Below are 52031 nucleotides of genomic sequence, written 5' to 3' on the forward strand. Positions count from 1 at the left end.
GGTGGCGCTGCTGCACAGCCGCTACATGCGGGTCATCACACACCCCGCGTTCACGATCCCGCTGTTCATCGCGAGCCTGTACGCGCTGTACTTCAGCCCGCTCTTCGACTTCCTGATGGAGTCCAAGACCGGGCACATCGCGATGATGGTGCACTTCCTCGCCGTGGGCCTGGTCTTCTTCTGGCCGATCATGGGCGTGGACCCGGGCCCGCACCGGCCCGGCTATGTGATGCGGATGCTGGAGCTCTTCGCGGGCATGCCGTTCCACGCCTTCTTCGGCATCGCCCTGATGATGGCCTCGGAGCCGATGGTCGGCACCTATATGCATCCGCCGGCGTCGCTGGGCATCAACGCGCTGGAGGACCAGCAGGCCGGTGGCGGCATCGCCTGGGCGTTCAGCGAGATCCCGTCGGTCGTGGTGCTGCTGGCCCTCGTCCTGCAGTGGTACCGCTCGGAGCAGCGGCAGGCCAAGCGGCTCGACCGGGCCGCGGACCGCGACGGCGACAAGGAACTGGCGGCCTACAACGCCTACCTCGCGTCGCTCCAGGCACGGGGGCAGTAGCGCGACACCGTAGCGGCAGGGGCCGCGGCCGGGAGACGATGTGTCTTACGGCCGCGGCCCCTGTGCGTTCCTTCCGTATGTCCGGGCCGCCGTGAGGAGGTACGGGCATGCCCGGATCGACGAAGGCGATGGCGGGGCTGACGGTGGGCGCCCTCGTCGTGGTGACCGCCTATTCGGTGACGATCGGCAGCGACGGCTGGCTGTGGTTCACGTGGGTGGTGCTGGGACTGCTGACGATAGGCGCGTCGGCGGCCAGGAGAACATGACGGCCGGGGCGCCGGGTCAGAAGCGGAAGACCGGCCCCGTCGCGGCGTCCAGCGCGCAGGCATTGGGATAGGTCTTGTGCCACACGATGGGGTGCCCGTTCCAGTCGCCCTCGGCGGTCGCGGTGACCGGGTCGTACTCGCGGGTGCAGCGGTGGTTGTCACCGGTCACGGCCCCCGGCTCACCGTCCGCCCGGCGCAGCGCGGCACAGGCCTCCGTTCCGTGCGGATGATGCCCCTCAGCCTCGGGACAGGTCAGCTGCACCCCGCGCGTCCAGGTGTTCTGCGCCCCGGACACGGTCAGGAAGAGCCGCCCGTGACCGGACTCGCCGGCCGTCGCTGATGGCGCGCCAAGGACGAGCAACACGGCGGCTGCCGGAACGGCGGTACGTACGGACATCGGTGCCTCCTGCGGGCGCGTGGGTGCCCGGCCCGAGCCCATCGCGCGCGAGGACCACACCGCAAGAGACCGCGCCGGACACTCATCCGGCTGGCGGCACACCACCACCCGTCCCGGCCACGCGCGACCGGGCCCGGACCGTTCCCTTGCGCCCGGTGGCCGTCGGTCATCGCGTAGCGGCGTTCGGCCGGCTTCTCGGCGATGCCGCCCGTCTCCGGGCCGCGGCACACCCGCCACTGGTCCTGGTTGCCGGGCCGGCCTTGGCCGGGGGCCCACAGTTGGACGTTGTCACGTTGCCACACCGCCGGGGGCACGGCCCGCCGGCAGAACAGTTTGTTGAACCCGGCGGGCCATGCCACACAAAGGAGTAAGAAGTGTTTACTTCTCTCCTGAACGGCCGACCATCCCCCTTTCAGGGCAATCCGCTCTCTGCGTAAGGAGGTTGGGATGCGATACGTGGCGAGTTTTCTGGGAGTCCTGGTACTGGGGGTAGGTGCACTGTTCGGTGTCACCGGGACGGCTACCGCGGCACCGTACGTCAGTGCAAGGCAGTGCGTCGCCGGCGGCGGACAGGTCATGCACTCTTCGGTAAGCCCGACCGGCTCCCTCTGCTTCGGCGGGGAGTACAACGGTCGTCCGGTCGTCTACACCTAGCGAGTCCGGGACCCGGCAGTGCACCGTGCCCGGTACGGACCAACGGTGGTCGAGGCTTTGGATAAACGCCGCCGCAGGAACACCGGCCAGCCGGAGTGACCTTCAGGTGGTCAAGGGCGGTGGTGCAGCATAGACGCCACGCCCTCGTCGTTCGTGACGTACGTGACCCCGCGCACGATCACGACAGGCGCTCCGCGGCCACGCTGCCCGAGGACGACCCCGGCCGCGCCCGCGATCATGTCGGCGAGCGTCTCCTCTTGTCGTCTGCCACTGCCGGGGGCTTCGGTCACCCGGAGCGGGGCGATGCCGGCAGCTCCGATGGCGATCACGGTGGCGCCGCGGCGATCTGCCCGTCCGTCGGAATCGGCAATGACCACGGCCACCTTGGTCCCGGTCGCATCGGCCAGTTCGTCGCGCAGGCGTCGGGCGGAGGCATCGGGGTCGGCGGGGAGGAGCCAGGCGCCGCCGTCCTCGGCGCGGTCGACTCCGGCTGAGGTGAGCTGGTAGCCGAGCCGGTGCCGGGCGATGATCGGCCCGTGGTCGGTGGCAAGGAAATGGGTGGTCGATTCGTCGAGGATCAGCTGGACGACTTCGGCTGGTTTGCCGGTGCGCGCCGAGAGTTCGAGGGCCTCCTCGCTGGGTGTGACGGTGTCGAGGCTGACGTATCGGTGTTCGGCGACGGAGACGGGCTTCGACGCGATGACCACGATGTCCCCGGGCTCCAGGGCCTGCCCCTGTCCGGTGAGGGTGTCGGTGATGGCACAGGTGATGGAGGTGCCCTCCTTGACCTCGGGAAAGGGCTCAAGGGCGAACACCTGGAACGAGGAGGTGGGGGTCACGAGGGTCGGCTCCCGGGATTGGTGTCGTCGGTGATCCAGCGGGTGAGACTGCGGTGGGCGTCGGCCAGTTGCACGACGTCACCCTCCTGGCCACCAACGGCCGCACCAGCGGCGACGTCGGACGCGCCCTCTTCGTCGCCATCGCCGACCTCGCCTCGGTCATCGGCTGGATGATCCACGACATCGGCCGACACATCCGTTGCAGCCACCCACGACGCCCGCCGGGCGATCCGCGCCATCGAACTCATCGGTGCAGGTACCGTACTGCGCCCCGCCGAACGCGTCCGGAGCCGCGCCTTCGACCACATCGCGCTCGCCCGCGCCCAGGTTCAGGCCGGACAGCTCGAAGCCGCCGACGCGACCACCACCACAGCGCTCGACCTCCTCGGCCGGGTCACGTCCACCCGCGTCACCGACCGGCTGCACGAACTCGATGCCGAACTCGCAGCCACGCCGGCGAAGATGACAGTCCGGACCCGGGAACGCATCCGAGCCGCGCTTGCCTGAGCGAGCGCTGCCCATACCGGGAACAGATGCGACGGGCTACGTGAGGTTCTCAAGTATCTCGCGCAGCCACGGGCTGCGGACGGTCGGCAGCCGGACCAGGGTGTCCCGGAACGCTCCCGGGTCGGCCCGGAACAGGTAATGGGGGCGCGGCGTGGGCGGATCGTCACGGAGGACACCGTCGGGCATGCCGCCCGACGCGGGGACGGGCAGGTGCGGCTCGGGGAAGGCCAGCCACAGCCACACGCCGAACGGCAGCGGCACCGGGTATGCCGAGGCGGCCGGGCCGACCGGGGCCCAGGTCTCCCCCGTCTGCGGATGAGCTGGCACGAGGAGGATGTCGGCGTCCGCGTCGGGGGCGGCCAGTCCCGGTCCGGCCAGGACGGCCCGCCGCGCGGGCAGGCCCGCGGGGAGCAGCGTGTCGAGGGCGCGTTGGAACACCTCCTCGATCAGGCCATCCGGGACGGTCACGGGTCCGCCTTCCGATGCCGCCAGCAAGTGGGCGAGTGCCTGGCCGGCTGCCGCCTCCCACCGCGGGCTCCATGACCACCAGTGGTTCGTCCCTGTTCGAGCCGATCCCCACGTGGCGACCGGCTCGAACGGGGGTGTGCCCTTTCCTTCCGTCGTCAGCTCCGCCCAGGACAGCGGTGCGTCGCCGTCACCTTCGACGGGGAGGCGGTGCACGGCATCCGGGGCGAGCCACACCGCCTGCCAGAGCGAGCAGTCGTCGATCCGGCTCGCCACGGCCAGGCCGCACGCCTGGCAGGCCATGTTGGGGCCGTCGGCCCCGTCGAGGCCGCAGCAGTATCCGCCGCCCTTCTCCGGGATCAACAGGGTGCCGCGGGCGTCACCGGGCGCGATGACGACCGCACCGGGCGCGCCGCCGGACAGGGCGTAGACCGGCGCGTAGATGCCGCGGGCCGCCGCCTCGTCCGGATCGATCTCCTCCCACCTCCGCCACGGCGGCCCCCAGGGCTCCGGATCCACCGCGAAGGTGCCCGGTTCCATGAGCACCGGGAGCTGAATCCCATTCCCGTACTTCTGGTGGGCGTGGATCGGCAGGGCAACCTGGGACAGCGGGGTGGTCAGCCTGGCGCCGCACCCCGCACACACGAAAACGAACAAATGCCCTCCGTATGGGAAACAGAGCCATCGTCGCAGTTCAGCGGTGGCCGGCCAATGTATTTTCTCGTCCGCCGCAGGGCCGGAGCGTCGTGGCGACGTTCACATGGGTGTCGGCCGACAGGCGGCCGCACACCACCCGCGCCAGACCTGCCCGGTCCCGAAAATCACGCCTGGCGCTCCGCAGAACAGAACCTCACAGAAAACGCGCCGCCCGCGAACACCAGGTCACCTTCAGCAGCCTGCTGACGGCCAACCCCACCCGCCAGCACCGCCGGAAGGAGGGCTTCTCGACCGCGAGAGCTCCGCGATCTGCAAGTCCGTGTCCATGCCGAACAGCAGACCCCCGGCTGGAAGGCCCACTACGCGGTCCGCTCCGGGGTCAAGGGCACCGTCAACGAGTTCGCCCACGGCCACGGCATGCGCCACTGCCGCTACCGAGGCCAGCCCAAAGCCCACCTTCAACACGTCCTCACGGCCATCGCCGTCAACATCGAACGACTCAGTAGCCGACCAACGACCGGGGAAGCTCTCTCACCGAGACCACCGAGATCACCGACAGAGTCAAGCTAAGTCACCGCAATCTTCACCCATTCGATGGAAACAAGTATCCGTGTCCGCGCAGGAATGCGACGCTCCTAACAAGTAGGCCAGCATGCCTAGGGAGCAGCTCATGGGAGTCGTTCACCGCAGCGGGCCTGAGGTGACTCAGGCCACGGACACGGACGTGCTATGGAACGTGTGGCACACCGACGAGAAAGTCGTGCAGGCGAACACCTTCAATCGATTCGAGGTCGCACTTACCGAGCTCAGCACAAACCTAACCCGCATCGGAGTCATCGAGCACAAGTCTGTGTTCGATCTAGACCGGTCCGACGGGTTTACCTTTTCCTGGGATCTGGTAGTGCGAACCAACGGCGGCCCGGCCGACTTCCTCTTCAACTCCATTGAGGTTTCCTAAGGAAAGGCTGGCGTCCATGCGCGTCTACGCGGCCTACAAGCAGGACGGAACCATCCTCGCCCTTGCGAAAATCGAAGAGAATCCCACTGGCGGCATCGCCTGCCGACCAGTCCCCGGAGATGGCCGACTTGTGGCCGAGGTGGCCGTACCTGAGCAATTCGCCGACCGTCCCCTGTCCCATCTGCTCAAGAGCCTCCGTGTAACGGAGGGGCCGGAGGGCGTGAGGCTCTCCTCCACGTAAGGAAATTCCGATGCCACGATGAGTGGATGGGAGGGAATTCGGGCTCAGCCTTGTTGCGGTCGACGTAGGAGTGAGCTTCCTGCACGCATGGCACCTGTGGTGGCAGGGGCGACCGGTCCAGGATCTGATCTTGTGGGGTCATCCGATCCTGTTCTGGGGCCGTGTTGGCAAGACGGCCGAGTACCTCGGCGCACTGCTCGCGGTGGTCGACATCATCGGCTCGGAGCGCCTTGGGACATTTGGTGAATCACATACCGAAGGCGCAGGCGCGTAGGCGCATGCTGGGTTTGCCGAAGTCGGTTCGCCCACAAAACGCATCCCGATCGCCATACCCCCAGCCATCCCCTACTACTTACAGCAGCAAGCAACCTGCGGCAGCGGCCCGGTGAGCCCTATGGCTCACCCATGAGACCGCCGCCTGCCGTCGCGCGGGTTGCCCGCTGCTCTCCAGGCCGCGCCCAATCCAACCTCCCAAGTTGGCGGCTTGGGGAGCGGCGGGCTCGTATCTCCCGCCCACGGAGAAACGGGGAAACAAGTGGGAAATGACCATGGCATTCCCCTGCGCGCCGCCCATGCCCCCACGCGTGCGCCCCGACTCCGGGACGGAGTCGGGGCGCTGCGTTCAAACCGCTTTCGACCTGTTCAGAAACCGTTACGACGCGGCGGCGGCCTTCGGCGGTTCCGGGACGGCGTGCGGGGTGCAGGTCACGTCCTTGGGGTCGACCTTGCCTTCGAGGAGGTAGGCGTCGACACGGGAGTTGACGCAGGGGTTGACGAGGCCCGTGACGCCGCGGCCATTTGACCTGCTGCTACGCGGCCAGTGAGTGATCAACTGGGAGAGGACTGGGAATCGGCGGCATCCATACGCCACCGTCCTGGCCAACGAAATGTTCCCAGCGCTCCTGCAGCGTCTCGGTGATGCGCAGCTCCATGCCCGGCGTGAGGTTGCCGTAGAGGCCTCTGACGCCCGCGATCTCGTGACCCATCCGCGCTTCCATCGCGACCTCGGGGTGGCCGTCCTCCTCCAGCCACTCCTTGTGACCGTGCCTCAGCAGGTAGATGCGCTTGCCCGCCATGGACTTGACCGCAGGGATCTCCGGGCGTTCACGGTCCCGGCGCCCCGTCCTCGCTTTCGCTCCGTCGCGCATCGGATACCAGTAGTCGCGGTGGAACTTCGCGCCCAGCAGACAGCTCCCCTTCATCGAGGGAAAGACCCATGGCGAGTTGTGGGATTCCAGGAGGGCGCTGTGCATCTCATGGAGAAAAGGCGGGATGACCAGGGTCCGGTGAGAGTCGTACTTCGGGTCAGTCAGTGTCTTCTTGCCGTTGATCCACTGATGCTGGTGCTGTACCCGCAGAGCGTGCATCTTCTCGTACCGCACCATCGCTTCATCCCGCCGCTCCAGATCAGGTTCGGAGCGTGGCCATGTCGGCGAGGCGTAGATTCTCCGGAGACCGAACATCTCCCCCGGCGGCCGCATACCCGTGAACGCGATGGTCCAGATGTAGGTCCAGCCCGTGTAGCCCCACACGGCGTAAGCATTCCGGGCGAGCGCATGGACCACGGAGATCTCCAGGGGCCGCTTCTTCTCCCGCACCTTCTTCGTGTATTTTCCCCGGCGCTTTGCCTCCCGTGGCACCGGCGATACCTTGCGCAGGTGATACGGGTCCACCGCGTCGTTCATCAGCATGCCGAACACCATGAGGATCGTGTCGACATAGGTGGACGAAAGCTTGCCCTCCGTCGCCAGCGCCTTCAGACTCTTCTTCCACGCTTGGTACTCGAACGCCGTGATGTCCGCGACAGCATGCTCACCCCATTGCTTCACGATCCAGCGCTTCAGCATGGACTTGTAGGTGCGCAGCGAATGGAACCGCAAATCCTGGGCGTCGTACCAGTCCCAGCAGTAGTGCTTCATCAGCGTGTCGCCAGCACTGGTCTTGATGTGGATGCCGTGCCGAACCTCATACTCCTGGTCCAGCCCGTAGTTCATGGCGGTTTCTTCGTCCGTGAAACCGCTTTCGCTTTCCCATTTTTTCTTGCCGTTGGCCAGATACTCGCCGGCCCACCATTTGACGCGGCATTTATTGCCTCGCCACTCAACGTACGGCACACGTCCCCCTTGCACCTATCAGCACCTTCAGGGTCGCGGCGGCTAGACAGGCACCCCTACCGTCTTACCCCACGTCGACTGCAAGCTAGCCAGCTGCACCAATCAGACATCCGCGGCAGGCATCGCAGTCTCCCCCTTGACGTTGAATCAGCTCGCGCACAGCTTGTCGTGCCAATGCATCCTTTTCGACTCGCGGCGTCGCGGCACAGGTAATTTTGCCATCGACTCGGCCGAAGAATCCGAGAAACCCAGGGCCGAGGTCCAGAATGAGCAGGTCGCACACGGCTCCCCCTTCACGGGTGAGGGAACCTCCCAAGTGAGCGCCAATCCTCGCATGGCAAGGGGCGGTTGTAATGCCCCTGACCCCAAGTGGTACGACTTTCAATGGTTATGATTCCGTAAAACGGATCAACAAGTTCCGACAGCACGGAAGTTCAGCCCTTCTCGGGCGACCCACCACGGATGCGGCCCCGTCGGCGGAGTTCGTCGACTACGCGCTGCTTCAGCGCGCGGATCTCGGCGGCCGACATCTCGGTGACGGCCACGGCCGCGTCCTGCACCGCCTGCTCTACGTCTCGCGCCAGGTCTCCGGGTGCGATCGGCGACAGGTAAGCACCCGCGGCCGTCAACGGCTCGATGCTGGCGGGCAAGGCACCACCCAGGACGGCGAGACAGGAGCCGGACGCCCACCCCAGGACCGGCTCGACCTTCCCGTAGGTAGCGTCACGCACCGACTTGCCGTCTTCGAGGCGGCTGTACGTGGTGATCGTGAGGTTCGCCGCGCGCGCGACATCAATCTTGTTGAGGCCCAGCTGTAGGCGCCGCTGCGTGATGAGCGCGGCGAGCTGGTCGAGGGCCGGCACGTCGGGCGAGGTGGTCATGCCGCTCATCATCGCAGGCGATGCCAGGAACAGCCAGGAACAGCCAGCCCCTCTCACAGTCCACCCACACCCACGACCTCAGAAGCAGGCATCTTCTGATAGCTACTACTGGGTACTACTAGAAGCTACCAGAAATAGGCGCTACATTCAGTTCATGGAAAGACCCCCAGCCGCCTTCAAGGTGAACGGGGCGGCACTCCGCAGAACCCGCATGCGCCAGGGACGAAGTCTGCGAGAAACCGCTGACGCGGCAGGGATCAGCCGCAGCTACCTCCAGCGCCTCGAAACCGGCGTCCGGCAGCACATGGGACCGGGGGGCCTACCTCGCACTCCGCACCGCTCTGCACGTCGACGACGACCAGCTCCTCGCCACGGAGGAGGAGCGCACAGAGGAGACAGCATGCCCCTCGACTCCGCCCCCGCCCACAACGACTTCATGGCCCCCGAGGAAGCAGCCAAGGCCATCGGATGCGGCGTCCGATGGCTTCGGGATGGCGCCAACCACCGCGGCTTCCCGCACCACCGGTTCGGCAAGTCCTTGCAGTTCAGTGCTCAAGACCGGGACGAAATCCGCGCGTTGAGCCGCGTTCCCGCTCAACCCAGCAAACTCGCCGCCGCCCGCCGCCGCCACGCCGTTGGCAAGCGGCCCACCCGGGCCGCCTGACAAAACGGGGCCGCTGACCCGGCTGCCACCGGCGCGACCCCTCCGGCTTCACCTCACCAATCCCGAAACGGAGGCTCCACCGTGAGCACACATCCTATCGAGAGCCCCCCGGCACCCCCGGCTGCCTTTGCGGCCAAGCGCGACAATGAGCGCGCCGTCGAGGCCCTCCTCGGCTACACGAACCTGCCCGCGCCGGTGGTCATCGCTCGTCCTGACGCGGTGTACGTCTCGGTGACAGGCATCGATGACCTGGGCAAGTGGCTTGCCGAACTTGGCGGCGAGATCTGCATCAGCCCCACGTGGCAGGGCGTGCGGCTGTGGACGCTGCTCACGGCGACCCCGGCTCGTGCCGACGGTTCGTCCGTCGCGGTCCGGGTCTCCGCGGCGCTCCCGGCCGCCGAAGCAGGCCTGCGCAACGCCCCCGTGGCGGTGGCCTGGTGAGCGCGTCGCCGACCCCTGCCGAGCTGGCGGCGATCCGCGCCGCGTATGCCGCGCTGGCCGCTTCGACGAGCCCGAACTCGAACGTCGTCGAGACGATCGTCTACGCGCTCGGCGCGGCGCAGATGCTCGTGGCCCCGAAGTCGGGCTCCGAAGGCTTCGCGGCAGTGTTCCGTGCCGAGTACGACTCGGTCCATCTCGGTCACTACGACAACCCCGGTGCGGCCCGCGCCCATTGTGAGCACGATGCTCGGCACGAACTCGGGCCTACCGCCGCCGAGGCGTTCGGCTGGACCCGTTCTGAGGACCCCGATGCGGTTCCCCGGGAGCTCTTCGCCGATGGGACGTTCACCGGCTATCTCGTCAGGCCGCTGGCCGTTGCGTCCGTGTACGACTCGGAGGTGAACGGGTGGTGAGCCTCAATGGGAAGCCCGGTCTCTCCTTTTCTCTCACCTCGGACGGACTGGGGATCGTCCTGCGTGCCGATCAGATCCGGCACGACACGATTACCGGGCTCGTCGCGGAGTGGCAGGAGCCCGGTGCGCAGGACGACGTTGCCCAGGCGCTGGAGCACCTGGCCGACGTCGCGCACCCAGGTGCCGATGTGCACCCCGCGGTTCTGGACGCTCGGGTCGAAGCGGTTGAGGACGCGGCCTGCATGAGCCTCCCGAGGATGGCCGTCAGCTGGGACGACGCGGAGCGTCTGCGGGATCAGCTGGATGCGCTCCTTGCCCGCCGGTCGCAGCAGTTCGGTCCCCCGGCGGGGTTGCCGCGTCAGCGTGCGGAGGGTGGTGCGGCGGCGTGAGTATCCCTCCTCTCTGTCCGCGAGTTGCCGACCTCCTGGCGTCCATCCGGCGCCAGGGCGGGTCGTGGACCACGCACCGCGTATTGAGGGCCCATGAGGTCAACGGGCACAGCGCGCCCAGGCGGGCGACGGCGCGCCGCGACCTCGATGTCCTCGTCCGCGCTGGCTATCTCCGTCGGCATCACGAGGACAAGGACCGTATCCACTACACCCTCAACCCGTCGAAGGGCGGTGCCTGATGGGAGCATCCGCGACCGCGAAGGCGTGGAACGGCGGTAAGACCGGCGCCCAGTGCCCGGGGAAGTCCCCGGTTCGGCCCGACTGTCCCACGGAGGGCTGCGGGGACGAAGCCGGGCTGCTCGGCCGATGCCGCGTCGGTCTGGTGCGTGTGGCCGTCCGAGGGTCGCGGGAGCCCGCGCGCTGGTACTGCCCCGGATGCGCGGTCTATGGGCAGGCGCTGGCTGACGTCCGCTCCATCCCCGAGCGGGGAGGTGCTGGATGACGGAGACCGTGCTGGCCGGGGCTTCGGCCCCGGCCACCGGCCGCCGCAAGGCCGCCGTACCCGAGCCGACCGGCGCCGACCGGATTCCGAAGCCCTCGCAGGGCTGGTACCGCGACAAGGTCACCGGTCAGAAGCTGCGTCGCGTCACCACCATTCTGGAGCAGGGCTGCGCCAAGGGCGAAGCCCTCACCATCTGGGCGGGCAACATCACCGCCGAGACCGCAATGGCCCATCTGCCTCAGCTCGTTGCCGCGTCCCGTGTGCCGGAACAGCGCGAGGAGATGACGACGTGGTTGAAGCGGGCCCACATCCGGAGGAAGGACGAGCGCGCCGACGTCGGCACCGCCGTCCACCGGCTGATCGAGGCCCATGTCCTGGGCCAGCCGATGCCCGCCGAGTTGCTCGATGACCCGGAGATGCAGCCGTACTTGCGGCACTTCACGCGGTTCGTCGAGGAGTGGCGGGTCGAGTTCGAGGCCTCCGAGATGGTTGTCGGCTCCTCCGAGGCCGGGTACGCCGGGACGCTCGACTACCTGCTTCGCTCGCCTCTCCTGGCGAAGGAGTACGGGGTGCCCGCGAGCACCGTGTTCATGGGCGACACCAAGACCGGCGGGGAGCTCGACGTCAAAGGGGTCTATCCCGAGGCGGCCTTGCAGATGGCGGCGTACCGCAACGCCCGCGTGGCGTGGCTGCGGGACGGGACGAAGGTGCCGATGCCCGCAACCTACTCGACCGGGGTCGTGCTGCACCTGCGTCCGGAGGGCTACCGGCTGATCCCGGTGACCTGTGACGACGAGGTCTTCCGCGCCTTCCTGGTGATCCAGCGGGCCGCCGAGTGGACGTCGGGTTTGTCGAAGAAGGTCATCCGCCCCGCGCTCACCCTGCCCACCGACAGCGAAGAGAGGGCCCTCTGATGCCTATCATCGATCTCCAGCGCCGGATGCGTCAGCTCGGCGAGATCCGTATCGGCCACGTCGTCGACACCGGCAAGGTCAGCCGGCGGACCGGGAAGCCGATCAAGCGCCCGGCGAAGCTCGACAAGTTCCGGTTCACCAGTGCCTCCCGGCCCATCCTCGAAGAAGTTGCCGCGCTGTACGGCGGCAAGGTCCAGCCCTGGACACCGGCGAACGGCGGCCCGTCCGAGTTCGAGGTGTTCAGCACCACTGACCGGCTCCCGGTCCTGATCCCGCCCCGGGACGCGGTATCCCAGTGGTACGAGCTGTACGCCGGGTCGAAGTGCATCCGCCGCTGCGACGGCAGGACCGAGCAGAAGTCCGACCGGCCGTGCATGTGCAACCCGGACAACCGGCAGTGCGCCATTACCACCCGCGTGAACGTCATGCTCCGCGACGTACCGGCCCTGGGCCAGTGGCTTCTGGTGTCCAAGGGCTACTACGCGGCCGTCGAACTGCCGCCCGCGGCCGAGCTGCTGGCGCAGGCCGGCGGGTACGTGGCCGGGTGGCTCGGGATGGAGGAGAAGGCGGTCGTGCGCGAGGAAGGGCCGACGCGCTTCATGGTCCCCATCCTCGACGTCGAGATCACTCCGTCCGCGCTGATGGCCGGGCAGATCACCGGAAGCCCGGCCGCCGTTGCTCAGGGACCGGAGCGGGTGGCGATCACCGGCGGTCGACCGGATTACGCGGCACTTGCCGCAGTGGCCAGGACCGCTGACGACGTCCGCGGTTTGTGGAAGCGGGCCGAGCAGGCCGGGCATCTCGACGACAGGCTCCGCGCCGTGCTCAAGCCCCTCGGCGAGGAGCTGCGGAAGGCCGAGCGGAACTCCAACGGGGCGGCGGGGGAGAAGGGGCAACATACCGCGCCGCATCAGGACAGGCCGTTCGACGGCGTGGAGCGGGAGCTGGACCCTGCCGGCTTCGGCGATGCCTCCCCGGAGCAGGTCGCCGATCTGGTGCAGGAAGCCGAGATCGTCGAGGACGACGATGTCGATGCCATCTGGTTTCAGATCATCGCCGCCGCTGGCCAGCACGGTATGACCACGGAGCAGGTCGAGAGGGAGTTCGCCTCCTCCAACGACGGGCTGCACCCCTCGACCGCGTCGGCCGAGCGTCTGCGGGGCTTCCTCGGAGAGCTGAAGCTGGGGGTCCGCCGATGAGCTGGCACCTGGGAAGGCTGGCCGGGTTCGATCTGGAGACCACCGGCACGAATCCGGAGACCGCGCGGATCGTCACCGCGTGCGTCGTCCAGGTCGGCGGCGGTCACCCCGCCCAGACCTCGATGTGGCTCTCCGACGTGGACGGCGAGGAGATCCCCGCCGAGGCCGCAGCGATCCATGGCGTGACGACTGAGCGTGCCCGCGCTGAAGGCACGGCCCTGCGGGAGGTCGTCGAGGAGGTGCTCGCCGCTCTCGCCCAGGTCGTGCTGTCCGGTATCCCGGTCGTGGCGATGAATGCTTGCTACGACTTGACGTTGCTGGACCGGGAGGCGCGCCGGTACGGGATGACGCCGCTGGCCGAACGGCTGGGTGATCTGCGGGTCATCGACCCGTTCGTGATCGACAAGAAGATCGACCGGTTCCGGCGCGGGAGCCGCAGGCTCAGTGACCTCTGCCAGACCTACCGTGTCCGGCTCGACGGCGCGCACTCCGCGGACGCCGATGCGATTGCCGCGTGTCGGGTCGCGTGGCGCATCGCCCAGCAGGAGCCCGCGATCGGGAACGCGTCGCTGGACTTCCTGCACGAGAAGCAGATCGAGTGGGCGGCCGAGCAGGCCGCCAGCCTCGCCGACTACTTCGCCAGTACGCCCGGCAAGGAGCACCAAGCCGCGAGCGTGCGCCCGGAGTGGCCGCTCATCCCCGCCCCGAGGGAGGGCTCGTGATGCCGGTAAGCCGCCGTACCTACAACGACCTGCGGGCTCGCGTCCAAGCGCGCTGGGGGCAGATCTTCGAGCTCCAGCGCGAGATCGCAGACCTCGAACGGGAGCGTGACGCAGAGCAGACGGCCCGCCGAGCGCTGCGCCGGCGGCTGACTGAGGCGGAGGGCGATGTCCGGCGCCTCGATGGACAAGTCCGTCGGCTGGAGCAGTTGCTCAAAACCGCGCAGCAGGAGCACGGCACGGAGTCCGCACGCACAGACCTTCGTCTCGACCGCGTGGTGCGGGCGTGCGCGCGGTACCGGGCGGAAGCTGCGGGACTGCGGCGGCCCCGTCCGGCGCCGCCCGGTGGCCGCGCTCTGGAGTTGTCGGACCGGGCCCGGAGGTCGCTGGACGAGCAGCTGCGGATGCTGGGGAACGCCAACGACGCGATGTGCCGTGAACTGGTCGACCAGGCCGGGACATTGGCCAAGGTTCCGCCCGCTGCTGGCGAGCCGGGGGTGGCATCGTGAACGCCGCAGCATGGCTCGCCGGGGGTGTCGGACTGCTCGGGGCGATGGCCCTGGTGTGGGCAGTCAGCGTCGAACTGGCCTTGCTGGTCTGGCGGATGCGCCGCTGGACCGTACAGCGCGCTGGGGAGGACCAGTGACGACCGTCCCGGCTGCGGCCGGGGCGGGCCCCGCACCGGACCTCATCGTCACCGTCCGCGGTCACCGCCCGGCCGCGCAGGGCAGCAAGCGACATGTCGGGCGCGGCCGGCTGGTCGAGCAGTCCCGGCGCGTGGCGCCCTGGCGAGCGGCCGTCGAGGCTGCGGCCCAGGCGGCCATTGCCGGGTGCGGCCTTGATGGTCCGCTCGACGGGCCTTTGTCGGTGGAGATCGTCTTCACCGTCCGCAAGCCTGCCTCGGCGCCGAAGCGGCGCCTGTCGTGGCCGGTGACCCGTGACAGCGGCGACCTCGACAAGCTGCTGCGGTCGACCTTCGACGCGCTTACCACCAGCGGGGCCATCGCCGACGATTCGCGGATCGTCGAGGTCACCGCCCGGAAGGTCCACCCCGGTGAAGGGCTCGACGCGCTTGCGGAGCCGGGCGCCGTCATCCGGATCTGGAGGCTGTCGTGAGCCGCCCTCTGCCTCCTCACGGGCACATCAGCCGCTATAAGTACCACGGCTGCAAGTGCCTGGCCTGCATGGACGGGTGGCGGGACTATAACCGGCGCATGCGCCGCCAGCAGGCATACGGCCGGTGGCAGGCCCTGGTCGATGCGGGACCGGTCCGGGATCACGTAAACCGGGTGCGCGCCGCGGGTCTCGGCAACCGGCGCATCGCTGAACTCGCCGGTGTCACCCCGTCGGTGCTCTCCCGGCTGCTGTACCCCATGAGCGGCAAGCCGCCGCTGAGGACGGTGCGGCGCTCCACAGCGGAAAAGCTCCTGGCGATCCGGCCCGCGCCGGCCCTGCTCGCCGACGGCGCGCTCGTCGATGCCACCGGAACGCGCCGTCGCCTCCAGGCACTCACCGCCCGAGGCTGGACCCACCGCGCCCTGGCTCCTCATCTGGGCGTCGGCCCGTTGTTCGTGGGCGATCTCGCGCGCCAGGCCCGTGTCACCGCGCGCCATGCCCGTTCCGTGGCGGCCGTCTACAACCGGTTGTGGGATGCCGACCCCGTACGGCACGGGGTTCCCGAACCGTCCGCGACCAGGGCACGCAACCTTGCTGCCCGCAACGGCTGGCCACCGCCCATGGCTTGGGATGAAGAGAGCATCGACGCTCCGGAAGCCCGCCCGGACATGGGTATGGAGCACCGTCCTCGTGGAGAGACCCACGGCGAGATCGAGTGGCTCCTGGCAGCCGGGGAGAGCGACACCGGCATGATCGCGGCACGGGTCGGGGTCAGCGAGCATGCGGTCCTGCGCTCCCTGGCCCGCCGCCGGAACAGGTCGGTGGCCTCGTGAGTGCCACCCGCGATCAGATCGTCGAGCTCCTTCACGAGGGCCTGTCCAACACGGCCATCGCCAGGCGGCTGCGCTGCGACCGGCACCGTGTCGCCGGTATCCGCCGCGACATCAGCCTGGCCAACGTCCCTGCCCAGCCGCTCTCTCTGGAAGAGAAGTGGGCTGCCCGGACCCGGCCCGTCGACGGCGGGCATCTGGAATGGACGGGTGAACGCGCACGCTCCGGCACTCCGGTTCTGCGCTACTGGCCCAACTCCTACAGTCCCGCCGTCATCGCCTTCCGTATCAAGCACGGCCGGGAACCCGAAGGCTACGTACGGGCCGACTGCGGCCTCAAACACTGTGTCGCCCCCGACCACGTCGACGATATGGCCGCCCGCATGCGGACACGCGAGCAGCTGCGCTACCTCACCGGACGCGGCGAGCGGCCCGCCACATGCCGTCACGGGCACGACCAGGCCGCGCACGGCCGGTACGAGGCCGATGGCCGCGCGTACTGCGAAGCCTGCAAAGCCGTCCAGCGCCCCAGGAGATCATCATGACCGCATCCCACCTCTCCCCCAACTCCCATGCGTGCTCCGATGACTGGTCCACCCGTCCCTCCTGCGCCCGCCCGGATGCCGACGTCCGCCTCTGGTTCTCGGACCAGCCCGCGGAGCGCAAGGAAGCCCGCGACCGGTGCGGGACCTGCCCCATGCGCACCGAGTGCCTGGAAGGGGTAATGGAGGCGGAAGGAGACGCCCCGGCAAGGGCCCGGTTCGGGATCTTCGGTGGCCTCGACGGACGCCAGCGCTACGAGCTATACAACACGGGGCGGGTAGCCGCACGCGCAGGCCGCGCCGGACGCCCGCCCGCTCTCTGCGGCTCCGAGTCCGCCTACCAGCGGCATCTCAGGAACGGTGAGCCGGTCGACGACGCCTGCCGCCAGGCGCACACCGCCCACGGGGCCAAGTACCGCTCCGGAGCACGGCGATGACCGAGGGGCGGCCGTCGGACGATCTGCCCGGCCTCCGGGTCGATCTCGGCCGCTCCACTCAGGAGTGGTCCTCGAAACCCGGCTGCTGGTTGCGCGTTCCGACCGCGGATTACCGGTGCGCGTGCGGCTGGACGGCCAGCGCCTCCGGCGACGGGGTGCCCCTGATCTCCGAATCCATCGCTGATCACCAATCCGACTGCCCGCTCACCGAGCCTGAGGAGGGCCCAACTGATGCCTGTCACCCAGCACATCGTCATCCACCTCAAGACCGACTCGCAGAGCACACCGTCATTCCTCGACGACCTGCCCGCGGCGGGGGAGGCGTGATGGCGCGCCCGCCCCGGTACCTCACCGGCCCTGCCCGCGACAAGGAAGCCGCCCGCCTCGCGAAGCGGTACGACGCCGGGGAGACGATCAACAGCATCGCCGTCGCCACCGGCCGCTCGTACGGCGGCACCTGGCACCTCCTCCGCCACGCAGGCGTGAAATTCCGCCCCCGTGGCATCAAGGCCCAGCCCGCCCCGGAGGCATCTGGAGAGGAGGGGTGATGGACGACGAAGAGGCCATCGGCCTGGTCTTCACCGCCATCACCCAAGCCGTCAACGGGGACGACATCGAAGCCGCTACGACCCTCCGGTGGATCGGCGGGCGCTGCGACAGCACGCGCATGTACGGCGTGTGCTGCGCGATAGCCGCCATGGGCGCAGGCATGCTCACCGCCTTCCACGGTCCCAGAGAGAACGGGGAGTTCTGGCGCCTGACCGCGCTCAGACCCGGAGCGCTGGAAGCCAACCCGGCCCACGCGTTCGCCCTCCGGTTCCTCGTCGCGTACGCCAATGACGACGAGGCCATGGCCTGGGCCCTCTACCGAGCAGCCGAAGGCGCGGCCGACGAGGAATGCGTCGAGTCCGTATCCGAGCTCCTGTCCACCGTCGCCGGCCTGGTCCGGGCCGCGCTCGACGAACAACACGACGACGGAGTGCGCGGGTGATACCCGCGGACAGCAGCAGGGCGCGGCGCACGCGCTGCGCACGCTGCGGCCAGGAGGTGCTCCGGCAACTCGTCGGCCGACGTGCGGCACTCGACGTCACCGCGGACGACGAGCCGCTGACGGTCGCCGAGGCGGAGATGCTGCGCGAGCCGAACCGCCTGCACTGGTGCCTCCGTGAGACAAGCACCGGGATTGGCCTGCGGTGGCGGAAAGACTGCCGGGCCGAATGCCCTCACCCACACGTCATCGATCACCACTGTCCGCCGGGGACGCCGCCGGGGCGCCGGCCGGAGGGGGCGCTGTGGTGAGCTGGCTACTTCTCCAGCGACTGAAGCCGGGCTCGGTCTTCGAGGGCCTGCCGGTAGAAGGCGTCGGACACCAGGACAGCCTGCGGCTTGTCGCGGCGTGTGAGGACGACGCGTTCGCCGAGCAACCGCACCTTGGCGATCACTTCGGTCAGGTTGGCGCGGGCGTCGGAGACGCCCATGTGCACCTCGGCGGACTCACTCATGCGCCCAGGATACACATCCGCCCAACATGCAAATGCGTCTCATTGTACAATTCAGGTGTGGGTGAGAGGGCCTGCAGGCCGCCCTGAGGGGCCTGATTTGCCGCGCCGTCTCACGCCCCCGTCCGACGCAAGGAGCACCGCCCGTGGCCTGGTCCCGCATCGATGACTCGCTGCACTCTCACCCCAAGATCATGTTGGTGGGCAACGCGGCGACTGGCCTGTTTGTCCGGCTCATCTCCTACGCCGGACAGCACCTCACCGACGGGTTCGTGCCTGCTCATGTCGCCCGCGCGTACGGGACGCCGCGTCTGCTGAACGCGCTGTGTGACGCGAATTTGCTCACCAGGGTCGATCCAAAGTCGAATCAAACTTCGGAAACGCACCCGCACTTGCAAGGCCCGGGTTTTGTCATCCACGACTACCTCGACTACAACCCCTCCCGAGAGCAGGTCCACGCCGAGCGAGCGAAGAACGCCGCACGTCAGGAAGCTTTCCGGCGGCGCAAGCGCGGGCAGGAGTCGCCGCCGAATGACTCGTCGGAGCCCGCCGGTAACGAGGTGAGTAACGGCGTTACTAACGCTGCGACTAACGGCGCCCCGGCCCGGCCCGGCCCGACCCGACCCCCTGAGGGGGTTGATGTGTGTGCCCCCCATACCAGTAGTAGGGGCCGCGCAGAGAAGGCGCACACACCCATCCCCACCGGATTCGAACCCAGCGCCCACTCGCTCGCCTGGGCCGAGCGCGACGGCCATCTCCAACGCCTCGGCGGACACGAAGGTCTCACCGCCGTAACCGCTGCCTTCGTCGACTGGCACACCGCCAAGGGCACCACCGCCGCCGACCCCAACGCTCTCTGGCGCAAATGGGTCCGCGAACAGCGCACCACCCCCGCCGCCATCGCCCCCACAGACACCACCGTCGTGCCCTTCCCCGGCACCCCGCCACTCAGCAAAACCGGCCAGCAGCGCGCCGCCCTCGCCGCCGCCCGCGAACAAGCCCGACGAGAGGGGAAGATCAGTTGAACCTCGACGAGACCTATCAGCTCCTCGACCGCGTCAGCATGGTCGACGACCGCATCGTCCGCACCGACCCCCGGGAAGCCGCCGGACAAGCCGACCTGTGGGCCGCCATCCTCGCCGACGTACCGCTGCCGTTCGCCGCCCACGCCGTCCTGAAGCACTACAAGACAAGCCCGTTCGCCCTCCGGCCCTCCGACATCGCGGAACAATGGCGGCTGTACGTCCGCGACCGGCTGGAGCGACACACCGAGTCCGAGCCCCCGGACGGCGACACCGGCGACGACACCTACCAGGCCGCGCTGATCGCCGAACGGCGCGCGGTCGCCGTGGGCGAAATGGAGCCGCGCCCCACGAACGCACTGCCTCCCGGCAGCACCTCGTCGCACGAGAGTCGCGGCCGAGCGCTCCTCCAGCTCGTCGGCAGCGAACTCACCAGCCGACGCCAGGAGTTCACGGCGCCGTGCCCGCATTGCCACTCCGCTAGCGGAAAGCCGTGCACGGACGGTCGAGGCAAGAGCCGCCGCGATGCCCACCCGACCCGCATCGAAGCCTCGCGCGCCACTGCGGCCGGGCAACCACCCGTCGACCACCGCGCCCTCGCAGACGAGATCGATCGACGCCGCGCTGCCGCTCAGGCTCACATGAACGGCCTCAGCGACGAAGACCGCGCCCGGCTCGCCGAGTTCGAAGAACAGCTCCGCAAGAACGAGACCGAGACCGGTACCGAGAATCCGGAGGCCACCGCGTCATGACCGTGCCCCACTGCGCCGGCCCGGTCGGCGACATCGTCCGCCGCAACGTTCGGCGTCTCCGGGCCGAACGGCGACTGACCACCGAGCGCCTTGCCGAACACCTCAGGCAGCATACGGGGCGATCGATCCCTGCCAGCGGCATCACCCGGCTGGAAGGTGGTCAGCGTCGCGTCGACGTCGACGACCTCGTAGCACTCGCCACGGTCCTCGGCGTCACCCCGGCTCAACTCCTGGAGCCGCCGACCGACTGCGCGGCTTGCCGCGGAACACCGCCGCCCGGCTTCGCCTGCCGCACCTGCGGAGCTAAGGCGTGACCGGTCACCCGGAGCACGCCATCCGCTGCCCCTGGTGCCACGCACCACCCGGACAACGCTGCACCAGCCCCCGCGGCCGACCCATCCGGGTCCCAAGCCACGACGCCCGCATCGACGCCTGGAACAACCGACCCACCAACCCCGAGGAGCTGTAAGTGGCCCGCTGGATCTTTCCCCCGGAAGTCACCGGCCCCGCCCCCGCCGAGCCCGACGAGAACGACTGGTGCCCGGCCTGCACGTACCACTGGCGGGACTGCGTCTGCGCCGACCGCGTCACACCGCACCCCTCGGAACTGTGAACGCACCTCACCCGCCGCCCAGTAACCCGCCGCCTACACAGGAGCCGACCATGACCGAACGCCCCGCCGGGCTTGACCGCCTGCTCGAATTCGTCGCCGCCAACCTCCCCGACGAGGAGACACTGCTCCGCTCACGCCCGAGCGCCCACACGGCGACCGACCGCATCCGTCTCGACGACCTCACCGGCGACCAGCTCGACCAGCTCTACGACCGCCTCAGCTTCCTCGAAGCCTTCACGGACGTCGTCGCCCTCGAACTCGACGACTGGGACAAGACCAGCCCCGCCCACCTCCGTCGCGAGCTCGACGCGCTCAACACCGCCCGCGCCATCCCAGGCGCCTGACTGTCCAATCCAACGGCCCGCCCTCGAACCCGTGGAGCACACCGTGTCCATCCCGTACCGCGCCGATACCTTGGCCGCCGCGCTCGTCGCCGCCCTGGTCCTCACCGCCGCCCGCCGCAGGCCTCGCCCCGTGGTCCGGCGGCCCCGGCGGTGCACGCACACGCCGCCGATCGGGTCGTACGTTGCCGCCGACGTCTCCGCGCCCACAACTCCCGTCCAGCCGCCGGTATTCGCATGGTGCTGCGAAATCTGGTGGCTCACCAGCGGCCGCGACCACGCCAGCTACTGCCCCGCCAATTGCTGACACTCACCCCACCCGCCCGCCGCTACGGACGCCGCGCCAAGGCCGGACACCACACCGGCTGCCGTGCTACACGGCGCCGACCACGCCCGCTTCAGCCCCGCCAACATCTGTGCTCGCAGCCGATGGCTTTCACCTGCTGCTCGCCGACCGGCTCGACTGCTGGTCCCGGTTCCTCCTTCGCCGAGCGCGGCGAACCCGGAGACGGAACCTGCTTCTTCTGCGGTAGCGATCACGCCCTCGCTATCGCCCAACACCTGCTTGGAGAGGACACCACCTGATGAGCGACGCCCCCGGCGACACCCTGCGCGCCGCCGCCGAAAAGCTCCGCGCGCTCGCTACTGCCGCAGCTTCCGCCGATGACGGCGCCCCCACCGCCCACTGGCGCTACGAACCCCAATGCCACGATTCGGGAAAGCGCTGGGGCACGGGCCACCTTTACGCGATCGACACCGCTGAGCAGATCCCCACCGGGCTGGGGCGGGGCCGCATCCGACTCCTCCACGGCGGAGGCCACGGCACCCGCAGCCGCGCGCCCTTCTTGACCGACGGGGTCGGCGAGTACATCGCCGCGATGGGCCCTGCCACCGGTCTCGCGCTCGCCGAGCTACTGGCTGCGGAGGCCGACGTCGCGGACGACTTTCGGAGGCAATGCCCCGCTCTCACCGACGGGGAACTCGCTGCCTGGGTTCACGGTCCGCTGACGATCGCCCTACACCTTCTCGGAGAGGACACGGACCAGTGAGCGACTCGACCACCGACGTCGACCAGGTGCTGCGCATCGTTGCCGCCTGGTGCGTTACAGCGAACGACAGTGGCGGAGTCGATGCCGGTGACCTGGCCTGGAACCTGGAACGCGCCGGATACCCACTGCCCGACCTCGGCGAGGAGCCGGAGCAATGAGCACCCGTGACCTCGTCGCCACCATCGTCGCCGACGCCGGTCAACTTGCGCTCGCCCTTGTGGCGCTCGCCGGGCGCATCGGCCCCAGGACCGGCGGCATGCTGTGAGCGGTCCGTCGTCCAACCCCCGGGACGAGCACGCGCCCGCCCCGGGGAACACCTGGGAGACCCGCCTGGTCCGTACCGAGGTGGTCGTCGACGACGGCGCACCCGACCCGCAGCCCAGCCGTGCCGCCCGGCGCACTGCGGCCCGCGCCCGTTACAAGGGAGGACCGATGTCCACTCAGCAACCGTCGCAGAACGACCGAAAGGCCCCTCACCTCACAACCCGGCAGGAACCCCTCCGATCGAGTCGGATGCCGATCGCCCCGCAGGCGGGCACGCAGCGCCTCGCCTCTTCATCCTCCAGCGGGACCGGGACATGAGTGGCGTCTCCGGCGCTGGCCACGTGGCCGACGGCGTCCAGTGGCCGGACGACACCGTCGCCATCCGGTGGCGAGGCGCCCGCCCGTCGACCGTTCACTGGAACCGGCTCGATGACGCCAAAACGGTGCACGGACACGGCGGCGCCACCTGCATCATCTGGACGGACACCAGCCCGGACGCCGCCCGGACAACAGCGAACACCGCGCCCGCCGAGACGGCCATGGCCTCGGCGGACAACGTCCGGACACCGTCGTGCACCGCCGACACGGCCCTCCGCGACGTGCTGCTCGCCCTCCTCTCCCGCGCCATCCGCAGCACCCTCAGCCAGGAAGACGGCCAGCTACTGGAACAGCATGTTGAGCGGCTCCTCGTCGAACGGGATGCTCTCGCCGCCGCCGTCGACCGCGTTTCCCACGCCATCGCGGACGCGTTGGCCGATCGCGTCACGCCGGACCCGTCCGAGCGCGCTTTGTACGGTGGCGACCACCTCGACGCGATTGCCGCTGCCCTCAACAGCCCCGGTAGCTGGTTGTGATGTGGTCCCGCTCCAGTAGCTCAGGATCCAGCATGCACCGGATCGTAGAGTGCCGCCCGGACTCAGCGAACAGGAAGCCTCCCGATCTTGAAGCCGAGCCCTCAGGGATAGAGAACGATCGGGATACCGAGACCAAGCAGACCCCGTATACCCCAACTGAGCGTGGAAAGAGAGCGCCCATGCCCATCATCGGCCCCGGCCCCGACGACCCCGAGAACGACGACTGGGACCCCTCCTGGGATGACCAGGACACCCCGTTCCGGCGCTGGTTGTACGAGAAACTCACCGCGGCCGGATTTGACTACGCAGCCGACGCCGCTGGCATCTACGCGCCCGCCAACCGGTACAACGGCCTCGACGACATCAACATGGTCATCCTCGCCACGCTCACCGACACCAGCATCGACGCCGTGCAGGCTGCCCACAAAGCCGACCTCGCCGATTGGGCCCGCGAGCAGCAGCTTCGAGATCACCCCGACCTTGCCGTCCTCGACGCAGACCTGGACCGCATCCGGCATCGCTCCTACGGAAGCCACTCCTCGCGGTAGTCCGGGTGGCCGGCGTACGGCAAGGCCAGGTGGGGCAGGACTTCGCCGATCACGTGCCGCTGGACGGAACCCGTGAAGCGGTTGGCGGAGTCGGGGAGAGCGCCGCTTGCCTCCGGCTCCTCGTAGAGGTCGAGGATGGCCCGCCGCCCCGCAATGTCGGCGAGTACGCGAGCTGGATCATGACGGGCGATATGGCGCGCATCCGCCCCCTGCAAGCCGCCGCACATGCGAAATCGGCTGTTCGCCCACACTTCCCATTCATAGTCATCGCCCAAGCCGTCGCCAGGGCGAGCCTCCCACCCGTTATGCCTCATGGTGTTGAGACTCCATGCCGTTTCTCGGGCTGTCTGCTCGTCCTCGTCGAGGCGGGCGCGGAGAAACGCGAGCAGGTCGGTGGTCACGTACCTACCACCTCGTACGTGAAGCTCTTTCCTTCGACGGGCACGAGCAGATTCGGGTTCGACTTCGCGATGGTGGTCAGATACTGACGCGCACTCGTCGGCGTCAGTGCACGAATCCCCAATGTTTCGCAGGCGGCCTGCGCTCGTTTGCTGTCCCAACGGCCGCCATCGGCCTTGATGCGGTCCCGAAGTAGGTCGTAAGGAGTGGGGGTCAGTTGAACCGGGGCAGCAGTTGAGTTCGCCACCAGAGTGGCAGCGGCAAGCGCGAGAGTGGCTTTGATCTGCGCCACTTGGAGGTACTGCTCAGCAGTGAGGGCTCCAGCCTCGTCAATGTGGTGGAGGGCCTCGGTGACAAAACGCTCGTACTCTGCTTCGGGAGGCTGTGACATGGCTGATCTCCTAGTTCTGCGATGAATCAGGACGCGCTCTTGGGGGTCAGGGCTTGGCCCGCTCACTGTTGTGCTCGCGCACGACCAGGGCGGCAGTCACTGCTCCCGCCGCCGATCGCCCGCCACATCCACATAGCCAGCCTGTAGAGCGGCCTCGACGACGGCGTGGCGCATCCACCGTGTTGGTACGTCGCAGAGTTCGCGCCGGATCTCCCGGCCCCAGTCCGGATGCTGCGCCTCGGCCTGGCCAGCCAGCAGCCGTACCTTGTCCTCGGAGAGAGCAACTACCCCCGGCGACAAGCCAAGGCTGGGTGGGGGCTCCGGGGCCGTCGTTCGCTTGGAATTGGAAGGGGAGCCTTCCCAGTGCTGCGGTGTCTGCTCGGGGGCCGGGCGTTCGCGGGTTGCGAGCCTTCCTACCGTTGGCGGTCGCTTGCGCTCGATGCCCAGGTCCCGAGCCATACGGCGGAACACCTCGGGGGTAAGCCCGGTGAGCTTGGCGAGCTGCCCGACCGACATGCCGGCCTGGAGCTGCCGGGCGGCCATCTCGCGCATCTTCGGCTTGAGGTCGCGCTCGCCTTCGTAGTGCGCCTTGTAGCGGGCGAAGACGTCGAGCGGCTCGTCGGGGGTCTCGTTGTTGTCGACCATGGGGTCATGCTCGCACGATGTGTAGCCCTACGGGAAGGGTAATCAATAGGGCTACACGTAGCCCTATTGACAGGGCTACGTGTAGCCCTACATAATTGAGTCATCGCCAAAGGGGCCAACCCACGGGGGACTTGATGAAGCTCACCGCTCGCCAGACCGCCACCGTCACCCTCACCGACCTCGCCCGCGCCATGGACCGCCAGCAGCCGGTCACCGTCACCTACACCAAGGCCGACGGCACCGAGACCGTGCGCACCATCGAGATCTACGACATCCGCACCACCAAGGCGGGCGACCTGATCGTCAAGGCCATGGACCGCCAGAGCGGCGACTCCCGCACTTTCCGCCTCGACCGCCTCATCTCCTACACGGTCCACCGCCGCAGCACCTACGCCCTCCGGGTCGAGGAGCACCGCTCCGTGGCGGTCGAGGCCGTGAGCGTGAACACCCCCAACGACGTGTTCTGCCGCGAACTCGCCCGCGAGGACCGCGAGTACTGGAACGACCGCTTCGACCGCGCCGCCTGACAGTCGCCCCGCCCGGCGGCCTCGGCCGCCGGGGCCACACCCAGCACCACGACCTCTCGGGAGTACCTCATGGGACCCTTCACGCTCCAGCAGCTCATCGACGGCATGTCGACGCGCATGCTCGACGCCCTGCACTTCTACGCCAAGACCAACCCCCAGGGCAGCATTGCCCGCTGCAACCTGGGCAACGGCGGCGGCACCCACGGCGCCCTGTACCGGCGCGGCTTGGTCGGCGAGGGCGTCGACGAGCGCGGGCGGTCCGGCTACTTCCTGACCCCGAAGGCGTGGGCATGCCTCCGCCACATGAACGGCACCGTTCGCCCGGCCGACGCCAAGCGCCTCGACCTCCACGCCGCCCTCGCCGAGGCGTACCCCGCCGAGCAGTGCACCGCCGCAGACCTCCCCGCAGGTACCCACGTCATGTCCTCCGAGGGTCGGCTCGGGACCGTCAACGGGCACGACATCGGACGCGTCACCAACACCGATCACCCGAACTACGGCCGCGAGTACGTCGGCGTGAACTGGGACGCAGCCGAGGGCGACAAGGGATGCAACCGACGCAGCCGCCCCTTCGCCGACGAGCTGACGATCGTCACCCTGCCGGAGAGCCCTCGCGTCGGTGAGCGAGTCACCTACAAGGTCGGGCGTCACACGGTGAACGCCACGGTCGTCCTGCTCATGAACGAGGCTGGGCAGGTGGGCGTCGTGGCTGACGGAGACCGGACGGGGAGCGTCCACTACGTTCGCGTTGCACCCGGGTTGCTGACGGTGCAGGCGCCGGACATCGACAGTCTGCACGCCGCCGCCCTCTACGAGAACCAACTGCGGACGGACTTCATCGCCGAGGCTGCCCTCGCCGCCCGGGTCCGCGCCGCCCTCGGCATGCCCGACTACGGGCCCCCGCGCCCCGACATGGACGAGACGGCGACCCGCATCCTCGTGTGGTCCGTCCGCGAACTCCAGGACGTGTACGACCGCGTGGGCGGCACCGTCACGCGCCAGCCGGTCGAGCGCACGCTGAGCGACGGCACCAGCTACTCCGCCTACGAGATCACCGTCGCCGTCACGCTCCCGGCCATCGGCCGCGTGCAGATCTTCACCGACTGGGCCCCGGAGGACGGCTGCCACCACCTGCCCGTGATGCAGGCCATCAGCGCCCTGCACACCTGAGCCCCGACCGCCCGGCGGCCGTTCCGCCGCCGGGCCCGCTACGGCCTTCAAACCCCAATCGCCGCAAGGGAGCACGACATGGGCGAAGACACCCTCTTCCGCCGCCTCGACCTCATCCAGCCCGGCGACCTCGTCCTCTACCACGGCAGCATCCCGCGCGCCCACGGCCTCTACATCGCCTTGCCGTGCCCCTGCTCGACGTGCCGATTCCTCTACGAGTTCGCCCCCGCGGACACTCGATACGCGCTCGTCGACCCGTGGGGCGAACTCCCCGGTCCGCGGTGCGTACGCCGCGAGTCCATCACCCGCTCCACCGCCTGCAACTGAACTGTGCCGTCCGGCGGTCCGAGCAGGACGCCACATCGCGAAGGGAAACCCCCATGAACGAATTCAGCATCGGTGACCGCGTCCGCATCACGGACGCCGACGAGGAGAAGCTCATCGGCTTGCTCGGCACCGTGACCGAACTGCTGCCCAGGGGCATCTGCGGCGTCGTCCTGGACGGCGCCCCGACCCAACTCCCCGCCGCTTTCCACCCGGACGAACTAGAGATCACCGAACCGTGCGACGCCACGCCCGCAGCTCCGATGGCCGAGTTGCTGCCGAGCCTGCCCGAGGACGAGTGGGGCTCAATCGACGGCTATGACTGGATCGGCCGCCTGCCTGCCACCGGCTGGTACGCCGTCGGCGTCTGGGGGAAGGACGGTTGGCCGCTCGGATCATGGCCGTACCAGATCGTCGCCCACTTCGACATGGAGCCTCTCTCCCTCTTCGGGCTCGCCACCTACGTCGAAGACGACGTGGACGTACAGGCCTTCGCCAGCCGCGAGGAGCGCGACGCGGCGACCAACGAAGTCGCGGTGCACTGGTGGATCAGCAACGAGAACGGCCCCGACGGCCTCGCCCCCGACATGTCCCCGATCCCCGCCACCTACTGCGGGCCGTACCCGGGCTGACGTCAGATGCCTCAGTGGCCCGGCCGACGACAGCGCGCCGGGCCACGCAGATTCGGCGAACAGGCGATAGACCGCAGCCCCCTGGGCTCTCTCTGCTGTCTCAGCCCGCTTGCCCCGTGACATGGGCATCATCCGCGCTGCTGTCCTTCATCGGCGGTCCGTGCTTGTCCGTCCGGTGCCCTTGCCGCGTCTTCCGGTCACGGAAGTACGGCTCCAGAACGCGCCAGTCGAAGAGTCGCATGCGGCCGACCTTTGGGGCCTGGTCCAGGGGGAGGGGCCAGTCGGGGTCCGTCTCGGCGAGCTGCCGGATGCGCTGAACGGTAAGCCGCGTCAACTTGGCTTGCTCCAGGCGATCGGGCATCTCCGGGAACGTGACCATGTCCGGCCCTCCTCTCGCGTGCGCTTCCTCTCCTTGTGGGGAGCTGGGCATGCCTCCACCCTCTCAGACTTCCTTGTTTTAAAACAAGGAAGTCGCTACGCTCGAAACGCACCAACAGAACGGCCCCGGCCCGGCGCTGCACACGCCATATGAGCCGGGGCCAGACCTACCCGCAACCTTCACGAAGAGGCAGGTCCGCCATGGAGCGTACCCATAACGAGCTCGAACCCGACCGCACCCCCCACGAGAACCCCTTGTTCTCCGAGCCCGCCGATGTCGAGCACTGCCAAGCGGACTACGAGAACGGAGCGGCTGCCCGCGCCGCCGCCCACGACGAGTGGAACGGGGGTCGCCGGTGATCCACGCCGTCTTCGACCCCAACCGCACCGTCATCAAGCAGTTCAGTGACGGCGAGCACCCCCACGGTTCCCTCTGGCTCGCCCAGCGAGCCCTCCAGACCCGCTACGCCCACATTAGGGGCGCCTTCGTCGACGGGCTCTGCGAGCGCCACCAGGAGCCGCGCACCGACTGCCGCCAGTGCGCGGGCGAGACCGGATATTCCAACCGCGGTCGCTGACCCGCCGAACCGGCCGGGCCCGCCACTACTCCCTGCGCGGGCCCGGCTCTTCCTCCTCCGTCCAGGAGTAGCACGTGAACCGCAATGCCTGGCGCACTGCAATGGCGGTGGCCTCTTGCGCGGCGATTGCGACCACGGGATGGTCGCTTTACGTCGTCACCCGGTACTACGGCACGCCCTCACCTGTCGCGGTTGCTGCGGTGGCCGCTTTCGATGGTCTCGCCTACGCCGCGCTTCGCCTCGCGTCGGAGGCCTCCTCCGAAGGCCGCTCCGCCGTCGGTGCCCGGCTCACGGCCGTGGCCATGGCGGCTATCTCCGTAGCCCTGAACAGCGAACACTCCGGCCTCATTCATGGGGGCATCGTTGCCTCACTGGCCTTTTCCAGCCCCGGAGTTGGCCTGCTCGCCGTCTCCGAACTGTCCTGGGCGGGCCCCCGCGCGGCGAAGCGCGCGCAGAGGGGGGAAAGCCCGTTCCGTCCCGCGTCACTCGGCGGATGGTCGTGGGTCATGGCACCCGTCCGCGCCGGGAGGTCGGTTCGGCAGCAGGCGCTCCTGCACATCGACAGCAGCTCGAAGCCCGTGCCGCCCGCCGCCGGGCCGTCCCGGCACACCGCTACCGAGAAGCTCCGGCAGCGCTTCGCGGAGATGGACCCGGCCGAGGCGATCCAGATCGCGCACGATGCCCAGCCCAGCCTGACGCCTGGTGAACTGGCGGCGCTCCTCATCCGGTACGGGGTGATCGTCGATGCCGTCCAGGTCGCCCTGGCCCTGAGCCAGCGGCCGCCCACCACCCGGATCGACCGCCCGGACACCGCCCGGACCCGCCCGGACCCTCTGCCCCCGCAGGCGCCGAGGAGGCCGCTGTCCAGCGCGGACATCCTGTCCGGACGTCCGGACAGCATCGCCGACGCCGCCCGGCGACTCATCCGGCACGGCATCACCGACAAGTCCGAAGCAGTGCCCCTCATCATCGACGCCCTCGGACTCGACCTCGCGCGCCAGGCCGACAGCGTCCGCCGCGCCTTCGACCGCGAGATCGACAAGCACGAGAAGGCGAAGCCCCCCACGACCGGGCCCGGGGAGCAGCCAGCCGTCGAGGACGGCGTCGGCAAGGGCGGGGGCGGCTATGCGTGACCGTCCCGCCTGCTCCGGCACGCCCCTCGGTGCCTGCCGCCCAGACCAATGCCATCACCGTCATGTGAGGAACCTCGTGCTCGGCCTCCTGATCGCCACCGGCCTGCTCTATCCCTTCCTCGTCCACGCGTTCGCCCGCCGCAACCCCCGGGCCCAGCGCATCGCCGTGTTCACCGTCGTCGGCTCCCTGCTCCTGGCCCTCCTCGCCTGGGACCGGTGGTGAGCGATGTCCGAGCCGATCACCCCGACCCGGATCATTCCCCCGGACCAGCCGCTCCCGACCGCGCGGCCCATGCCCCCAGCGCCGCCCGGTGCAACCGACCTCCCGCCGTGGCGAACCGCCGCGCCGCCCGACCCGCCACCCCCACCGCGGCCGATGCCGTGGCCGTCCGCGCCGCCCCCGGGCCCGGTCGAAGTCCGAGTGACCGTCGACCTCGTCGCCCCCGAACCCGAGCCGGAGCAGCGTTCCCGGTTCTGGTGGGGCTGGCTGTGGCCGCACATCCGCCCTGTGCAGACCTTCCTCGGCGCCGCCCTCGCGCTCGCGCCGATCCCCTGGACCGGCTACAGCGTGGCCACCACATGGGCGTACACCGTCCATGAATCCCGGGGCTTCGCAATCCCCATTGCTTACGGCCTTGGCCTCGGCGCCCTCGCCGTCGCCGTCAGTGCCGAGCGGCGCGCGCGGGAGAACGGAGTTCTCCGCGAACTGGCCGCCCGGACCGCCGTGGTCATCACCTTCATCGGCGTCATGGGCGCCCTCGATCTCTACGACCCCGTCACGGTCCTCACCGGAGTCCACCACCGATGACCAGTACCCCTCTTACGTACACCGGGGCCGCCATCAGCCTCGCCATCGGCTACCTCAACCTGCGCCCCTGGTGGAAGAGCGGCCGCGACCCCAAGCAACTCCTCCCGTTCGCCGGGATGTTCCTCCTCGGCTCGGTCTCGACGATGTGCGCCGGTGGCATCCTCGGCTGGCTCTCCGGATGCTCCGCGACCGGCCTCAACAAGGCAGGGGAGAAAGCGGTATCCAGTGCCACGGGCTCCAGCCCCGGAGCGTTGGCCCACGGCTCCCTCGGCGCCCTGGACCAGAACGGCGCGGTAGTGGTCTTCCTCGCCACGGTCGCGGCGGGCGCGGCCTGGAAGGCCGCGGGCAAGCTCGACAAGCGCAGGATGGCCAGCGGCGCGGTCTGCGGCTCGTCCCTGACACTCACCGCAGGGGTCGCCGGCGCGCTCGCATGGCTCCCCGGCGTGGTCAACGCGGCTGGCCTGTCCCTGCGCACCGCCCTGGAAGGCGGGGGCATCCTGTGAACCCCCGCGATGCCGCCCAGCACCTGACCGAAGGGTCCGCCGCGCTCGCCCGCCGTCTCACCGACAGGGCATGCGGATGGTGCCGTCGCGGCTACCGCCACGACCTCACAGGCTGGCGCGCCGCGCTCGGCCCCGCCATCCGCGCCGGAACCCTCATCCTGGCCGGCTGGACCGGATGGCACACCGTGCGGGCCGTACCGGCCCTTCTGTGGGCGGCCGTTCCGGCCTGGGCGATCACAGCCTGGCGCACGGCCCCGCGCCCCTCAGCCGGGGACGAGGAGACGGCCTCCGCCGAGGCTTCCGTGACGCCTCCGGCCGATGCTGGTCCGGCGCTGTCCATGGACGCCTTCTCCGCGCTCGTCCGGACCGTCGCGGACGGAGGAGCCGGCGCCCACCTCTCGGCCCTCGCGGAGCACCTCACCGGCAGCCCGGAGAACACCCCCGCCGTGAGAGCTCTGTGCCGGGACCTGGGGGTGCCCGTGTCGGGGTCCGTACGACAGCGAGGGCGCGGGGTGTCCACGGGGGTCAAGGTCACGGACCTCCCTCCCCCTCCTCCGGCTCCCCTCCCGGGCGCTTCCGTAGCTGTAGTCGTCGCAGGTCAGCCCGCAGCTACGGGCACGACTACAACTACAGCTACGCCCTCCGTCGACCGGCACGACTGGGGGGTGACCCTTGCCGCCCGCGACGGTGCCTACCGTAAGACCGCATCCGGCTGGTTGCCGCGTCCGGTAAGCGGCGGGGACGGTCATCATGGCAGGGCAGTAGTCGGTGACGGTGCCAGATGACGGGAGAAGAGATGAGCGAGCGTGTGCGGGTGAAGGTGCTCCTGCTGTTCGGGGACCAGGCCGAGATCGTGGCTGACGCACCGGACAGGCTTGACCCGGTGCGGTACCCGGCCGAGCGGGTCGCGTCGGAAGCGGGGGTGGAGGTGAAGAAGCTTCCCGGCATGCGCCTCACGGCGGTGGCGGGCGATGACGGTCGACTGTCGGAGTTCCGCGTCGCGTGACGGGTCCCCCCGTTCCCCTGTTCCTGGGGACGGGGGTTCTTCACCCCCAGGGGTGTTGCATGTCGATACTCGATGGCTGTAAATTGATACTCGAAAGGGAGGGGCCGCGAACCCCGACCGACCACCCGCAACCGAAAGGCGGACGGATGTCCGACGAGCTCGAAAGCAACACCCGGCGAATTCGCTACCTCCTGATGGACTCCTACGACCTCCTCGCCGACGTCGCGGAGAAGCTCCCGATGCCGATCATCCTCCCCGCCACGCTCCAGGATGAGCGATGGTCCGACCGCCGGGACGCCGTCGAGCGCGCATCGGCCATCTGCTACCAGATGCCCGGCACGTCAATGGCGGTGAGGGAGGCCTTCAAGGCGGCCTGCCTCTGCTGGTACGCCGCCTCGGATCTCCAGGTGGCCCAGCTCGACCGACCCAAGCATGTCCGCAACGAGGCGACCCGGATGCTGCTCATCCAGGCCGAGGACTACGTCGCACAGACCCGCCGCTACCTGGAAATGGAAGGCTGACAAGCCTCACCTCTCACCGCTCCCGGCGTCCAGCCGAGGGCGGTGCCGTTTTCGCCGATGCAACACCCCCAGGGGTGTTGCATCGCGATACTCGACTGCTGTAAGTTGATACTCGAAAGGGAGGGGCCGCGAACCCCGACCGACCACCCATAACCGAAAGGGGCTACCCATGGCCGACTGGCGAGACCTCAGCGAAGAGAACGGTTTCCGTCAACTGGCTCGCATGTACAAGCTGATCGCCGGAACCTGCTCCATGCTCCCCCTCCCGATCACCCTCGCGCCCGCCGAGAATGCCCGGTTCGGGGGCATCATCGAAGCCGTCGCCCGGGTTGCCAAGATCATCAACGAGAATCCGATCCCCACCGAGGTGGAGGCGGCGATCTTCGCGAGCTGCACCTACTGGCTCGCGGCCATGGAACTCTTCGCCGCATTCCGGGTGGAGCCGAAGGAGTATCGCGCCAACGCGTTCGCAATGCTCATCCTGGACAGCGAGGCCAGCCTGTACGCGGCAATCGACTGGCTGGCCAAGGACGGAAGTTAGCCGCACCAGCCCCACCCGCCCCCGGCCGCCAGCGGGGGGCGGGTGGCCCCATTTCCGGCGACGCCACCCAATAGAAGGCGTTGTGAAATGACACCCAAGCGCTGTAAAGTAAGACTCGAAGGGGAGGGGCCGCGAACCCCGACCCGCCATCCACACCCAAGAAAGGGGCCGACATGGCCGACTGGAAGGACGTCAGCGAAGAGCAGATGCTCACCAAGCTGGTGACCGGTTACGACTGCATCGCACTGGTCTGCTCGCTGCTCCCCCTCCCCATCGCCCTCCCCCCGGTCAAGAACGGTGCCGACCTCGGCGACCTGATCGACGGCGTCGCCCGCGTCTCGCAGATCAGCGACGAGCTCCCGATCGTTCCCGAGACGGTGATCGCGTCCCTGTTCACCAGCTGCACTTACTGGCTCACGGGGGCTCACATGTTCATGACGCTCATGGCGGAGCCGAAGGAGTACAAGTTCGACGGTTTCGCGATGTGCCTCCTGGGCTCACGGGACAGCCTGGCTGAAGCCGTCGACTGGCTCGCCGACAACCAGGAGTAGCCCGACCAGCCGCCCCCGGCATCCAGTCGGGGGCGGCTCCTGCAAGATCAGGAAGAGAAGAAGGACCGGCGGGGCCGAGCCGAAGCTCTCAGCCCGGGGGCTGTCGCGAAACCCCGCCGGTCACCACCCACCCCTCGAAGGAGGCGGAGCCCTTATGGTACTTCCCCGAGGAATGATCCTCGCCGAGATCGCCAGCCGATACGACCGGTCCCTGCCCACCGTGAAACGGTGGAGCACCGAGTCCGGATGGCCGGACCCCACGGGTAAACGGGGGCGCTGGCTGGAGTACGACCCGGTTGCCGTCGACGAGTGGGTCCGCAAGAACATCGCGCGCCCCACGGTCGAGCTGGAACCCGGGCGTCTCTACACCGCGCAGCAGCTCGAAGCCGTCGGCGCCGGTATCACCGCCGAAACTATTCGCGCAGACCTCTCTCGTGACCGCTGGCCCAGGCCCGACTCGACCGACGACGGCGTCAACCGCTGGCTGGGCTCCACCGTTATGTCTGCTCTGGCGAAACGTCGTGGCTACCGTAAGAAAGAATCCTGACGCTCCCGTGGCGTTACTTCCTGCCCTGATCCCACACGCCGGGCACCCCGGCTGCAGCGTCCCCGGCATCGACGAGGCGTTCGCGTAGATCGTCTACACCTGGCACGTCCCGATACGCTGCGGCTTCTCGCGCGAGGTCCAGGAACCTCCGTCGGACCCGGGCCGAGTCGACGCGCGTACCGATGGCCAGGGCCCGGCGTCCGGCCTCGCACGCGGCGTCCACGCCGCCGGTGACGAGGAGTGCTCGTGCTGCGGCGATGGCGTCGAATGCCGACGACCGGGCGCGCTTGGCGTCGCGTTGGGCGACTGCCGTGTTGAGGAGGTCGACGGCTTGGGCGGCGTGGGCGGATTCGCCGCTGGTCCGGGCGAGGAAGAGCAGGACTTCGCCGAGGGTGGAGCAGAGTTCCGCGTGGTTGAGGTAGGCGACGTAGGCGGGTGTCTCGTCGGTTTCGTCCTCGGTGAAGATCTCCTGGGCAAGGCCGATGGAGCGCAGGGCATCGCGGGGGATGCCGAGGAGGGCCGCGAAGCGCGCGTCGAGGGCGTGGAGGCCGGCACGCAGGACGGGGCTGGCCGTGTTGCGTGCTCCGTACAGGGACAGGGCGATGCAGTCGCGGGCCAGCTGCGGGTGTCCGACGTATCCCCACACGCGGGCCAGGCACTGGAGGAGGTGGGCGGTCAGGTTGCGGTCGCCGCTCTCGCGGGCGGCCTGGACGGCCATGGTCAGGTAGCGGACGGCCGTCGGGTAGTCGGCGGAGTCGTGTGCGGCCCAGCCCACGACTCCGCAGAGGTCGCCGAGCTCTCGGAAGAGAAGACGGCCGGTCGTCTCTGTGTACGTGCCCTCTTTGATGAGGCTGTTGGTGGTGGCCAGGTGGGCGGCGGCCATGTAGAGCATGCTCGCGCCACCGTGCCGGTTGTCCATCTGCCTCAGGGCTGCGGTGTGAGCGGCGATGCGTTCGATGTCGGCGGTGTCGAGACGGCCGTGCGAGGTGACGGACGGCAGTGGCCGGGGGCTCTTCCAGGACCAGGATTCGAGCGCGCTGAGCAGTTCTCGCGGCTCTTCCGGTGGGGCGGCGTCGTCGCGCTTGGTGTGCGGGCCCTGGGCGAGAGTGGTGCTTGCGGTTCGCCGGATGTCGCGGAGGGTTTCCGTGGGACCGCGGTAGCGTGAATTTTCGTCGGCCGGGCTTGGGCCGAGGCCGAGATCGGCGGCGGACAGCCGGTAGCCGGTGCGTTCGGAGAGGACTTCGGCAAGCAGGCCGGGGACCGGATCGCGCGGGCGCTCCCCGTTCTCGATCCAGCGGCGAACTCGTGAGCCGTCGGGCCGTACTTGGTGGTGGCCGCGCTCGGCAGCCCGCTCGGAGACGGCACGGGCGAGGGCGTTCTTCGATATTCCCGACAGGCGGAACCAGTAGCGCAGCGCTGTCTCACCGGCGAGGTGCGCGTCGGGGTCGCCTTCCGGCAGCGGGGTCGGCGCTTGGTCCTGGGGCATGGCGAGCGTCCCGGTTCTCGTGAGCCGCGGTGCACAAAACGGCTGGAGGGCCTTGCTGCTGACGGTAGCGCACATTATGCGAAGCGGTACCTGCGGCGGTCGAGGGCGCGTGGCTCGGCGTTTGAAGGCGCTGTGTCCGCCGGGTTGTTCGCTCAGTGCCCGCTGTCTTGGCCCGCCGGTGGGCGAGCGTTCATCGTGGCCGGGACTGGAAGGAGGCATCGGATGACTGCCCACGTCTCGGTCGTCCTGCCCCGCCCGCTTCGCGGCCGGGAGGCATGGACGAACCCTGCCCGGCTGAGCGGTGTGGTCGCACAGGTGTTGGATCAGCCGCCCTTGTCCCTCGACCTCACCACGACCCCGCCGCCGGTCCAGGACGTGCTCACGCGGGAGAACCTCTCCGCCGCGCTGTGGCTGCCCCATGCGGCCGTACCGACCGAGGCATGCCGGTGCGTGGTGTGGCGGGACCACGGCGTCGGCGTCTGGACCGGAGAAGGGCCGCTCCTGCCTGGCTACAGCTTCGGCCGACAGGCACTTGAGGCGTACACGCGCTGCACAGCGAGCGGCTGCCGTCGGGGCGCACTCAGTGTCGCTGAGGCAGCACGGCACCTGATCCAGTATCACCGCGTGCCGCTGACCGGCCCACGGAAGGGGCTCGCCCCGTGGTCTGACGGAGAGCAGCGGGCAAGGCTGCTCTTGCGCGGTAAAGACGTCTCCTTGCGGAGGCTGGCGGTACTTCTGCCGAGCGTCCGCGTGGACCCCGGGCTGTCGGTGACCTGGCAGGCCTGGGAGAGCAGCCCCCGGCGGGCGCTCGCGGCGATCGCTGCCAGGTACCCGGAGCAGCCGGTGATCGTCCGCTCCTGTTCCAGCAGCGAGGACGGGTGGGACCAATCCCGGGCCGGGGCATTCGCCAGCGTGCCCGTACCACCGCCGACACCACCGGAAGCGATCGCCCAGGCCGCGCAGGAGGTATTCGCCTCGTACGGCGAGCAGCACGGGCCCGACGCGCGCGTACTCGTCCAGCAGTGGCTGCACCCGGTGCAGGCGGCCAGCGTGGTCACCACCCGAACCCTGTTGGGAGCCCCGTACTACACCGCAACCGTCGATACGGACTCAGGCCGTACGGACGCGGTGACCGCTGGGACAGGGCAGGGCCTTCAGACCTGGTACGTGCGCCGCCGCCTGGCCGGGCCAGGTCATGGTGCGGCCAGGCTGCCGTCGGTGGTCGCGCATCTGCTGGGCGCCGCGGTTGAGACCGAGCGTTGCGCGGGCACCAGTCGCCTGGACGTGGAGGTCGCGCTCGTCGATGGCACGGCTCACCTGCTTCAGGCCCGTCCCCTGGCTGCCGCGCGCGTGGTCGACGACATGGCCGTCCACGCGGTGGTCGACAACGCGCGACGGCAGGTCGTCCGGATCGGCCGGCGCCCCAGCGTCCTTCCGCGTGGCGGGGCGGAGGTGGTGCTGTCGAACATGGCTGACTGGAATCCGGCCGAGATGCTCGGACGGCGCCCTTCGGCGCTGGCTGCTTCCCTTTACCGGGAACTTCTCACGGACCGGACATGGGCGGTGCAGCGGGCCGCCTACGGTTGCCGAGATCTGCGCGGTACGCCCCTGATGCACGTCGTCGCCGGGGCCCCGTACGTCGATGCGACTGCGAGTCTGGCCTCGTTCCTGCCCGCTGGTCTGGACGAGGCGCTCGCCGTCGCCGTGCTGCGGGCGATGGTCGAGCGGCTGGTGGCGGACCCGTCCGCACACGACAAGATCGAATTCGAGATCGCGGCAACCTGCTGGACGCCGTCCGTCACCATGCGCACCGCATACCTGGCGGAAGCTGGCATCGGTACCGCTGCACGAGCGCGGCTGCACGACCAGTTGCTCGCCCTGACCCGTCACGGAGTTCAGCGCCTCCCGGCCGATCTCGCAACGTTGGACGGCACCGGCGCACCGACACCGGCGGACACACAACCGCAGAGGCTGGCGACCACCATCGCGACTGCGCGGACGGCAGCGGTGCGGTTCGCCCACCTCGCCCGAGCGGCGTTCGTGGCCACCGATCTGCTCCGAGCGCTGGAGGCGGACGGCCTGGCCGACCGGCGGGAGGCGTGGATGCGCGGCCTGGGCACGGTCACCACGGTGCTGCGGCGGGATGCGGCCGCCACGGCGGCCGGGCGGCTGAGCTGGGCCGAGTTCGTGACCCGCTACCGGTGGCTCCGCCCCGGCACCTACGACCTGACCGTACCGACGTACGGTGACGACCCGGATGGTTACCTGCGTCCCCTGCTCACCCGCGCCTCCACGGCACCGGGCGAAGCGGTCGCGGCACCGTGGAGCGAGCGCCATGCTGCCGCCGTGGACCGGGCAGTGGCCCCGCTGGGCCTGGACGTGCAGGAGCTGGAGGCGTTCTGCCGCGCCGCGGTCACCGGTCGGGAACGCGGAAAGGCCTTGTACGCGGCGTGGGTCAGCGGGGTACTGGAGGCGGTCGCCGCCCGCGCCGCTGCCTGCGGGGTCGGCCGAGGCGACGCACAGCACCTGCGCATCGGTGAGGTCCTCGCCGTCCAGCCAGGACGGTGGCCTCATCTGATCGCCCGTCGCCGGGCCCGGGCCGATGTGTGCGCGCTCATCGAACTGCCTGATGTGATCACCCGCGCGGACGACTTGGACTCCTTCGCCCGTGGCCGGAATCGGGCCAACTTCGTCACCACCGGCCGGGCGTCCGGGCCGGTGGCCGCCGACCCGGCCCCGGCGTACGCGCCCCCGCCGGGCGCGGTGATCGTGCTGGAAGCCGCCGACCCGGGCTACGACTGGGTCTTCGCCTACCAGCCCGTCGCACTGGTCACCGCCTACGGTGGCGCGAACAGCCACATGGCGATCCGCTGCGCCGAGCTCGGTATCCCTGCCGCCATCGGCATCGGCTCCGCCGCTCACGCCGTATGCGCGGCCGCGCGGCACCTGGCCGTGGACGCGGCCGCAGGACGCGTGGACGTGCTGCCGTGACCGCTCACTCCGGTGTCGGCTGGGTGGCCGTCACCCAGCGCCGTGTGCGCTTCGACCACCGTGGAGAAGAAGGCGACTACCTCGACGGCCGGTGGATGTCGCTGCTGTCCGACCACCGGCTGATGCTCGTTCCCAACCACCTTGCTGTGGCTCGCCGCACGCTCGTCGGGCTGTCGCTCGCCGCGATCGTCCTCAGTGGCGGCAACGACCTGCTCGCCGCGCCCAGTTGCACCGATCGCGCTCCCGAGCGGGACGCGGTCGAGGACTGGCTCCTCCAGCACGCCGAACGATGCGTGGTGCCCGTGGTCGGGATCTGCCGTGGCGCCCAGGCTCTCGCCGTCCGCGCGGGAGCCCGCCTCGCCGACGGCGCCGACGAGCACGCCGGAACCCGTCATGCGGTCCGCGCCGTCACCGCGACACCGTGGGGGTGGCCGAAGGAGTTCACGGTCGCCTCCCACCATCGGTATGTGCTGCCAGCCGACCGATTCCCCGCGGATCTGCGGGTGCTCGCCCTGGCCGACGGCGACGACACGGTCGAAGCCTTCGCGCACCGGCGCCTGCCCTGGTGGGGTCTGATGTGGCATCCCGAGCGCGAACAGCACCCCGGCCCCGCCACACGAGCCCTCCACCACCTGCTCCGCACCGCTCGATCCACCTGACAGGGGGCTTCACATGCACGCCGTCGTCCTTGCCGCCGGCCGGGGCTCGCGCCTCGGCCTCCTGAGTGACCAGCGCCCCAAATCTCTGCTGCCGCTGGTCGGTATCCCGCTGCTCACCCGCCTGCTGGCCAGCTTGAACACCGCCGGATGCACACCGGTCACGATCGTCACGGGCTACCGCGCCGACGCGCTCGCCGCCCACGCCCCCGCGTGCCGCACCGTGCACAACCCGCGCTGGGAGCAGACCAGCATCGCCGCGAGTCTCCTGGCCGCCGCCGATGCGGGGGCTCTCGACGACGGCGCGGTCATCACGTACGGGGACATCGTCGTCGAGCCGATCGTGTTCACCGCCCTGCTCGCCGCGCCGTCGGCCGAGGTGTGCCTGCCGGTCAACACCGCCTGGCTGCGCCTGTGGCAGGCCCGCATGGACAATCCGCTCGACGACGCCGAGCGCCTCCTTCTCGGCCCCGACGGTCGGCTGCTCGGCATCGGCGGTACCCCCGACGGCCTGGACGAGGTGCACGCCCAGTTCATGGGCATCATGCGCCTCACCGCGGCCGGGGCCGCCGACTTGACCGGCTTCTACCAGCATGCTCTGCGCCGGGACCCGATGGCAGCCCGCTGGGACATCACCGCCCTGCTCGCCGCCTGGTTGAGGGCAGGTGGCCAGGCCACCACCGTGTCGGTCCCCGGTGGCTGGCTGGAGATCGACACCCCCGACGACCTCGCCGTCTACGAAAATCTGCACGCCCAGGGCGCCCTGAAAGACCTGTGCGACCTGACCACCGCCTCGGAGAAGGAGTAGTTCACGATGCCCGACACCCTGATGCCGCTCGCTGGTCAGCATGTGCACTTCAGTGGTCTGGGTGGCAAGGGCATCGCCCCCGCCGCCTCCCTCGCCCATCAAGCGGGCATGCGCGTCACCGGCGACGACCTCGTCCCCAACCACCGCACCAGCGCTCTGGCCGCCGAAGGCATCGCGGTCACCCTCGGCGCCAACGTCCTCCCGGACGGTGCGGCCCTCCACGTCGCCAGCGCTGCCCTGCCACCCGGCCAAGGTGATGGACCGCGCAGGATGGCCCGGCTGGAGTTCGTCCAGCACCTGTTCACCGCGCACCGCAAGCGGTTGATCGCCGTGGCCGGCTCGCTGGGCAAGTCCACCGCCGCCACCCTGCTCCACCGCGTCCTCGCTCCGCTCGCCCCCTCCGCGTACATCGGTGCCGACGTTCCCGGACTGTTGTGCGGCGGGCAGCTCGCCGCGGGTGAGTGGGCCGTCGTCGAAGCGTGCGAGTACCAGGCCGCCTATCGGGCCCTCAGCCCGGAAATCGTCATCGCCCTCAACCTGGTACAAAACCACGAGGACCATTTCGGCCCAGGCACCACCGGGTTCGAGCGTAGTCTGACCGGGTTCCTCACAGACTCGCCTGCCCCTCCCCGATTCGCCGTCCTCACCGAAGGGGTCGCCGCCCTCCTCGCCCCCCGCCTCGCGGCCGCCGGGAACAGGCTGAAGGTGGAAACCGTCGGCGAGGACGCCGACTGGAGCGTCGACATCACCAGCGCCGACCCCCAAGGCACCAGCTTCCGCCTCGCGCAGCACGGCACCGACGCCGGAACGTGGACGGTTCCCGCCCCGGGCCGACACCTGGCCACCGCGGCCGCCTGCGGCCTGGTTACTGCCTTGCATCTCGGAGTCAGCCCTGCCGACAGCGCGGAAGCACTGGCCGGCTTCCGGCTGCCGCGCCGCCGGATGAGCACCATGCACCACGACGAGCGGCTCGTCCTCGTCGATGACAACGCCCGCCAGCCCGGTCAGGCAGCCGCTCTTCTCCAGGCCCTGCGCCAAGCCCACCCCGAGCGGCACCTGGTCATCGCCGTCGCTCCCTGGGGCCGCAAGAACCAGCGCGACCTCGCCACCTGGGCGCTGGGCCTGTCCGAGGCCGACACCGTATGGGTACTGCCCGTCGGCGACGCCGCCGTCCCCGGCGGTGAGGCACCCGATGCCGACGTCCGGCTCGCCGAGCTCATCCGTCTGCAAGGGACTCCTGCCTACGCCATCAGCCCTGGCGGCGCGCTGCCGCTGCCAGAGAGCCGGGTCGCCGGGCCCGTCGTGATCGCAACCGCCGGTTACGACGCCAGTCTGAAGACGTTCTCCGCCCTGCACGACCAGGCCATCGCCGTTTTCGGCGCCGAGCCCTGCGCGGCCGTATGAACGCCCATCGCCGTGCGCGGGGCGTCGTCTCCCTGCTGATCGCCCTGGACGACGGCCGCGTCGTCGTCGATGCCCGCGGCCAACTCCCGGCCATCGGTCTTCCGCCCGGAGAGCACCTGTCAGGCGCGGTGCGGCACCTCGAAGACTGCGTCAGCTTGGCCTATGGCGTCGCGCACCTGGCCGTAACCGATGACACCGAGGCCGAAGACGGCACCGTCGTCGACCATACGGTTGTGTGGCGAGGGCTACTTCCCGGTTCCTGGGCAGTGCCGACGCCGTACCGCGCGGCGCCAGTCGGTGAAGTCCTGGCCGCGCTGTCGGAGGGGGAGGCAGCAGCGCGGCTTCGGGCGGCCTGCCGTGCCGGGCTCTTCGGCAATACCGTCCGTTTCCGACGGGGCCGTCGTCCTGGGGCCCGTCCCAGCAAGGCCGAACGCACACGGGCCACTTTCACCTGGCGCTCCGGCACCCACGTGCCCAAGGGGCTGGAGGTTCGCCAGGTATGGGGGTGGCTTACCGACCAGCAAGGCCGCGTCCTGGTGCTCCTGGACCACTCCGGGGCGCCGAGCCTGCCAGGCGGCCGACCCGAGGCCGGCGAAAGCCCGGTTCAGACGTTGGCCCGTGAGGCTGCTGAGGAAGCTTCCGCTTGCCTCGGCACGCCGGTCGTCGTCGGCTTCCAGCAGGTCACCGAGCACGGGCAAGCCCCCTACGCGCAGCTGCGGATGGCGGCGCCGTTGCTGAGGCTCGGACCGGCGCGGCCTGACCCGGATAGCGGCGAAACGTACCGACGCGTCCTCGTCCCCGTGCGGCAGGCCAACCTGTTGCTCGGCTGGGGGCCGGAGGGCGACGCCCAGGTAGCAGCCGTCGCGGCTTCCTGTCCCGCCTCCGTGTCCGCCGTGCTCGAACACGTCCCCGAGCAAGGGTCTGCGTCAACGGGCACGGAGAGAAATGGGGTCAGGGCACCAGGCCCTCGGCCAGGGCATTGACGTCACCGGCGCCGATCAGCATCACCACGTCACCGTCGGCGGCCTCCTGCCGCAAGTGCCCCAGAAGTTCCGCCCGGCCGGGCGACATCCGCATCCTGGGCGCCCGGCTGGTGGTGTCGGCAGCAAGTTGCTCGGCCACGTGCGTCCACTCCTGCGGATCCTCCCGCGCCGGATACACCGGCTCGACCCAGGCGAGATCGGCGGCGGCCAGCGCGTCCAGGAACTCGGTCCGGAACTGCTGGGTACGGCTGAACAAGTGCGGCTGGAAGACCGCGAGCACCCGCCCGTGGCCCGCGACCTGGCGGGCGGCGGCCAAGGCGGCCGCGACTTCCACCGGGTGGTGGGCGTAGTCGTCGTACACCCGCGCCCCCGACGCGGCCCTGCCTCGCAGCTCGAACCGGCGCGCAAGTCCGGGAAACGCTAGCAGCGCACTGCGGATGTTCTCGGCCGTGCACTCGTGACGCAGCGCGACCTCGACGACCAGGGCGGCGTTGTGCAGCTGATGCACTCCGGGCTGGTTGACTTCGTACACCTCGCCGTGCAAGAGAAATCGCATCGGCTCGCCGTCGATGAGCTCCGGCTCCACCACCGTCATGTCCGGTACGAAGGGCCGCAGATGCCCTGCGGCCTGGGTGGAGACCACCGCCGACTCGGCCTTCGCGGCGAACTCGCCCAGCACCTTCGCCACGTCGGTGATGTCCTGGTAGGCGCCGCCGTCCCCGACGTGGTCGAGGTCGACGTTCGTGACCACCGCGGTGTGCACCTGGTAGGTCAGCAGGCTCTTGTCGGACTCGTCCGCCTCGATCACCAGAGAACCGCCGGAGCCGGCCGCCGCGTGAACCCCCGGTGGCCGCAGCAGCGCGCCGACGACGTAGCTCGGGTCCTTGCAGCAGAAGGCCAGTACGTGCGCCAGCAGCGCCGCCGTGCTCGACTTACCGTGCGCGCCGCCGACCGCGACCGTCTCGTGCAGCGCTGTGATCTGCGTCAGCAGCTCGGAGCGATGCAGCTCACCCAGCCCCTTGCGACGGGCCTCGGCGCGCTCGATGTTCTCCGGCTTGATCGCGCTGGAGAACACCACCTCCGCCGGGGCGTCCGGGACATTGCTCGTGTCATGACCAACGGCCATCCCTGTCACGCCGTTGCGCTCTAGGGACTGCGTATAGATCGTCTTCTTGGCGTCGCTCCCGGTGACGCCGGCGCCCATCTCCCGGGCGACGAGGGCCAGTCCGGACATGCCGCAGCCCCCGATCCCGATGAAGTGGAACCGTCGGTCAGCGAAGGGCTTACGGGCATCTGGCATGGCCCCGGAGTGTAGCCGTCGACGAGGGGTTCGCCCGGCACCCATGTGGATCGGCGCGGCCGAGTACCTGCGGCAGGCACAATTGTTCACACGCCCCGCACCGATGCCGGGAGGCCACCGTGCTCACCCCCTGCCCCGGATCTCACAACAACGCCTGGCGCCGCGCTGAAGAAGCGCGCGTTGAACACGGCACACCGCACGAGCTCACCCCCGTGTACGGCAGGCCCGTGCACTGCGCACGGTGTGCCGAACGCGCCTGCGCCGAGCTGCTCGCCCTCCCCGAACTCCTGGCAGCCGTTTGGCTGGAGGCACTCCACGGGGGCGGCAGGCCGAAGACCGGCACCATCGGCCGCAGCTCCAGCGAACCTCCGTGGCCGGGACAGGCGTCCCGGCTCCTCACCGATCACATCGTCGGCGGCCTCCTCGCCCTGGAGGACGACATCCGCGACCTGCGGCGCCTCAACTCCCGCACTGAGCAGCGGCGTGAAGGCGTGAGCGTCACCGCCTCCGTACGGTTCCTCGACGCGCACCTGGAGTGGGCACTGGAGCACCACCCCCTGGCCGGTGAGCCGCATGACCGCCTCTCGGGCAACCCGGCGGCGCAGATCCACGCGTGGCACAGCGCCGCGACACGGTTCACCAGCCGCGGCGCGCGACTGGAGCACCACCGGGTACCGTGCCCGCGCTGTGAACTGCTGTCGCTGTGCCGGGAGGACGGGGACGACTACATCGCCTGCCGGAACCCGGAGTGCGGCCTGCTGTTGACCCCAACAGAGTTCCAGACGCACGTAAGCCGCCTGGCGGAGGAGCTCGGGCGGGAGGCCGCTGCTTGACGCGGCCGATCACCCGTGTCAGATTTGTGCACGGATAGCTATGTTTCCTGGAAGGTCCCGCTTATGGCGGGGCCTTTTGTTTTGTCCGGGGGAGGTGCGCGTGTTCCTTCCCGATGACCTCGAACATGCCTTGTGGACCACCGCTGAAGCCGCGGAAGCCGCAGGAGTAAGCCGTGACGTGATCTACCAGTGGAAAGCCCGGGGGAAGCTCACCCCGGTCGCACGACGTGGCCGCCCCCGCTACCGCGCGCTGGACGTGCTCAGAGCAGAAGCGGCTACTCGTACGCGGGCATGCCGCATCCACACGGCTTCGTGAACGACCTCGTTCGGGACAGGCCGACCTTGATGAATCGCAACCCATCGGAGGGCGGCCCGTGAATAAAGTCGACATCTCGCTGCCCCAGCCGGTCCACTCCGTGACGGTCGGGCTCCAGTGCCGGGCATGCAGCGATACGGCCGTCGTCCATTGGCGACGACGGCTCACTGACGAGGAGTTCGCCGCGCACACTGCTCTGGAACGGTCGCGGAGGGAAGCTGTTGTGCAATTGTCCGACCTGCGGGAGCCTGTCCTGCCGTTCGGGCCGCTGCCGATGCCTGCCGATTGCTCTATCACCGTCTTCGCCTGCGCCGACCACGCCATCGCCCTCGATGCCGCAGCCCTCATTCACCAGGCCGCCTGTACCGCTCCGAGTATTCGCGATCTGCCTGGCTGCAATTGCACACCGGAACCAGCGTCGGCCCCCGACGCCGCCGGGCCCAATGCCCGCCCGCTCCCACCTGGCTGGTCGTGACGGAAGAGTTGAGTGATGGGTAGACGAGCGGCTGCCGCCCCGAAGGAGGAGCGGGACCTCACGGGTGCAACCTACCTGCGTACGGCCGATGTTCCTCTCGATGAACTGACAGCGTACGCAGGCAATGCCAAGCGCGGGGATGTCGAAGCCATACGTGCCTCGCTGCGCAAAAACGGCCAGTACAGATCCCTGGTCGTCCGTGAGGTACCCCACGGGCCGCTGATAGTCCTGGCCGGCAACCACACGAAAATGGCTCTCGCCGCGGAGGGATTCTCCGAAGCCCGGTGCGAGATCATCGAGTGCGACGATGCGGCGGCGCGGCGGATCAACCTGGCCGACAACCGGACAGGCGACCTCGGCTCGTACGACGACGTTGCCCTCGCCGAGATCCTGGCGGGCCTTCGCGGGGAGTTCGACGGCTCTGGCTACACCGAGCACGACCTGGACTCGCTCCTCGCATCCCTCTCCGGGCCGTCATGGGCCGAAGGGCAGGCCGCCGAGATGCAGGCCGACCCGGTCGGCGAGAAGCCGGGCGCCGCGAATTCCGACAGCCCGTCCCCGTCCGGACGGACCCTCCACCGCGATGTTGCCATCGATGCCATCTTCTCCATGGGCCGACTTTCTTCCATCACCCTCGCTGCCTACGAAATGGGTTTTCTTCCCGGCATCATCTCCACATCCCTTGGCGCGGCCCGCGATATGGCGCAGCGGCTCCCCGGGGTGCGGCTCGGGTTCATGGACAACGAATGGCACGACTACGACCACGCCGTGCACGTCGCCGCCGTGGCGGAGACGAGGCCGAAGTACGCGACTGTGCGCGACGCCATGACCAAGCAGCAGTGCGAGGAGACCGGCGTCGAGTTCCTGCCGCTGTCTCGTATTCTGGAGATGGCGGAGGACGTCGCTGAGCATGCGGACAACGTCATCGTCATTCCCAAATACGACTGCCTCGACAAGATCCCCGAGCAGTACGTCGTCGGCTTCTCCGTCCCCACCTCCTACGGCGGGACACCGATGCCGATCGAGTCGCTCCGTGGCCGCCGCATTCACCTGCTGGGCGGTTCCTGGACCAAGCAGCGCCAGTACCTCGCACTCATGGGGGACGACGTGGTGTCGTTCGACAACAACCACCTCCTCCGGGTCTCCGAATTCGGCGACTTCACGTATCCCGATGGCACCCGGGGGCGGCTGTCCCGTCTGTCGGACAAGATGCCGCGGACCTGGCAGGCCGCCGCGATCCTGTCGCTGGCGAGCATCCGCACCGAACTCAACGACATGTTCGCCGCGAACCTGAAGCCCGTGGTGGGCGACGGCACGGCACCCACCACAGGCTTCTCCCGTGCGGAGGACCCCGACGACGAGCAGGATGCCGCATGAAGGTCCCCCGCTACCTCGGTCAGACCGTCGGCCATGCGATCAGTGCGGACGCCCTCGACACCGTGACCGTCCCGGAGAACGTCGGCCTCGTGGCCTACCGCACCACCGAGCTGAGCGCCCTGTGCCCGGTGACCGGGCAGCCGGACATCTACGACGCCACGATCAGCTACCAGCCGGACGGCCGGTCCCTGGAGTCCAAAGCGCTCAAGCACTACTTGTGGGGCTTCCGGGACAAGGGCATCTACTGTGAAACCCTCGCCGCGACCCTCGCCGACGACCTCGCAACCGTCCTCGGGACGCCCGTCACCGTGGAACTGCGCCAGCAAGTCCGCGGCGGCCTCACCCTGTCCGCCACCGCCAGCCGGGGGGCATCATGAGGCGCCCCCTCGCCGTCCTCGCCTTCTCAGGCGGCATGGACTCCACCGCCCTCGCCGCGCACTACCATGCTGAGGGCTACGTCCTTCTCCTGCTGTCCTTCGACTACGGGCAGCGGCACACCCGCGAACTGACGTCGGCCCGCGCCGTCGCCGAGCACTTCGACGCCGAACACCACGTCATCGACCTCACCGCGCTGGGCAAGCTGATGCCGGGCTCCGCCCTCACCGATCCGCTCGTCGACGTCCCCGACGGCTACTACGCCGAGGAATCCATGCGCGTCACGGTCGTGCCGAACCGGAACGCGATCATGGCAAACGTCGCTGTCGGCATCGCTGCCGCCCGTCGCGCCAGCATCGTGGCACTAGGCATCCACGCCGGAGACCATGCCGTCTACCCCGACTGCCGACCGGAGTTCCTCGACGCGCTGCGCACATGCGTCGCGCGCGCCCTGGACGGCCTCCACACCCCTCGGGTAGAGGCCCCGTTCGTCAACCGTTCCAAGACCGAGATCGCCGCCCTCGCCGACGTCCTCGGCGCGCCGCTGCACCTGTCGTGGTCCTGCTACAGGGGCGGGGAGAGGCACTGCGGCACCTGCGGCACCTGCACCGAGCGCCGCGAAGCCTTTGCCGACGCCGGGCTGGCCGACCCCACCGAGTACGAGGCGGCCGGGTGATGAGCCGGAGCGAGGTCACTGTCCGCCACAACTTCGAGGCCGCGCACCGCCTTCCGTACCTGCTTGGCAAGTGCCGCTCGCTCCACGGTCACTCGTGGTGGGCGCAGGTCACCGTCTCTGCCCCCGAGCCCCGTGAGGGACTGGTCGTCGAGTTCGGCCCGTTCAAAATGGCTTTGCGGTCCTGGATCGACGAACACCTCGACCACGGCGTGATGCTCGGCCCGGACGACCCGCTCGTGAGTGTGCTGCGGGGGCACGACTGCAAGGTGTACGAAGTGCCGGGCTGGCCCACGGTGGAGAATGTCGCTGCGCTCCTGGCCGACGTCACCGACCGCGCGCTGTCCTCGCTGTCCCGGGCTCCGGGAGCGCGGGTCACCCACGTCGAGGTCCGCGAGACCCACGTCAACGCCGCCTCGTGGAAGGCCGAATGACCACCGGCTCGTCGCTGGTCGTCGCGGAGGTGTTCGGCCCCACGGTGCAGGGCGAAGGGCCGTCACTCGGCCGGCGAGCGGGATTCATCCGGCTCGGCGGCTGCAACCTCACCTGCACCTGGTGCGATACGCCGTACACCTGGGATGCATCCCGCCACGACCTTCGGGCCGAACTCCGGCGTGTGCCCGTCGGCGACATCGCGCGGCGCGCCCTCACCGGTCGGCCGGAACTGGTGGTCCTCACGGGCGGGGAACCGCTGCTCCACCAGCACCAACCGGGCTGGGCCCTACTCCTCGACCACCTCGCCGCGGCCGGTGCGGAGGTCGAAGTCGAGACGAACGGCACCATCGCCCCCTCCTCTCGCACGGTGGAGGCCGTGACCCGGTTCAACGTCTCCCCCAAGCTGAGGCACGCCGGGGTCGATGAGCACCGGCGCATCCGCCCTCCCGCCATCACGGCCCTGCACACCACGGGCAAGGCCACGTTCAAGTTCGTCTGCCGCACCCCCGACGACGTCGCCGAGGTGACCCGGTATGCCACCGCCTGGGATCTGCCCCCGTCCCTGGTCTGGATCGCCCCGGAAGGCACCACGAACGCCCGTATCGCTGCCCGCATCGCCGCAGTGGCCGATCCGGTGATCACCGCTGGGTTCAACCTGACCACACGCCTGCACGTCCACGCCTGGGGGGAGGTACGCGGCCGATGACGACGATTACCGAGCTGCCCCACATGACCACCGTCGAGGCCGATCAGGCCCTAGCCCGAGGGATCACCGCCTGGCTGACCGCCCGGGGTCTGGATCCGCAGAGCGCGGAATTGGCCGATACCCCAACCCGGGTGATCGCCGCCCTCGCGGAGTTCACCGTCGGCTACGACCAGGACGCTGCCGTGCACCTCGCCCGGACCTTCCCTGTGGAGCACTCCGGACAGCCCATCGTCGTGACCGGCGTGCCCTTCACCAGCCTGTGCGGCCACCACCTGCTCCCCTTCTCCGGAACAGCCACCATCGCCTATCTGCCCGCCCCCGGCGCGCCCGTGGTCGGCCTGTCGAAGCTGCCGCGCGTCCTTGACGTCTATGCCCGGCGGCTCCAGACCCAGGAGAACCTCACTCAGCAGATCACCACGGCCCTCGACACCCACCTGGACACCCTCGGCTCGGCCTGCCTGATCCGATCCGTCCATGGCTGTCTCGCCCACCGCGGAGCGCGCAAGCCCGGCGCCGCCATGGTCACCGCTGCCTACACAGGCGCCCTCCTCAGCGACCGGCAGGCCCGGTCCGACCTCCACACGCTCATCAACACCACACTGTGACCCGGGAGCAGCACGGAGGGGAGGTGGCCATGCCCGCGTCGAGAGCCCAGCAGGCCGCGACCGCTGAACGCCGCGCCAAGGCGATCGGTCTCCGCCTGGCGGGCTTGGACTTCGACACGATCGCTGACCGCCTCGGCTACTCCAGCCGCGGCGCCGCCACCAAGGATCTGCTCCGCGCCCTGGAGGTGAGGCACGCCGAGCAGAGCGCCCAGGCCGAAGTCCTGCGCAGCGTGGAGGTCCAGCGCCTCGACCGCCTCCAGGCCGCCGCCTGGGCCCTGGCCCTCCAGGGCGATATGCGGGCGATCGACACGGTGGTCCGCATCATCGACCGCCGCTGCCGGCTCCTCGGCCTCGACGCTCCCGCGCGGATGGAGGTGCTGAGCATCGATGCCATCGATGAACAGATCCGCCTCCTCTCCGACCAGCTCGCCGCTGCTGACAGCGAAACTCAGCAAGCTGCTGGAACTGCGGGAACTGACGGCAGCGGTCCGGCGCCGTGAGGCCGACCGCCTGCGCAACCTCGACGTCTTCGCGCTCCTGGGCTACGAACCCACCGCCCGGCAGCACGACTTCCACAACGCCGACGAGTTCGCGGTGCTCTACGGCGGGGCCATGGGCGGAGGCAAGTCCCGCGCGCTGACCGCGGAGGCCATCCGGGCCTGCATCCGCTACCCGGGCCTGCGAGTGGGGGCGTTCCGCCGCACTTATGGGGAGTTGAAGGAGAGCCTGCTGGCCGAGCTGGCGCAGCTCGGTTATGCCTCGGCGGTCGGCGGGCGCTGGAACGGCGGCGAGTACGAACTCCGCTTCTCCAACGGGTCGCTGATCATGTTCCGGTACGCGGAGAATCTTCAGGACGCCACACGTCGGCAGGGTGGCCAGTACCAGCTGTTGATCTTCGATGAGCTCACCCTGACCCCGCCCGATGTCGTCGCCTTCCTTGAATCCCGGCTCCGCTCAGGGCGCGCGGACGTGCCGGTCCTCGGCGTGCGCTGCGGCTCCAACCCCGGAGGCCCCGGCCACGCCGCCGTCAAGGCCCGCTATGTGGATGCCACCGGTTACGGGCAGCGCGTCGCGGTTGACGCCCGCGGCCGCACGGTGCGGTTCATCCCCTCCAAACTCGCCGACAACCCGCACCTGAACGCCGAGTACGCGGCGGACCTCTCGGCGCTCGGGGAGACGATGCGCCGCGCCTATCTCGACGGCGACTGGGACGTGTTCGCCGGGATGGCTTTCCCCGAGTGGTCCCATGACCGGCACACCATCGCCCCGACCGCGCTGCCCGCGCAGTGGCGGCGCTACAACGGCCTCGACTGGGGGTACAGCAACCCCTGGGCCGTGGTCTGGCTCGCCCTTGATGAGGACGGCCGGGCCTGGTTGTACCGGGAGATCTACGCCCGGCAGGTCGGCGAAGCAGAGCAAGCCCGCCAGATCCTCGCCGCCGAAGCCGATGACGAACACGTCGCCGCCCGCTACAGCGACGACGCCATGTGGGCAACCCGGGGCGACGCAAAGCCCATCGCGGCCGTCTATGCCGAGAACGGCGTCCCTCTGACCCCGGCAGGCAAAGGCGGCCGCGTCGCCGGATGGCAGCGGCTACGGTCCTACCTCGCCGACGCACCGGCCTGCCCGCACCACCGGACACTCGGTTGGGAAACCTGCCCGAAACTGCACGTCTTCACCTCCTGTACCGACCTGATCCGCACCCTGCCCACCCTCCCGTTCGCCACGACCGGCGACCCCGAAGACATCGACACCAACGCCGAGGACCACCTCGCCGACGCGCTCCGCTACGCACTGATCAACCTCGGCAATGAGGCCCGCTTCCACTTCCCGGGCCTCGAACCCGCCATACGCCCGGTCGACCCGAACGCCGCGGGCCCCCAAGCGGCGCTCCCAGCACCGTCAATCGGCGGCTTCCCGATCCTGAACGGAGGGGGTGACCCGTGGGCGCTCTGACCTGGCTCCGTGAGCGCCTCCGCGGCGGCCCTGCCGCAGAAACCGTGCCGCTGTCCGAATCGGCTGATGCGCCCACCGCCGCCCAGGTCCGGCGCACCGGCTACGAGTACGGCATCCCGCTCAATACAGCGACCACGACGTCGCAGTTGGCGGCTACCTCGGAGCGCCAGCAGGTCCTGGCTCAGCTCCATCAGGCGTACATGTCCTGCAACTGGGTCTCGGCCTGTGTGGACTTGATCGCGCGGACGGTCACTGCCGGCGGCCTCCAGGCCGTACCGGAGGACAACGGCGGAGGCACCCAAGCATCGGAATCGCCGCAGGTGAAGCGGCTGCGTCGGCTGATGAGGTT

Annotated in this window: 76 protein-coding genes and 2 pseudogenes (1 of these 78 running past the window's edge); 64 read left to right on the plus strand and 14 right to left on the minus strand. The window is 69.4% G+C overall.

Going from position 1 to position 52031, the window contains the following annotated elements; translation table 11 throughout:
- Together ACWD4A_RS01715 and ACWD4A_RS01720 are read left to right on the plus strand one after the other, a co-directional pair.
- Positions 1-562: cytochrome c oxidase assembly protein (locus ACWD4A_RS01715; protein WP_451187994.1), on the plus strand; the 562-nt coding region annotated here is incomplete at its 5' end.
- Between the two features lie 107 nt (positions 563-669).
- Entirely contained in the window at positions 670-828 is a 159-nt protein-coding gene (locus ACWD4A_RS01720) for a hypothetical protein (protein ID WP_451187997.1), read from the plus strand.
- 16 nt (positions 829-844) lie between these two features.
- On the opposite strand, the gene ACWD4A_RS01725 is transcribed toward ACWD4A_RS01720, so the two are convergent.
- The 4 genes from ACWD4A_RS01725 to ACWD4A_RS01740 form a co-directional block, all read right to left on the minus strand.
- Positions 845-1225 carry an SSI family serine proteinase inhibitor gene (locus ACWD4A_RS01725; RefSeq protein WP_451188000.1) on the minus strand — a complete coding sequence of 127 codons (381 nt, stop codon included), beginning with the start codon at positions 1223-1225 and terminating at the stop codon, positions 845-847.
- A gap of 764 nt (positions 1226-1989) precedes the next feature.
- The gene (locus tag ACWD4A_RS01730; protein ID WP_451188003.1) at positions 1990-2718 is read right to left on the minus strand and encodes a coenzyme F420-0:L-glutamate ligase; all 729 of its coding nucleotides are present in this window, start codon (positions 2716-2718) and stop codon (positions 1990-1992) included.
- Positions 2715-2966, minus strand: a complete 252-nt coding sequence (locus tag ACWD4A_RS01735; protein ID WP_451188006.1) for a hypothetical protein — start codon at positions 2964-2966, stop codon at positions 2715-2717. Before ACWD4A_RS01735 ends, ACWD4A_RS01730 begins: the two co-directional genes overlap by 4 nt.
- Before the next feature lie 295 nt (positions 2967-3261).
- Positions 3262-4347: a hypothetical protein gene (locus tag ACWD4A_RS01740; RefSeq protein WP_451188009.1), complete on the minus strand. Its 1086-nt coding sequence runs from the start codon at positions 4345-4347 to the stop codon at positions 3262-3264.
- Positions 4348-4656: 309 nt separating this feature from the next.
- Here ACWD4A_RS01740 and ACWD4A_RS01745 point away from each other — a divergent pair, with 309 nt between their 5' ends.
- The 3 genes from ACWD4A_RS01745 to ACWD4A_RS01755 all read left to right on the plus strand — a co-directional run bounded on the left by ACWD4A_RS01745 (position 4657) and on the right by ACWD4A_RS01755 (position 5820).
- Entirely contained in the window at positions 4657-4917 is a 261-nt protein-coding gene (locus tag ACWD4A_RS01745; protein WP_451188471.1) for a transposase, read from the plus strand.
- A gap of 82 nt (positions 4918-4999) precedes the next feature.
- Entirely contained in the window at positions 5000-5305 is a 306-nt protein-coding gene (locus tag ACWD4A_RS01750) for a hypothetical protein (RefSeq protein ID WP_451188010.1), read from the plus strand.
- A 311-nt stretch (positions 5306-5616) separates the two neighbouring features.
- Positions 5617-5820: a hypothetical protein gene (locus ACWD4A_RS01755; protein ID WP_451188012.1), complete on the plus strand. Its 204-nt coding sequence runs from the start codon at positions 5617-5619 to the stop codon at positions 5818-5820.
- A 378-nt stretch (positions 5821-6198) separates the two neighbouring features.
- Here the strand turns inward: ACWD4A_RS01755 and ACWD4A_RS01760 are convergent.
- From ACWD4A_RS01760 to ACWD4A_RS01770, 3 genes and pseudogenes are all read right to left on the minus strand, one after another.
- Positions 6199-6384: pseudogene (locus ACWD4A_RS01760) on the minus strand (alpha/beta hydrolase); the annotation flags it as partial.
- On the minus strand, positions 6356-7660 hold the full coding sequence (locus tag ACWD4A_RS01765) for an integrase (protein WP_451188014.1): 1305 nt from the start codon (positions 7658-7660) through the stop codon (positions 6356-6358). The pseudogene ACWD4A_RS01760 and the gene ACWD4A_RS01765, both read right to left, overlap by 29 nt.
- Before the next feature lie 434 nt (positions 7661-8094).
- A complete protein-coding gene (locus tag ACWD4A_RS01770) occupies positions 8095-8541 on the minus strand; it encodes a hypothetical protein (protein WP_451188016.1) in 447 nt (148 codons plus the stop codon).
- 154 nt (positions 8542-8695) lie between these two features.
- Between ACWD4A_RS01770 and ACWD4A_RS01775 the strand changes: the two are divergent.
- From ACWD4A_RS01775 to ACWD4A_RS01855, 17 genes and pseudogenes are all read left to right on the plus strand, one after another.
- Positions 8696-8830, plus strand: a pseudogene (locus ACWD4A_RS01775) (helix-turn-helix domain-containing protein); the annotation flags it as partial.
- A 111-nt stretch (positions 8831-8941) separates the two neighbouring features.
- Positions 8942-9205, plus strand: a complete 264-nt coding sequence (locus tag ACWD4A_RS01780; protein ID WP_451188481.1) for a hypothetical protein — start codon at positions 8942-8944, stop codon at positions 9203-9205.
- An 81-nt stretch (positions 9206-9286) separates the two neighbouring features.
- On the plus strand, positions 9287-9646 hold the full coding sequence (locus tag ACWD4A_RS01785; RefSeq protein ID WP_451188019.1) for a hypothetical protein: 360 nt from the start codon (positions 9287-9289) through the stop codon (positions 9644-9646).
- Positions 9643-10059 carry a hypothetical protein gene (locus tag ACWD4A_RS01790; RefSeq protein ID WP_451188021.1) on the plus strand — a complete coding sequence of 139 codons (417 nt, stop codon included), beginning with the start codon at positions 9643-9645 and terminating at the stop codon, positions 10057-10059. Before ACWD4A_RS01785 ends, ACWD4A_RS01790 begins: the two co-directional genes overlap by 4 nt.
- Positions 10053-10448: a hypothetical protein gene (locus ACWD4A_RS01795; protein ID WP_451188024.1), complete on the plus strand. Its 396-nt coding sequence runs from the start codon at positions 10053-10055 to the stop codon at positions 10446-10448. The genes ACWD4A_RS01790 and ACWD4A_RS01795 overlap by 7 nt, the downstream gene beginning before the upstream one ends.
- Positions 10445-10687: a hypothetical protein gene (locus tag ACWD4A_RS01800; RefSeq protein WP_451188026.1), complete on the plus strand. Its 243-nt coding sequence runs from the start codon at positions 10445-10447 to the stop codon at positions 10685-10687. The genes ACWD4A_RS01795 and ACWD4A_RS01800 overlap by 4 nt, the downstream gene beginning before the upstream one ends.
- Positions 10688-10946: 259 nt before the next feature.
- Positions 10947-11864, plus strand: a complete 918-nt coding sequence (locus ACWD4A_RS01805; RefSeq protein WP_451188028.1) for a hypothetical protein — start codon at positions 10947-10949, stop codon at positions 11862-11864.
- Entirely contained in the window at positions 11864-13063 is a 1200-nt protein-coding gene (locus ACWD4A_RS01810) for a recombination directionality factor (RefSeq protein ID WP_451188031.1), read from the plus strand. Before ACWD4A_RS01805 ends, ACWD4A_RS01810 begins: the two co-directional genes overlap by 1 nt.
- Complete coding sequence (locus tag ACWD4A_RS01815; RefSeq protein WP_451188033.1) at positions 13060-13785, plus strand: exonuclease domain-containing protein; 726 nt, start codon at positions 13060-13062, stop codon at positions 13783-13785. The genes ACWD4A_RS01810 and ACWD4A_RS01815 overlap by 4 nt, the downstream gene beginning before the upstream one ends.
- Positions 13785-14291: a hypothetical protein gene (locus ACWD4A_RS01820; RefSeq protein ID WP_451188035.1), complete on the plus strand. Its 507-nt coding sequence runs from the start codon at positions 13785-13787 to the stop codon at positions 14289-14291. Before ACWD4A_RS01815 ends, ACWD4A_RS01820 begins: the two co-directional genes overlap by 1 nt.
- Entirely contained in the window at positions 14288-14428 is a 141-nt protein-coding gene (locus ACWD4A_RS01825; RefSeq protein ID WP_451188037.1) for a hypothetical protein, read from the plus strand. Before ACWD4A_RS01820 ends, ACWD4A_RS01825 begins: the two co-directional genes overlap by 4 nt.
- Positions 14425-14898, plus strand: a complete 474-nt coding sequence (locus ACWD4A_RS01830; RefSeq protein ID WP_451188040.1) for a RusA family crossover junction endodeoxyribonuclease — start codon at positions 14425-14427, stop codon at positions 14896-14898. Before ACWD4A_RS01825 ends, ACWD4A_RS01830 begins: the two co-directional genes overlap by 4 nt.
- Before the next feature lie 98 nt (positions 14899-14996).
- On the plus strand, positions 14997-15731 hold the full coding sequence (locus ACWD4A_RS01835) for a hypothetical protein (protein WP_451188042.1): 735 nt from the start codon (positions 14997-14999) through the stop codon (positions 15729-15731).
- A complete protein-coding gene (locus tag ACWD4A_RS01840; protein WP_451188045.1) occupies positions 15728-16273 on the plus strand; it encodes a hypothetical protein in 546 nt (181 codons plus the stop codon). The genes ACWD4A_RS01835 and ACWD4A_RS01840 overlap by 4 nt, the downstream gene beginning before the upstream one ends.
- Complete coding sequence (locus ACWD4A_RS01845; protein ID WP_451188047.1) at positions 16270-16707, plus strand: WhiB family transcriptional regulator; 438 nt, start codon at positions 16270-16272, stop codon at positions 16705-16707. The genes ACWD4A_RS01840 and ACWD4A_RS01845 overlap by 4 nt, the downstream gene beginning before the upstream one ends.
- 326 nt (positions 16708-17033) lie before the next feature.
- A complete protein-coding gene (locus ACWD4A_RS01850) occupies positions 17034-17255 on the plus strand; it encodes a helix-turn-helix domain-containing protein (RefSeq protein WP_451188050.1) in 222 nt (73 codons plus the stop codon).
- Complete coding sequence (locus ACWD4A_RS01855) at positions 17255-17698, plus strand: hypothetical protein (RefSeq protein WP_451188052.1); 444 nt, start codon at positions 17255-17257, stop codon at positions 17696-17698. Before ACWD4A_RS01850 ends, ACWD4A_RS01855 begins: the two co-directional genes overlap by 1 nt.
- 313 nt (positions 17699-18011) lie before the next feature.
- Here the strand turns inward: ACWD4A_RS01855 and ACWD4A_RS01860 are convergent, their stop codons facing one another.
- Entirely contained in the window at positions 18012-18209 is a 198-nt protein-coding gene (locus ACWD4A_RS01860) for a type II toxin-antitoxin system Phd/YefM family antitoxin (protein ID WP_451188055.1), read from the minus strand.
- A gap of 143 nt (positions 18210-18352) precedes the next feature.
- Between ACWD4A_RS01860 and ACWD4A_RS01865 the strand changes: the two genes are divergently transcribed.
- The 11 genes from ACWD4A_RS01865 (at position 18353) to ACWD4A_RS01915 (ending at position 23649) form a co-directional block, all read left to right on the plus strand.
- Entirely contained in the window at positions 18353-19231 is an 879-nt protein-coding gene (locus tag ACWD4A_RS01865) for a hypothetical protein (RefSeq protein WP_451188057.1), read from the plus strand.
- The gene (locus tag ACWD4A_RS01870) at positions 19228-19980 is read left to right on the plus strand and encodes a zinc finger domain-containing protein (protein ID WP_451188058.1); all 753 of its coding nucleotides are present in this window, start codon (positions 19228-19230) and stop codon (positions 19978-19980) included. Before ACWD4A_RS01865 ends, ACWD4A_RS01870 begins: the two co-directional genes overlap by 4 nt.
- Entirely contained in the window at positions 19977-20294 is a 318-nt protein-coding gene (locus tag ACWD4A_RS01875; protein ID WP_451188059.1) for a helix-turn-helix domain-containing protein, read from the plus strand. The genes ACWD4A_RS01870 and ACWD4A_RS01875 overlap by 4 nt, the downstream gene beginning before the upstream one ends.
- Complete coding sequence (locus ACWD4A_RS01880) at positions 20291-20449, plus strand: zinc finger domain-containing protein (RefSeq protein ID WP_451188061.1); 159 nt, start codon at positions 20291-20293, stop codon at positions 20447-20449. The genes ACWD4A_RS01875 and ACWD4A_RS01880 overlap by 4 nt, the downstream gene beginning before the upstream one ends.
- Entirely contained in the window at positions 20450-20593 is a 144-nt protein-coding gene (locus ACWD4A_RS01885; RefSeq protein ID WP_451188063.1) for a hypothetical protein, read from the plus strand.
- A gap of 50 nt (positions 20594-20643) precedes the next feature.
- Positions 20644-20937: a hypothetical protein gene (locus tag ACWD4A_RS01890; RefSeq protein WP_451188064.1), complete on the plus strand. Its 294-nt coding sequence runs from the start codon at positions 20644-20646 to the stop codon at positions 20935-20937.
- Positions 20938-20980: 43 nt separating this feature from the next.
- Positions 20981-21241, plus strand: coding sequence for a hypothetical protein (locus ACWD4A_RS01895; protein ID WP_451188066.1), 261 nt, complete (start codon positions 20981-20983; stop codon positions 21239-21241).
- Positions 21242-21518: 277 nt separating this feature from the next.
- A complete protein-coding gene (locus tag ACWD4A_RS01900) occupies positions 21519-21983 on the plus strand; it encodes a hypothetical protein (protein ID WP_451188068.1) in 465 nt (154 codons plus the stop codon).
- Positions 21980-22141 (plus strand): hypothetical protein, encoded by a 162-nt coding sequence (locus ACWD4A_RS01905; protein ID WP_451188069.1) that lies wholly within the window; start codon positions 21980-21982, stop codon positions 22139-22141. The genes ACWD4A_RS01900 and ACWD4A_RS01905 overlap by 4 nt, the downstream gene beginning before the upstream one ends.
- Before the next feature lie 420 nt (positions 22142-22561).
- Complete coding sequence (locus ACWD4A_RS01910) at positions 22562-23101, plus strand: hypothetical protein (RefSeq protein WP_451188071.1); 540 nt, start codon at positions 22562-22564, stop codon at positions 23099-23101.
- A gap of 179 nt (positions 23102-23280) precedes the next feature.
- Positions 23281-23649, plus strand: coding sequence for a hypothetical protein (locus tag ACWD4A_RS01915; RefSeq protein WP_451188072.1), 369 nt, complete (start codon positions 23281-23283; stop codon positions 23647-23649).
- On the opposite strand, the gene ACWD4A_RS01920 is transcribed toward ACWD4A_RS01915, so the two are convergent.
- The 3 genes from ACWD4A_RS01920 to ACWD4A_RS01930 all read right to left on the minus strand — a co-directional run bounded on the left by ACWD4A_RS01920 (position 23625) and on the right by ACWD4A_RS01930 (position 25084).
- Positions 23625-24050, minus strand: a complete 426-nt coding sequence (locus ACWD4A_RS01920; protein ID WP_451188074.1) for a DUF6221 family protein — start codon at positions 24048-24050, stop codon at positions 23625-23627. The two genes, ACWD4A_RS01915 and ACWD4A_RS01920, sit on opposite strands and share 25 nt — an antisense overlap.
- Positions 24047-24439: a hypothetical protein gene (locus tag ACWD4A_RS01925; RefSeq protein ID WP_451188076.1), complete on the minus strand. Its 393-nt coding sequence runs from the start codon at positions 24437-24439 to the stop codon at positions 24047-24049. Before ACWD4A_RS01925 ends, ACWD4A_RS01920 begins: the two co-directional genes overlap by 4 nt.
- Positions 24440-24535: 96 nt before the next feature.
- Complete coding sequence (locus tag ACWD4A_RS01930) at positions 24536-25084, minus strand: hypothetical protein (RefSeq protein WP_451188078.1); 549 nt, start codon at positions 25082-25084, stop codon at positions 24536-24538.
- Between the two features lie 134 nt (positions 25085-25218).
- Here ACWD4A_RS01930 and ACWD4A_RS01935 point away from each other — a divergent pair, with 134 nt between their 5' ends.
- The 4 genes from ACWD4A_RS01935 to ACWD4A_RS01950 all read left to right on the plus strand — a co-directional run bounded on the left by ACWD4A_RS01935 (position 25219) and on the right by ACWD4A_RS01950 (position 27737).
- Positions 25219-25611, plus strand: a complete 393-nt coding sequence (locus ACWD4A_RS01935) for a WYL domain-containing protein (RefSeq protein WP_451188080.1) — start codon at positions 25219-25221, stop codon at positions 25609-25611.
- Positions 25612-25680: 69 nt separating this feature from the next.
- A complete protein-coding gene (locus ACWD4A_RS01940) occupies positions 25681-26781 on the plus strand; it encodes a hypothetical protein (RefSeq protein ID WP_451188082.1) in 1101 nt (366 codons plus the stop codon).
- A 78-nt stretch (positions 26782-26859) separates the two neighbouring features.
- Positions 26860-27108 (plus strand): hypothetical protein, encoded by a 249-nt coding sequence (locus ACWD4A_RS01945; RefSeq protein WP_451188083.1) that lies wholly within the window; start codon positions 26860-26862, stop codon positions 27106-27108.
- 53 nt (positions 27109-27161) lie between these two features.
- Entirely contained in the window at positions 27162-27737 is a 576-nt protein-coding gene (locus ACWD4A_RS01950; protein WP_451188085.1) for a hypothetical protein, read from the plus strand.
- Positions 27738-27837: 100 nt separating this feature from the next.
- On the opposite strand, the gene ACWD4A_RS01955 is transcribed toward ACWD4A_RS01950, so the two are convergent.
- A complete protein-coding gene (locus tag ACWD4A_RS01955) occupies positions 27838-28116 on the minus strand; it encodes a hypothetical protein (protein WP_451188087.1) in 279 nt (92 codons plus the stop codon).
- A gap of 200 nt (positions 28117-28316) precedes the next feature.
- Between ACWD4A_RS01955 and ACWD4A_RS01960 the strand changes: the two genes are divergently transcribed.
- The 11 genes from ACWD4A_RS01960 to ACWD4A_RS02010 all read left to right on the plus strand — a co-directional run bounded on the left by ACWD4A_RS01960 (position 28317) and on the right by ACWD4A_RS02010 (position 34303).
- Positions 28317-28475: a hypothetical protein gene (locus tag ACWD4A_RS01960; RefSeq protein WP_451188089.1), complete on the plus strand. Its 159-nt coding sequence runs from the start codon at positions 28317-28319 to the stop codon at positions 28473-28475.
- Positions 28472-28693, plus strand: a complete 222-nt coding sequence (locus ACWD4A_RS01965) for a hypothetical protein (protein WP_451188090.1) — start codon at positions 28472-28474, stop codon at positions 28691-28693. The genes ACWD4A_RS01960 and ACWD4A_RS01965 overlap by 4 nt, the downstream gene beginning before the upstream one ends.
- Before the next feature lie 101 nt (positions 28694-28794).
- Positions 28795-29826: a DUF2637 domain-containing protein gene (locus tag ACWD4A_RS01970; protein ID WP_451188474.1), complete on the plus strand. Its 1032-nt coding sequence runs from the start codon at positions 28795-28797 to the stop codon at positions 29824-29826.
- Between the two features lie 64 nt (positions 29827-29890).
- Positions 29891-30049, plus strand: a complete 159-nt coding sequence (locus ACWD4A_RS01975; RefSeq protein ID WP_451188092.1) for a hypothetical protein — start codon at positions 29891-29893, stop codon at positions 30047-30049.
- 198 nt (positions 30050-30247) lie between these two features.
- The gene (locus ACWD4A_RS01980; protein ID WP_451188094.1) at positions 30248-30634 is read left to right on the plus strand and encodes a hypothetical protein; all 387 of its coding nucleotides are present in this window, start codon (positions 30248-30250) and stop codon (positions 30632-30634) included.
- Positions 30631-31137: a hypothetical protein gene (locus ACWD4A_RS01985; RefSeq protein WP_451188095.1), complete on the plus strand. Its 507-nt coding sequence runs from the start codon at positions 30631-30633 to the stop codon at positions 31135-31137. Before ACWD4A_RS01980 ends, ACWD4A_RS01985 begins: the two co-directional genes overlap by 4 nt.
- 796 nt (positions 31138-31933) lie before the next feature.
- Positions 31934-32143: a hypothetical protein gene (locus tag ACWD4A_RS01990; RefSeq protein WP_451188097.1), complete on the plus strand. Its 210-nt coding sequence runs from the start codon at positions 31934-31936 to the stop codon at positions 32141-32143.
- Between the two features lie 146 nt (positions 32144-32289).
- Positions 32290-32664 (plus strand): hypothetical protein, encoded by a 375-nt coding sequence (locus ACWD4A_RS01995; protein ID WP_451188099.1) that lies wholly within the window; start codon positions 32290-32292, stop codon positions 32662-32664.
- A 169-nt stretch (positions 32665-32833) separates the two neighbouring features.
- Positions 32834-33205: a hypothetical protein gene (locus tag ACWD4A_RS02000; protein ID WP_451188100.1), complete on the plus strand. Its 372-nt coding sequence runs from the start codon at positions 32834-32836 to the stop codon at positions 33203-33205.
- A gap of 173 nt (positions 33206-33378) precedes the next feature.
- Positions 33379-33756 (plus strand): hypothetical protein, encoded by a 378-nt coding sequence (locus ACWD4A_RS02005; protein ID WP_451188103.1) that lies wholly within the window; start codon positions 33379-33381, stop codon positions 33754-33756.
- A 172-nt stretch (positions 33757-33928) separates the two neighbouring features.
- Entirely contained in the window at positions 33929-34303 is a 375-nt protein-coding gene (locus ACWD4A_RS02010) for a hypothetical protein (RefSeq protein ID WP_451188105.1), read from the plus strand.
- A 13-nt stretch (positions 34304-34316) separates the two neighbouring features.
- Here ACWD4A_RS02010 and ACWD4A_RS02015 read toward each other — a convergent pair whose 3' ends face one another.
- Complete coding sequence (locus ACWD4A_RS02015; RefSeq protein WP_451188107.1) at positions 34317-35789, minus strand: transcriptional regulator; 1473 nt, start codon at positions 35787-35789, stop codon at positions 34317-34319.
- 222 nt (positions 35790-36011) lie between these two features.
- On the opposite strand from ACWD4A_RS02015, the gene ACWD4A_RS02020 reads away from it, so the two are divergent.
- From ACWD4A_RS02020 to ACWD4A_RS02040, 5 genes are read left to right on the plus strand one after another with little or no spacing between them, the layout of a single operon-like run.
- Entirely contained in the window at positions 36012-38780 is a 2769-nt protein-coding gene (locus ACWD4A_RS02020) for a PEP-utilizing enzyme (RefSeq protein WP_451188109.1), read from the plus strand.
- Positions 38777-39439 (plus strand): gamma-glutamyl-gamma-aminobutyrate hydrolase family protein, encoded by a 663-nt coding sequence (locus tag ACWD4A_RS02025; RefSeq protein WP_451188110.1) that lies wholly within the window; start codon positions 38777-38779, stop codon positions 39437-39439. Before ACWD4A_RS02020 ends, ACWD4A_RS02025 begins: the two co-directional genes overlap by 4 nt.
- A 13-nt stretch (positions 39440-39452) precedes the next feature.
- The gene (locus ACWD4A_RS02030) at positions 39453-40244 is read left to right on the plus strand and encodes a phosphocholine cytidylyltransferase family protein (protein WP_451188112.1); all 792 of its coding nucleotides are present in this window, start codon (positions 39453-39455) and stop codon (positions 40242-40244) included.
- Between the two features lie 6 nt (positions 40245-40250).
- Positions 40251-41648: a Mur ligase domain-containing protein gene (locus ACWD4A_RS02035; protein ID WP_451188113.1), complete on the plus strand. Its 1398-nt coding sequence runs from the start codon at positions 40251-40253 to the stop codon at positions 41646-41648.
- Positions 41645-42631 (plus strand): NUDIX domain-containing protein, encoded by a 987-nt coding sequence (locus ACWD4A_RS02040; protein WP_451188115.1) that lies wholly within the window; start codon positions 41645-41647, stop codon positions 42629-42631. The genes ACWD4A_RS02035 and ACWD4A_RS02040 overlap by 4 nt, the downstream gene beginning before the upstream one ends.
- On the opposite strand, the gene ACWD4A_RS02045 is transcribed toward ACWD4A_RS02040, so the two are convergent.
- A complete protein-coding gene (locus ACWD4A_RS02045) occupies positions 42600-43931 on the minus strand; it encodes a UDP-N-acetylmuramate--L-alanine ligase (RefSeq protein WP_451188117.1) in 1332 nt (443 codons plus the stop codon). The genes ACWD4A_RS02040 and ACWD4A_RS02045 overlap by 32 nt on opposite strands.
- A 227-nt stretch (positions 43932-44158) precedes the next feature.
- Between ACWD4A_RS02045 and ACWD4A_RS02050 the strand changes: the two genes are divergently transcribed.
- The 11 genes from ACWD4A_RS02050 to ACWD4A_RS02100 all read left to right on the plus strand — a co-directional run.
- Positions 44159-44764, plus strand: a complete 606-nt coding sequence (locus tag ACWD4A_RS02050) for a hypothetical protein (RefSeq protein ID WP_451188118.1) — start codon at positions 44159-44161, stop codon at positions 44762-44764.
- Positions 44765-44804: 40 nt separating this feature from the next.
- Complete coding sequence (locus tag ACWD4A_RS02055) at positions 44805-45080, plus strand: MerR family transcriptional regulator (RefSeq protein WP_451188119.1); 276 nt, start codon at positions 44805-44807, stop codon at positions 45078-45080.
- A 490-nt stretch (positions 45081-45570) separates the two neighbouring features.
- Entirely contained in the window at positions 45571-46932 is a 1362-nt protein-coding gene (locus tag ACWD4A_RS02060) for a DUF6610 family protein (RefSeq protein WP_451188120.1), read from the plus strand.
- Entirely contained in the window at positions 46929-47309 is a 381-nt protein-coding gene (locus ACWD4A_RS02065) for a preQ(1) synthase (RefSeq protein ID WP_451188121.1), read from the plus strand. The genes ACWD4A_RS02060 and ACWD4A_RS02065 overlap by 4 nt, the downstream gene beginning before the upstream one ends.
- Positions 47306-47983 carry a 7-cyano-7-deazaguanine synthase QueC gene (gene queC, locus ACWD4A_RS02070; protein WP_451188123.1) on the plus strand — a complete coding sequence of 226 codons (678 nt, stop codon included), beginning with the start codon at positions 47306-47308 and terminating at the stop codon, positions 47981-47983. Before ACWD4A_RS02065 ends, queC begins: the two co-directional genes overlap by 4 nt.
- Positions 47983-48414 (plus strand): 6-pyruvoyl trahydropterin synthase family protein, encoded by a 432-nt coding sequence (locus ACWD4A_RS02075; RefSeq protein WP_451188124.1) that lies wholly within the window; start codon positions 47983-47985, stop codon positions 48412-48414. The genes queC and ACWD4A_RS02075 overlap by 1 nt, the downstream gene beginning before the upstream one ends.
- Positions 48411-49121 carry a 7-carboxy-7-deazaguanine synthase QueE gene (locus ACWD4A_RS02080; protein ID WP_451188125.1) on the plus strand — a complete coding sequence of 237 codons (711 nt, stop codon included), beginning with the start codon at positions 48411-48413 and terminating at the stop codon, positions 49119-49121. The genes ACWD4A_RS02075 and ACWD4A_RS02080 overlap by 4 nt, the downstream gene beginning before the upstream one ends.
- Positions 49118-49726: a GTP cyclohydrolase I gene (gene folE, locus ACWD4A_RS02085; protein WP_451188127.1), complete on the plus strand. Its 609-nt coding sequence runs from the start codon at positions 49118-49120 to the stop codon at positions 49724-49726. The genes ACWD4A_RS02080 and folE overlap by 4 nt, the downstream gene beginning before the upstream one ends.
- Positions 49727-49755: 29 nt before the next feature.
- On the plus strand, positions 49756-50226 hold the full coding sequence (locus ACWD4A_RS02090) for a hypothetical protein (RefSeq protein WP_451188128.1): 471 nt from the start codon (positions 49756-49758) through the stop codon (positions 50224-50226).
- Positions 50123-51682: a terminase large subunit domain-containing protein gene (locus ACWD4A_RS02095; protein ID WP_451188129.1), complete on the plus strand. Its 1560-nt coding sequence runs from the start codon at positions 50123-50125 to the stop codon at positions 51680-51682. The genes ACWD4A_RS02090 and ACWD4A_RS02095 overlap by 104 nt, the downstream gene beginning before the upstream one ends.
- Positions 51670-52031 carry the start of a phage portal protein gene (locus ACWD4A_RS02100; RefSeq protein WP_451188130.1) on the plus strand. The gene runs 1162 nt beyond the window's last position, so 362 of the gene's 1524 nt are visible here — the first part of the coding sequence; it begins with the start codon at positions 51670-51672; the stop codon falls past the right edge of the window. Before ACWD4A_RS02095 ends, ACWD4A_RS02100 begins: the two co-directional genes overlap by 13 nt.

The sequence above is a fragment of the Streptomyces sp. NPDC002537 genome, assembly GCF_053594975.1.

Bases quoted from the DNA above. Each gene is read 5' to 3' on its own strand.
- ACWD4A_RS01815 (WP_451188033.1), top strand. From the start codon at position 13,060: ATGAGCTGGCACCTGGGAAGGCTGGCCGGGTTCGATCTGGAGACCACC.
- ACWD4A_RS01720 (WP_451187997.1), top strand. From the start codon at position 670: ATGCCCGGATCGACGAAGGCGATGGCGGGGCTGACGGTGGGCGCCCTC.
- ACWD4A_RS02090 (WP_451188128.1), top strand. From the start codon at position 49,756: ATGCCCGCGTCGAGAGCCCAGCAGGCCGCGACCGCTGAACGCCGCGCC.
- ACWD4A_RS01750 (WP_451188010.1), top strand. From the start codon at position 5,000: ATGCCTAGGGAGCAGCTCATGGGAGTCGTTCACCGCAGCGGGCCTGAG.
- ACWD4A_RS01820 (WP_451188035.1), top strand. From the start codon at position 13,785: ATGCCGGTAAGCCGCCGTACCTACAACGACCTGCGGGCTCGCGTCCAA.
- ACWD4A_RS01970 (WP_451188474.1), top strand. From the start codon at position 28,795: ATGGCGGTGGCCTCTTGCGCGGCGATTGCGACCACGGGATGGTCGCTT.
- ACWD4A_RS01995 (WP_451188099.1), top strand. From the start codon at position 32,290: ATGTCCGACGAGCTCGAAAGCAACACCCGGCGAATTCGCTACCTCCTG.
- ACWD4A_RS02080 (WP_451188125.1), top strand. From the start codon at position 48,411: ATGACCACCGGCTCGTCGCTGGTCGTCGCGGAGGTGTTCGGCCCCACG.
- ACWD4A_RS02040 (WP_451188115.1), top strand. From the start codon at position 41,645: ATGAACGCCCATCGCCGTGCGCGGGGCGTCGTCTCCCTGCTGATCGCC.
- folE (WP_451188127.1), top strand. From the start codon at position 49,118: ATGACGACGATTACCGAGCTGCCCCACATGACCACCGTCGAGGCCGAT.
- ACWD4A_RS01910 (WP_451188071.1), top strand. From the start codon at position 22,562: ATGAGTGGCGTCTCCGGCGCTGGCCACGTGGCCGACGGCGTCCAGTGG.
- ACWD4A_RS01890 (WP_451188064.1), top strand. From the start codon at position 20,644: ATGACCGAACGCCCCGCCGGGCTTGACCGCCTGCTCGAATTCGTCGCC.
- ACWD4A_RS02030 (WP_451188112.1), top strand. From the start codon at position 39,453: ATGCACGCCGTCGTCCTTGCCGCCGGCCGGGGCTCGCGCCTCGGCCTC.
- ACWD4A_RS02005 (WP_451188103.1), top strand. From the start codon at position 33,379: ATGGCCGACTGGAAGGACGTCAGCGAAGAGCAGATGCTCACCAAGCTG.
- ACWD4A_RS01855 (WP_451188052.1), top strand. From the start codon at position 17,255: ATGGACGACGAAGAGGCCATCGGCCTGGTCTTCACCGCCATCACCCAA.
- ACWD4A_RS01960 (WP_451188089.1), top strand. From the start codon at position 28,317: ATGGAGCGTACCCATAACGAGCTCGAACCCGACCGCACCCCCCACGAG.
- ACWD4A_RS01990 (WP_451188097.1), top strand. From the start codon at position 31,934: ATGAGCGAGCGTGTGCGGGTGAAGGTGCTCCTGCTGTTCGGGGACCAG.
- ACWD4A_RS01930 (WP_451188078.1), bottom strand. From the start codon at position 25,084: ATGGTCGACAACAACGAGACCCCCGACGAGCCGCTCGACGTCTTCGCC.
- ACWD4A_RS02055 (WP_451188119.1), top strand. From the start codon at position 44,805: ATGTTTCCTGGAAGGTCCCGCTTATGGCGGGGCCTTTTGTTTTGTCCG.
- ACWD4A_RS02065 (WP_451188121.1), top strand. From the start codon at position 46,929: ATGAAGGTCCCCCGCTACCTCGGTCAGACCGTCGGCCATGCGATCAGT.
- ACWD4A_RS01805 (WP_451188028.1), top strand. From the start codon at position 10,947: ATGACGGAGACCGTGCTGGCCGGGGCTTCGGCCCCGGCCACCGGCCGC.
- ACWD4A_RS02075 (WP_451188124.1), top strand. From the start codon at position 47,983: ATGAGCCGGAGCGAGGTCACTGTCCGCCACAACTTCGAGGCCGCGCAC.
- ACWD4A_RS02045 (WP_451188117.1), bottom strand. From the start codon at position 43,931: ATGCCAGATGCCCGTAAGCCCTTCGCTGACCGACGGTTCCACTTCATC.
- ACWD4A_RS01955 (WP_451188087.1), bottom strand. From the start codon at position 28,116: ATGGTCACGTTCCCGGAGATGCCCGATCGCCTGGAGCAAGCCAAGTTG.
- ACWD4A_RS01945 (WP_451188083.1), top strand. From the start codon at position 26,860: ATGGGCGAAGACACCCTCTTCCGCCGCCTCGACCTCATCCAGCCCGGC.
- ACWD4A_RS01845 (WP_451188047.1), top strand. From the start codon at position 16,270: ATGACCGCATCCCACCTCTCCCCCAACTCCCATGCGTGCTCCGATGAC.
- ACWD4A_RS01850 (WP_451188050.1), top strand. From the start codon at position 17,034: ATGGCGCGCCCGCCCCGGTACCTCACCGGCCCTGCCCGCGACAAGGAA.
- ACWD4A_RS01780 (WP_451188481.1), top strand. From the start codon at position 8,942: ATGCCCCTCGACTCCGCCCCCGCCCACAACGACTTCATGGCCCCCGAG.
- ACWD4A_RS01770 (WP_451188016.1), bottom strand. From the start codon at position 8,541: ATGACCACCTCGCCCGACGTGCCGGCCCTCGACCAGCTCGCCGCGCTC.
- ACWD4A_RS01925 (WP_451188076.1), bottom strand. From the start codon at position 24,439: ATGTCACAGCCTCCCGAAGCAGAGTACGAGCGTTTTGTCACCGAGGCC.
- ACWD4A_RS02095 (WP_451188129.1), top strand. From the start codon at position 50,123: ATGAACAGATCCGCCTCCTCTCCGACCAGCTCGCCGCTGCTGACAGCG.
- ACWD4A_RS01915 (WP_451188072.1), top strand. From the start codon at position 23,281: ATGCCCATCATCGGCCCCGGCCCCGACGACCCCGAGAACGACGACTGG.
- ACWD4A_RS01950 (WP_451188085.1), top strand. From the start codon at position 27,162: ATGAACGAATTCAGCATCGGTGACCGCGTCCGCATCACGGACGCCGAC.
- ACWD4A_RS01985 (WP_451188095.1), top strand. From the start codon at position 30,631: ATGACCAGTACCCCTCTTACGTACACCGGGGCCGCCATCAGCCTCGCC.
- ACWD4A_RS01875 (WP_451188059.1), top strand. From the start codon at position 19,977: ATGACCGTGCCCCACTGCGCCGGCCCGGTCGGCGACATCGTCCGCCGC.
- ACWD4A_RS01935 (WP_451188080.1), top strand. From the start codon at position 25,219: ATGAAGCTCACCGCTCGCCAGACCGCCACCGTCACCCTCACCGACCTC.
- ACWD4A_RS01860 (WP_451188055.1), bottom strand. From the start codon at position 18,209: ATGAGTGAGTCCGCCGAGGTGCACATGGGCGTCTCCGACGCCCGCGCC.
- ACWD4A_RS02060 (WP_451188120.1), top strand. From the start codon at position 45,571: ATGGGTAGACGAGCGGCTGCCGCCCCGAAGGAGGAGCGGGACCTCACG.
- ACWD4A_RS02020 (WP_451188109.1), top strand. From the start codon at position 36,012: ATGACTGCCCACGTCTCGGTCGTCCTGCCCCGCCCGCTTCGCGGCCGG.
- ACWD4A_RS01810 (WP_451188031.1), top strand. From the start codon at position 11,864: ATGCCTATCATCGATCTCCAGCGCCGGATGCGTCAGCTCGGCGAGATC.
- ACWD4A_RS01940 (WP_451188082.1), top strand. From the start codon at position 25,681: ATGGGACCCTTCACGCTCCAGCAGCTCATCGACGGCATGTCGACGCGC.
- ACWD4A_RS02010 (WP_451188105.1), top strand. From the start codon at position 33,929: ATGATCCTCGCCGAGATCGCCAGCCGATACGACCGGTCCCTGCCCACC.
- ACWD4A_RS01900 (WP_451188068.1), top strand. From the start codon at position 21,519: ATGAGCGACGCCCCCGGCGACACCCTGCGCGCCGCCGCCGAAAAGCTC.
- ACWD4A_RS02015 (WP_451188107.1), bottom strand. From the start codon at position 35,789: ATGCCCCAGGACCAAGCGCCGACCCCGCTGCCGGAAGGCGACCCCGAC.
- ACWD4A_RS02000 (WP_451188100.1), top strand. From the start codon at position 32,834: ATGGCCGACTGGCGAGACCTCAGCGAAGAGAACGGTTTCCGTCAACTG.
- ACWD4A_RS01735 (WP_451188006.1), bottom strand. From the start codon at position 2,966: ATGAGTTCGATGGCGCGGATCGCCCGGCGGGCGTCGTGGGTGGCTGCA.
- ACWD4A_RS01835 (WP_451188042.1), top strand. From the start codon at position 14,997: ATGCGCCGCCAGCAGGCATACGGCCGGTGGCAGGCCCTGGTCGATGCG.
- ACWD4A_RS01725 (WP_451188000.1), bottom strand. From the start codon at position 1,225: ATGTCCGTACGTACCGCCGTTCCGGCAGCCGCCGTGTTGCTCGTCCTT.
- queC (WP_451188123.1), top strand. From the start codon at position 47,306: ATGAGGCGCCCCCTCGCCGTCCTCGCCTTCTCAGGCGGCATGGACTCC.
- ACWD4A_RS02035 (WP_451188113.1), top strand. From the start codon at position 40,251: ATGCCCGACACCCTGATGCCGCTCGCTGGTCAGCATGTGCACTTCAGT.